Here is a 56930-nt window from a genome sequence, read left to right as displayed (position 1 = left end):
CCGCGTGCAGACCTACGACGACCTGGTCGATGGGGTGGCGCACGCATTGCAGGGCGCGCAGGCCGACGCCTTGGTCAAACGCCTGCGCACGCAATACGCCATCGCGCTGGTGGACGAATTCCAGGACACCGACGACCGCCAGTGGTCGATCTTTTCCAACGTGTTCGGCGAAGGCCGGCTCGCACGAGCAGCAGGGCTGGAACCGGCGCTGTTTCTGATCGGCGACCCCAAGCAGGCCATCTACGGCTTCCGTGGCGGCGATGTGCGCACCTATCTGGCCGCGGCCGTCACCGCCGAACTGGCGCCGCCGCTGAGCCACAACTTCCGCTCGCGCCCCGGCGTGCTGGCAGCCATCGACGCGCTGTACGCACAGGCCGGCTACGCCGATGCCTTCCTCACCGACGGCATCGCCTTCCACCCGGTGCGGGCCGGGACCAAGCGCGTGGATGAAGACCTGCAACGCAATGGCGTCACTGCGCCGGCACTGACGCTGTGGCGCGCGCCGGAACCGCCGCCGCCTGCGAAAGGTAAGCCCAAGCCCTGGAGCGCCGGCCGCGCACGCGAGCTGGCCACCGCCGCCTGCGTTGCAGCGATCCGCGGCTGGTTGGCCGGCGGCCGCGACGGCACGGCCACGGTGTGCGGCCGCCCGGTGCAGGCCGGCGATATCGCCGTGCTGGTGCGCAGCCACGGCGAGGCCACGCGCATCCAGCAGGCGCTCGGCGCGGTGGGCATTCCGGCGGTGGCCGCCGGCAAGCAAAGTCTGTTCGCCACCGAACAGGCGCTGGAAGTGCTCGCCTTGCTGCAGGCCTTGCTCGATCCGGGCGACGACAGCCGCCTGCGCGCCGCCTTGGCCACGGTGTTGATCGGCGAAGACGCCATCGCCATCGCCGCACTTGAACGCGACGGCGAGCGTCACCGCCACTGGCAGCAACAGGCGCTGGACTGGCGCGAACGCTGGCAGCGCGGCGGCCCGCTCGCCCTGATCGGCGAACTCGGCGCCACCCACGGGCAACGCCTGCTTGCCCTGGTTGATGGCGAACGCCGCCTCACCAACTATCTGCAACTGGCCGAACTGCTGCAGGAAGCCGACGCGCGCGCACTCGGCCCGCATGGCCTGGTCGACTGGCTGTCGCGGCGCATCGCCAATGCCGACGACAACGACGAAGCCCAGCAGTTGCGGCTGGAATCGGACGCGCGCCGCGTGCAGATCGTCACCCTGCACAAGAGCAAGGGCCTGGAATATCCGCTGGTGTTCCTGCCGTATATCGGCATCGGCCGCAACGACAAGGGCGCCGGCCGTCATTGCGTGGTGCATGCGCCGGACGTGGGCCGCCAGTTGCACTGGAAGACAGAGCGCGACGACCCGAGCTGGAGCGCCGCCGAAGCCGCCTGGAAACAGGAACAACGTGCCGAAGACGCGCGCCTGCTGTATGTCGGCCTGACCCGCGCCGAGCACGCGCTGTGGATCGCCAGCGGCCCGTTCCATCAGCACGAACGCACTGCGTTGTCGGCCATGCTGCGTGCGCTCGATGCGCTGCAGGGCGCGGCAGGCGAGGGCACCGTGGTGGTGGACACCAGCACGCCGCCGGCCCACTTGCCGCGGCTGCCGGCCCCGATCGAGGCGCAGGTGCCGCCCGCGCGCAGCGCGCAACGGCACATCGCCCCGGAATGGTGGGTGTATAGCTTCACCCAACTGGCCAACGCCGATGCCGGCGCGGCCACCGACCCGATGGCCAGCGCCACCGTCGTCGGCAGCGGCGGCAGCGATGAACCGTCCGGCAGCGAGGCGGTTGCCGTGGCCGTTGCCAGCGACGCCGAACCGTTCGATCCGCGCTTTGCCGGCAACCGCTTCGGCGTGGTGATGCACGATGTGTTCGAACGTTGCGACTTCGCCGCCTGGCAGGCCTGGCGGCCCAGTCAACCCGCGCCCGAGGGCCAGGCCGCACCCATCCTCCAGGCCCTGCAACGCGGCGGCTACGCCCAGGACGACCTCGACGACGGCCTGCACATGCTCACCGCGCTGATCGGCCACACGCTCACCGTGGCCTTGCCCGAAGGCACCCGCCTGGCCGACGTGCCCGAACCGCAGCGCCGCAACGAAATGGAATTCCATTTCGCCATGCGGCCCACCCGCGTCGATGCGTTGCTGGCCCTGCTGCATCGGTTCGGCGTGGTCGGCGACCGCCAGGCCTTCGGCGCGCGCCAGCGCCTGGAAGGCCTGATGACCGGCCTGATCGACCTCACCTACAGCGTGGACGGGCGCTGGTATGTGCTGGACTACAAATCCAACCGCCTGCCCAGCTACGACGCCGACGCCCTGGCGCGGGCCATGGCGCACAGCGAGTACGAACTGCAGGCGCTGATCTACACCGTGGCGCTGCACCGCTGGTTGCGCTTTCGCCTGGGCGAGGCCTACGACTACGCCCGCGACTTCGGCGGCGTGCGCTATCTGTTCTGTCGCGGCCTGGATGCCGGGCGCCCTGCGGAGGCTGCCGGGTCGGAAGCCGTTGCCGAAACCCCTGGCCATTCCATCGCGGGCCAGCGCATGTCCGCAACCGCGCGCGATTCCACGGGCGACAGACCCGATTCCGCTCCGAACGCCGGCGCCACCACCACCGGCGATGCGCGCGCGCCGCTTGGCGATCCGGCACCGGGCATCCACGCCTGGCGCTTCGAACCGGCGCTGGTGCTGGCCGTGGACGCCTTGTTCGCCGGCAAGCCCGCAGATGCGCTGTCCAATGACGCGCCAGCGCAAGGGTCCCGCAACGGCCTCGAGCCCTTCTCCCCCCGGGAGAGGGGTTGGGGCGAGGGTACGTCCGCAGCAGGGACCCCCACACCATGAAGCAGCGCACCACGCCACTGGCATGGCCGACCCGCACCGCGTCCAAGCCTCTCCGTGATCGCGCCGAGCAGGCACCACCCGCGAGCCACGGGCGCCAATGCCGCTGCGCGCCCGCAAAGCAAGCCAGCGCCACGCACGCCAGCACAGGTGCGCGGAGCATGACGGGGCGCGCGCGCGCGTGCGCCAAGGGAATGCCGACGCCATGACCCATCCAAACCTGCTCGCTGCCCTCAACCAGAGCGGCGCCCTGCGCACCCTGGATCTGGCCTTCGCGCAAAGCCTGCAACGCCTGGAGCCGGACACCGACCCACGGGTGCTGGCCGGCGCCGCGCTCGCCTCGCTGGCGGTCACCAGCGGCCACGCCGGCCTGGACCCCGCCCGCGCCGCCATGTTGCTGGACGCGCGCGATGGCCCGGCGCCCACCTTCCCGGACCCCGCCGACTGGCAACGCAGCCTGGCTGCCTCGCGCTGGGTCGACCAACCGCAGCCCGACGCCCCGGCCGCCGCCGATTGCCCGCTCGTCCTCGAACGCGGCCTGCTCTACCTGCGCCGCTACCGCGAGTACGAACGCCGCCTGGCCTTGGGCCTGCAACGCATCGCCGCGCAACCGCTGCCGCCGGTCGACGCCGCCACGCTGGCGCCGCTGTTCGCGCAGTTGTTCCCGAACGCGATCCCACCCCCTCGTACCGCGGAGCCAACCCCGCTCCCCCCGGGAGAGGGTGCCCGACGGGCGGGTGAGGGTACGGGCCTGCCCGCGCCAATCCACTACCAAGAGGGAACAAACCCCCCCACGCCATCCCACCCCCCGGACCGCCAGGCCCAGGCCGCCGCACTCGCGCTACGCCGCGCGTTACTGCTGGTCACCGGCGGCCCGGGCACCGGCAAGACCACCACCATCGCCCGCCTGCTGTTGCTGCGCATCGCCCAGGCACGGGCATCCAGCACGCCGGCCCCACGCATCGCCCTGGCCGCGCCCACCGGCCGCGCCGCCGAGCGCATGGCCGAAAGCCTGCGCGCCGCCATCGCGCGTGCCATCGCCGACGGCATCAAGCTCCCGGCCGCCGGCTCGCTCCCCGCGCCATCGGCAAGCGCCGGCCTCATCACGTCCACGCATCCGACCAACGCCGCCGCGTCCGCGTCGCCGTCCACCGGCGCCGGATTGGAACTGCAGACGCATGCCGCCTCAGAGCAGGGCGCGCCGCCCAGCTGGGAAGCGCTGCTGCCCAGCGGCGCCAGTACCCTGCATCGTCTGCTCGGCGTCATCCCGGATTCCCCGCACTTCCACCACAACGCCGACAACCCGCTGCCGTTCGACCTGATCGTCGTCGACGAAGCCTCCATGGTCGACCTGCCGCTGATGTGCAAACTGGTCGACGCCGTCGCCGATGGCACCCAGCTGATCCTGCTTGGCGATGCCGACCAGCTGCCTTCGGTGGAAGCCGGCGACGTGCTGGCCGCCATCCTGCAGGCCGCCGGCCCGGGCGATGCCCTGCAGCCCGAAGACGCCCAGGCACTGCAATCGCTGCTCGGCAGCGCGCCCGTCGAGCGTCCGCCTGCGGCCACCTCCGCCACCCGCAGCGGCGGCCTGGACGGCCACCGCGTGCACTTGCTGCGCGGCTATCGCCAGGCGCAGGATTTCGCACTGGCGCCACTGGCCGACGCCATCCGCGCCGGCGATGCCGACACCGCCCTGGCCCTGCTGCGCAGCGGCGAACTGCCCGGCGTGCACTTCCACGAAGACGGCGAAGATCCGTTGGTACTCGGCCGCGACGCGCTGCTCGCGCACTGGCGCGCGCTGGCCAACGCCCAGGACCCCGCCGCCGCCCTGCGCGATGCCGGCCGTCTGCGCCTGCTCACCGCGGTGCGTGCCGGCCCGCAAGGCGCACGCGGCCTCAACGCCCGCATCGAACAACTGCTCGCCGACACCGGCTCCGGCGCCCGCCGTCTGGGCGGCGCCTCGCCCTGGTTCCAGGGCCGCCTGCTGCTGATCACCGAAAACAGCTATCGCCACGGCCTGTTCAATGGCGATGTCGGTATCTGCCTGCGCAGCGACGCGGACCCTTCCCCCGGGCAGGGCGACGCAAGTGCCGTGACCGCGCGCGGCCACGCGGCACCGTCGTCAAGGCCGGACCACGCTGGCGACAGCGCACGCCCTGACGCCCCCGCCACCGACCGCCGTGCCCAAGGCCCCCTGGTCGCCTGGTTCGAAGGCGACGGCGACGGCCAGGTGCGCGGCTTCCACCCCGCCGCACTGCCCGCGCACGAAAGCGCCTTCGCCATGACCGTGCACAAGGCCCAGGGCAGCGAATTCGACGAGGTCTGGCTGCAACTGCCCACCCGCGACGCCCGCGTACTCAGCCGCGAACTGCTCTACACCGGCATCACCCGCGCCCGCCGCGCCCTGCACCTGGCCGGCAGCGAAGCGGTCATGCGCGCCGCACTGGCACGCCACGCCGCGCGGATCTCGGGCTTGGCGTGGCGGTTGGGTGCAAAAGACGACAAGCCACCGCCGGTTCCAGCACCCACGCCAGCGCCGCTTCCACAACCGCCGCCCAGTGCGCCTGTGCAAGGTGCGCTGTTCTGATCAATCCAGTCGGTGCCGGCGCTGTCCCGCAATGGCCGACTGCACATTGGTCACATGATCAGGCGCTTTACCGACAAGGAAGCCGAAAAGATCTGGGCTGGGTGAGCGTTCCCACCGGTTGCCTGCCGACATCCAATTGGTCGCGCGCCGCAAATTGCGCATGCTCAATGCCGCCGCGCATCTCGACGATCTGCCGATTCCGCCCGCCAACCGGCTGGAAGCGTCGAAGGGCGAGCGGCGCGGCCAGTACCGCATCCGGATCAACGATCAATGGCGCATCTGCTTCCGATGGATGGAAGGCGATGTGGTCCAGGTCGAAATCGTCGATTACCACTGAGCACGAGGCATCTGTCGATGACGGTCCCACCCAATATCCACCCTGGCGAAATTCTGCTTGAGGAGTTTCTCGAGCCTCTGGGCATCAGTCAGAACGCACTGGCACGCGCCACCGGCGTCCCGCCGCGCCGTATCAACGAAATCGTGCTGGGCAAGCGCGGCATCACTGCCGACACTGCCGTGCGTCTGGCCGCCGCGTTGGGAACCTCCGAGCGCGTCTGGCTTGGCCTGCAGGCCGACGACGAACTGGAGCAGGCGCATCGCGCGCTGGGCGACTTGCCGGCGCGGATCAAGCGGCTGGCGGCATGATCCGGGCGGCTTCCAGCACATGCTGCTAAGTCGGCATAGCGCATGCGCTGCTCGCCAACACCGGCGTCGGGTTGGGCTGATGCGGCGGCGTGCCGGCCGGTGACGCTTCGTCGCCGCACACAGGAATTCACCACGCCGCCCTGGCGCTGCGCTGGAGGTGGGTAACGTTGCGAGCCTGGCCGTCCGCTGGATCGCGTGATCGCGCCGCACGCCATTGCCGCGGCCCACGGTGGCACGCGTGAGCGCGAACAGGCGACAGTTTCGTGCAGCCTTGCGCATGCATGAGCGAGAGCACCGATTCTGTCGTGTTGCCGACGGGGGCTGCCAGCACCGCCGTTCACTGCCAGAGGTCCTCCCATGCAGCCCACCGCAATCCGTTCCACCGTCGGCTTGCCCGGCGCAGACATGACGGCTGACCTACGCGATCCTCCACCCATCGCCGTGCCCGCACATTCCGCCGCAGACGCGGCCGCGCCGCCGCCGGGCGCCTTGCAGACCATCGTTGGCCGTCCTCCCCGCCCGGACGGACCACGGCACCGCCGCACGCAGAGCTTGCCCGCGCGATTGACGCCTGCCCAGCGCAGCATGCTGGCCGAGCTCGGCGTGGCCGACACGTCCGTGCTGACGCCCACCGAGGCGGCCGTGCTGCGGGAGCTGCGTCTGCACCGGCCGCCGTTGCCGCTCGACACGCTGCTGTTCACTGACCCGAACAAGGACCCCGACGATGTCGTGACCTACACCATCGCCAAGCAGCTGCAGGCCGAAGGCTTTTTGCGTCTGACCGACGTCGTCGTCACCCTGGGCGATGCCGACATGCGATCGCAACGCGCGCAGCTGGCCAAAGGTGTCTTCGATCGCCTGGCATTGCCGGAGGTTCGCGTCGCGCGCGGTCAGGACTATCCCATGACGTCCACGCAGGCCCGGGAGCATTCCAAGTTCCTCGCCGAGGGAGCCGCGCTGCGTGCGGCGCCGGACGCGGTGCACACCGATGGCGTCCGCGCGATGCGCGAGCGCCTGGCGACCTCGCCCCACAAGCTCGGCATGGTGGTCATCGCCGGAATGACCGACGCCAGCGCCTTGCTTGCGGAGGCGGGCGATCTGGTGCGGGAAAAGGTCGCGTCCATCAGCATCATGGGGGGCATCGACCCGGCCAGGGACGCCGATGGTCTCGTGCAACCGGACACGCGCGCCTACAACAACGCCACCGACATCCACGCCGCCCGTGCGCTCTACCGCCGCGCGCAGCAACTCGGCATTCCGCTGCGCATCCTGAGCAAGGAAGCTGCCTACAGGGCCGCCGTACCGCCGGCGTTCTACGAAGGCATCGCACGCAATGGCCACCCCGTGGGCGAGTACCTGCGCGACGTGCAGAAAAACGCCTTGAAAGGCCTGTGGGAAGGCATCCAGGCCAACCTGATCCCCGGCCTGGATACGGCGTGGTTCTTCCGTACGTTCGTCGCAGCACAACCGCAGGATCCAGCGGCAGCGGATCAGCAAGGCGCCCTGAGCTTCGACGCCATCTGGCCACAGGTGACCAAGCTCAATCTCTACGATCCGCTGACCCTGCTGGCAGCGCTGCCCGGCGCCGCGCGCCTGCTGTTCCAGCCAACCCCCATGCACCGCGAGGGAGCCAGCCCGGTGGAGCACGTGGGCCACGCCGAGGTTGTGCGTCCGGAAAAAGCCAGGCTGTTGCTGTCGGCGCTGGCCAAGGCCGCGCTCGCCCAGCAGGACGAGGGGCAACGCGGGCGCTGAGCGCTCCGCAGCTTTCGCGGAGTGGCGCCGTCGGGCGTCATCCGCGAAGCGCGAGGTTGGGCTTCCCCTCCAGTTCGTCCGCCTGCCAACAGGCCGGGCGGCTTACTTGCCCCTCTTTTCCTGCTTGGCCGCGCGCTTTTCTTTCAGCGTCTTGGTCGGCTCTTTCTTCTGGTTCTTCTTCTGGTCCATCCCCTTGCTCATGACACCCTCGTGGTTGCTGGATTGAACGGTCGGGCAGCGCCGGACCCGGCGTGCCAGCGCACTGTAAGGCTTGTGCGCCATGGAAGGGCAGAGGGTCTGGCGCAGGGGAAGACGCGACAACCGGTGGCGGCAGCCGGCGCCCATCGCCTCAGCGTGGCGCAAGCAGCTTGGCCAGGGTGTCGGGCCGCCCGGCCAGCCGCTCCAGCCGTGGGTAGCGCAGTGGTCCGGTGTACTGGATCTGCACGTCTGCACGCTGCTCGTCCTGTGCGATGCCCAACACGATGGGGCGGCGAATGCAGTCGCGCACCGCATCGCGCAACGCGTCCTGCTCGAACGGCGATCCATTGACGGTCAACACGCGCGTGCCCGGCCGCAGCCCGGCCGCGAACGCGGGGCCGTTCCAGGCCACCGTGCGCACCATGCCGTCGGCGCGTACCGTCAATCCGATCGAGTAGGTGAGATCGGCAACGCCAGCTTCCGCTTCGCTGGCACGCAACGCGGCCGTCGGCGTGTCGGTGTAGACCAGCGCCCAACCGTGTTGGGCCAGTCCGCGCGTGGTGTCCAGTTCGTCGTGGGCATCGATCCACCCGCGCAGGAAACCTGCCCAGTTCGCTGGCGCCACCGCATGCAACGTGGCGCAGATGTCCTCGAACGTATAGGTCCGCGTGGGCGCGTCCGGCGTGGCGCCGGCGAAGAAGCGCTGCGCGAAATCGTCGATGCTGCGCTTGCCGCCGCTGCGCGTGCGCAGTTCGGCATCCACGGCCAGCCACAGCATCACGCCTTCGGAGTAGTAATCGCGCCGGCGCTGCCAGTCGCGCCACGCCACCGGCTGGCGCAACATGAAAGCCGGGTAGTGCACGTCGTCGGATAAGGAGCGCCATGCCCGCCCGGGCCGCGTTGCGATCTCCGCTGCTTCCAGCGCCAGGCGGTCGCGCACCTCATCGGGCGTGAACTGGCCGGCCCGTGTCGCCAGCACGCGGCCCCAGAACTCGGTCTGTCCCTCGTACATCCACAACAGGCTTCCGGAGACCGGCACGTTCGGCGTCGGTGCCCATAAATCGGCAGGCGTCCGGTAAAAGCCGTTCCAGGCATGCACGATTTCGTGCGCAATCAGGTCGCGCGAGAGGATCTGGCCCGGCCAGTCCTGGAAATGCGACGAGGCCAAACCGTTCTCGCTGGACGCACGATGCTCGGTGCCGCCAGCCGACCCCTCGTCGCTCAGCCGCGCCAGGATGGCGTAGCGTGCAAACGGCGGCGGACCGAACACCGCGCCCAGCTGCGCAAGCAGCGAACGTAGTTCGGCCACACGTGCGGGCGGCACCTGCAGGTCGGCGGGCCGCTGCGCCACGATATCCAGCGACACCGCCCCGCTCAGCGGCAGCTGCGCGGCGTATCGGCCGGCGAGCACCGGCGCATCCAGCAGCGTTTCCAGCGATGTCGTCTTGAAGACGTAGTGCGTGCCGCGCACGCGCTCCATGTCCAAGGCACTGAACGGTCGCAGCCCGTCGGGCAGCGTCAACATGGCGGCCACGGGAATATTCCGCGCATACCAACCGGCCGGATACAGCACCAACCGCTGCCAGGGCACAGACACGATGTCGCGTGTCAGCAACTCGCCGCCGGCCACCATCTGGAACCGCACATCGAGCTGCTGCACGCCGGCCGGCACCTGCACGTGGAAGGCATGCGGCTCATAGGCATCGCGCCGCCATGCCAGGCGGCGGCCCGCTGCACTGACCTCCAGGCCGGCAAGATCGGTCACTGTCAGGCTCGGCCCGTGGCTGGCGGCCTCCCAACGTGGATACAGCAGCGTTATTATGCCGCCCGCGTCTACCGGTATCTGCTGGCGCACAGCGAAGATGCGGCGCGCTACGTCGGTGGCATCCACGTCCACGCGCATCACCCCGGCAAAGGCATGGTCTGCCGGCGGCGCAACCGTCGGCGTCGGGGCAACGTACGTCGGGCCGTGACTGGATTGCGCGAACCCTTGGCCTGCCAACAGTGCGAGCACCACCGCCAAGACCGACGCACGCGCAAAGCGAAAAGGGGGAATGTGTCTTGAATGGATGCGCATTGCACGGCCTCGAACAAGGCCGTGATCCTATACGCCTGCAACAGCATGCAGCCATCTCGAAAACAGCGCGCTGCTACAGCTCGCTTCGGCGCATGCATCCGCATCGACGGACGCACACACGTGCCCAGATGCCGAACGCCCGCGTGCGGCCGTCAAGGTCTGCACGCGGGCGCCGGTGACAGCTGCTCTTATTTGGCCGGTACGCGCTCGTATTGCTCACCACCGGTATTGAGATGGCCGTTGCTCTCGTCGATGGCGAAGTTCACCGTCTCGCCATCGTTGGTGACCTGCAATGCGCCGTCCTTGTACACCGCCGGGTAGCTTTCGGTCTTGGGCTGGCGGCTGAAGAACTTCGGTGTGGTGCTGCGCACCATGAAGGTCTCGCCATTGCGCTCGATGTCCATCGTCTCGTCCTGCGACTGCAGGTTGACCCAATGCCCAACGAACTTCTCGCCTTCCACCTTGGCGCAACCGCTCATCAACACTGCCGCGGCCAGCGCGGTGCCCATCCACTTCATCATCGTGCGTTCTCCAGTTGAGGCTGCAGCGAGGATGGCGGGTGGGGGATGTATGGGAGGTCAAGGGGTATTCGCCCAGGCCTCGAATGCGAGCACCGATGAGGTTGGAAGAAGTCGACCCGACTCTTGTCCTACGTCAATTCTGCCTCTGCTCCCGCACCTTCTGCCAAGTGCGAAAACGCGTCACATGCGAACCTGTTGCGACAAAAGACCCCCTCAAATAGGCTGTTTGAACTGCCTTCGCAAAAAATTACGGAGATATCGTGAAGCACATATGGAGCGCTGTGCTGGCGACAGGATGTGCCGTTGTCTCGGCCTGGGCCCAGGCCGTTGCAATCCGGTGCGACACTTGCCGAGTAGACAGCGATTTTCGTGCTGAAGCGGTGCGCAGGGGACCCGGCACCCACATCGTCTACAACGTAGAAGATAACCTGGTTCAACAGTGGTACGTTGGATCAGACGGCGACACAGTGCCCGCATCGGAGAAAGCTCCACCGACGCCAATCGCGCAGCAGCAGACGCCATCCGCTGGAGCGACTCAAGAGCTCGCCAACGCGCACACGTTTCACGTGATCGATGGGGGCACCATTCGACCTATTTACAATATCCCGATCGAGATGCTGGGATTGAATTCTCATGCACGCGAGAAAAGCGCATACGATTACGTCACCGACGCAAATCTCAGGGCCATGGTTGAATCTGCCACGGGCAGCAGCTCGCTGATACAACAGGTCACAGGCTCCGGGACCACGGCGTCGCGGGCCAACCCGCATCGGGCAAACTTGCTTTTCAGAGTTGTCTTCAAGGACGGCTCATATGTCGGCGTGATCGTTGATGTGAATCAGGCCAACGGAAAATCCGAACCCGGTAGCGAAAGAACCGCAGCGGGCCAATCGATTCCGAAGCAAGCCAGCGAACTTTCGGGTACCTGGACCAACAACGGGGGCGACAACCTGGCCCCGATGGTGGCACTCATGCAACGCCTTGGCGGCACTGTGAGCGACGCGGGGTCTGCGGGCGCAGGCGGCACAATCACTGCCATCGTGTGCGTGGCTCAGCACTGCACGGTAGCGCGTTCGGCGTCGTGATCGACCGTTGGCATGCATTCCAGGCGCTTACGACGACCGTTCGCTGGGCGGCTGGAGTGCTCGACATGACACAGGCAGCAAACCGGAAAAACCGCGCTCAGGCTTCACCCAATAGCGCGCTGCAGGTTCGGCGCCACGCTGGAGCAGATCGATCGGTTCTCGGTGTCGCGACGCACGGCCAGTGCGCAAGGCGACATGGCGTGGCGACGGGATGCCGGAGTACCCCCTGATCGGCGGCAACCATTGGACAAGGCCACCGAAAAAGTAACCCCGGCCGCGTTTCCAGCAAACATGGCGACAACCGCCACCTGCGGGCGATCGAGCGCGCGGTCGCCCTGGCGGATCGCAGCGCTCTGGCAGCGGCCTAAATCGCCATGACTCCGCCATCGATAAACAACTCGTGCCCCGCGATGAAGCTGGACGCGTCCGAGGCCAGGAACAGTACCGCCTCGGCAATCTCTTCGGCGTCGCCCAGACGCCCGAACGGAATCATCTGCTTGAACGCGTCCTCGGCCCCTGCATTGGCTTCCAGGTAGGTCTGCATGGCCGGTGTGTGGACCATGCCGGGCGACACCACATTCACGCGGATGCCGCGGCTTTTCAGGTCGCTCGTCCAGGTGCGCGCGAACGAGCGGATGGCTGCCTTCGTGGCGCTGTAGACCGAGAGCGCGCCAATGCCCTTGCTGCCAGCCACAGAGCCGGCCAGGATCACGGCGCCGCCGCTGGCCATCAGTGGCAGCGCCTTCTGCACGGTGAAGACCGTGCCCTTGATGTTGGTCGCCAGCAGGCGTTCCAGGTGCGCAACGTCGATCTCGCCAAGCGCGGCCGACTCGGAAACCCCCGCGTTGGCAAAGACGACATCCAGCCGGCCGTGCTCCTGCTGGATGCGCGCATAGAGCCGGTCCATGTCCTCGGGCACGCCGACATCGCCCTGCACGCCCACCGCGCCGCCGCCGATCTCCGCCACCGCAGCGTCCAACCGGTCCTGCCGCCGCCCCGTGACGTAGACCTGCGCGCCTTCGGCCGAAAACGCCTGCGCGGTCACCAGCCCGATGCCGTCCGTACCGCCAGTGACCACGACCACCTTGCCTTCGAATCGCTTGCCCATGGTGTTTCCCAGCAAGTGGAGGATTGCTCCACTTATTATATGGAGGTAGCCTCCACTTCCACAAGTCACGCCGGAAGAGCCCGTTGACCGCCGACACTCCCTTGCGCGCCGATGCCCAGCGAAACCGCGAGCGCCTGCTCGCCGCGGCCGAGGAGGTATTCCTGGAGCGCGGCGCCGAGGCGTCGATGGAAGACGTCGCCAAGCGCGCCGGTGTGGGCATCGGCACGCTGTATCGGCGCTTCCCCACACGCGAGTCGTTGTTTGCCGCGGCCTATAGCGGGCGCTTCCTGTCGCTGGCGGCTTCCAGTCACGCGCGCGCCAGTTCGCTCGACGCGCTGGCCGCGCTGCGCGCGTATCTGGAGGATCTGGCACTGCACACCAGTGTCTATCGTGGCCTGGCTGCGTCGCTCGGCGCCGTGCTGCAGAGCGGCACGCCAGGGTGCGAGGCCGTCAGCAAGGAAGGGCAGCAACGTTTGCGTAGCGCGCAGAACAGCGGCGTCGTCCGCTGCGATGTCTGCTTCGACGATCTCGTCGTCGTCGCCATCGCCACCTCGCTGGCCACCGAACAGCATGGCTCGCCGAAGACGCGCATCGCGCATCTGATCGGGCTGTTCGTCGACGGCATTGCAGCGCCAAGGGCGGCGTCGGCTGCATGAGGCGGCTGACACGATGACGTCCGGATTGCCCGATCGTTCGTGTCGGGTGGTGAGGGCTCGGAACCTACGCACGCGCGATCGTTGACAAGGGAGAACGATCGTTCTACCTTGGCGCCGTGGACAAGCCAACCAACGACACCCAACAGAAGATCCTGGCAACGGCTGAGGCGCTGATCTATCGGCACGGCATCCATGCCACCGGCATGGACCTGCTGGTGAAGACCTCAGGCGTGGCGCGGAAAAGCATCTACCGCCACTTCGACAACAAGGACGAGGTGGCCGCCGCGGCACTGAGCGCGCGCGACGTCCGTTGGCTCGAGTGGTTCAGGCGCGAATGCGACAAGGCCGACAGCCCCGAGGCGCGCATCCTGCGCATGTTCACGGTGCTCAAGGAATGGTTCCAGTCTGTCGGTTACCGCGGCTGTGCCTTCATCAACACCGCAGGCGAGGTCGGGGACCCCGACGATCCAATTCGCAAGATCGCCAAGCATCACAAACAGAAGTTGCTCGACTACACGCTGGAACTGACCGGGCAACTGGGTATTACGCAGCCGGCCGCACTGGCGCGCCAGCTGCTGCTTCTCATGGAAGGCGCAATCACCGTCTCGCGCGTGATGGGTGACGAAGACGCCGCAGACACCGCAAGGGATATCGCGCAGTTGTTGCTAAAGCAGGCCACCGGCTAGCGGCCTGACGCTCCGTCGCAAGCTCAAAACACCGATGTATCCACTTTGATTGGAGGCTGTGCCATGTCCAACGCTCACGCTCGCCCGCCGCTTCCCCCCTTCACCCGCGAATCGGCGATCGAAAAGGTACGACTCGCCGAAGACGGTTGGAATTCCCGCGATGCCGACAAAGTGTCGCTTGCCTATTCGCTCGACACCCAATGGCGAAACCGTACCGAGTTCACCAACGGTCGGGAAGAAGCGCGGCAGTTTCTTGCGCGCAAATGGAACAAGGAGCTTGAGTACCGCCTGATCAAGGAACTGTGGGCCGTTACCGAAAACCGTATTGCCGTGCGCTACGCCTACGAATGGCGCGACGATTCAGGCAACTGGTTCCGCTCCTACGGCAACGAGAACTGGGAATTCGGCGCCGATGGCCTGATGGAGCGCCGCTTCTCGTGCATCAACGACATGCCGATCAAGGAAAGCGACCGCAAGTTCCACTGGCCGCTGGGCCGTCGCCCGGACGATCATCCGGGGCTGTCTGATCTGGGTATGTAGAGGTTCTAGGCGACTGAGATGCAAGCCCTCGGCGGTGCTTCTGCACGGGGGCTTTTGTCTGGCCCCGGCTGCGTCATTGGCATGCAGGGGAGGTGGCAAGGAAACAGGGTCAAGTTCACTCAGAAAGTAAACCTGACTCCGTTTCCGCCCCGTTTCCGTAGTTGTACCTTATTCGGAGGACGACGCTGTGGCGGCCGCCGTCACCGACCTTCTAAAGGCAAGCAGGCGATCGACCAGCGCGTCCGCGTCATCGCCAACGCCGCTGGCCGCCTCCCATAGGCCCGGCTCCAATCTGGAAGGCTCCCACGTCGCCAACCGCAGCAGATCGTCGGCGAGCAGCTGGGTCTCATGCTCGTTCATCGGATGCGCGGCGCGATCGTGCTCCTCGGGCATCGTGACAATGTCGACCGCGCGGTTCATGCAGCCGTCCGTCATTCCCATTGCGCGGGCCCTGGAACTGATGTTGTTTCCATACGCATAAGCGTGTGCCAGGCGCTGGACGGCACTGAGCGCGCAGGTAGTGGCAACACCGGCCAGCGCGGCAATTCCGCTGTACTTTGCAAGTTGGTCTTTCTCGCTGATATAGCCCATGAATGCGACCATGGGTGGAGGAATCGAAGCGATACCAGTGAGAGCGGCGCCGATGCCGGCGACGGTCGAAACGTGGCCTGCAATCCGTTGCCCCGTCGTTCTGGTCGAAGCTCTGCGCACCGGTTGTTGTGGTAGGCCTTGCAACTGTGCATCTATCCGTGCATCGGCATGTCGCGGCTCTGTGGCGCCGAGTTCGATCTCGGCATGACCGCGTTCCAGATCGATCTCTTCTCTTCTCGCCATCGGCGACAAGGACGGTAACACTGCGGGATGCATGAGACACCTCACCATGGATGGTCGAGGCCAATTTTCTCATCGAAACATCGCCGCGCCTCATCGCGCGCCGAAACGCACGCGCTTTCGACGAAGTCGCAAGAACGGAATCAGGTCCATTTAGAAATTCAACCTGACCCAGTTTCCTGGTTTACACACTTGAACCTACCTAGCTTGCGCCGAGGACTCAGACTGAGCCAGCTAAGCTATCGGTAGATACAAAACCATCATTGTAAATGCACCAGCCTGGCTGTCACGACCAAGAGGAAAGTGTCTCAACGATACGAGCAAATTCCTTTAACGTCATAATTTTAGGATACTCGACGTAGTACATCCGCTCATATATGTCGCGGCGCTCTTTCACATCAGTAAGGCGCCCCGCATTACTGGTATCGCAAAGTTTTTCCAGTTCCTCGAGATCAAACCGTTCCTTGCCGACGGCATCGGCGTGTACTAATGCTGACGCGATATCAGAAGCATGTAGGGCTTCATTGCGTTCCTTAAGCTTCTTATGAAATTCGAGCGCCTCTGCGCCTTTCAAAGTTTTCATCGCTATTTTCCTGTCAATCAAATTAGCTCGCTATGAGCAGCTAGCGCGGCCGACCATGACTTGCCGTTATATTTTTTCAGCGCGGCTCGCGTATTCGCCGCGCGTTCGGGATCATCTATATTATTTGTCAGACGATCAATCAATTCATTGTCGATTATCTTATCAGCCAAATCACCGGTAGCCGAGGCCTGCGGGGACGTTATCTTTTCATATAAATCAGCATCCTCTACACTCAACTCACCGCCCATGACGCTAGCAACCATGACCTTCTTACCATCCTCGGCTGTTCCGAATAGTCGATAGTTTCCCAAGCCCGGATCGGCGATGAACCTGTCTATCACACCCAGTCTATTGCTTCGTACGGCCACAAATCCACTTGAGACTACAGGGTAAGGAGGCCTAGGATCTTCACCTTCAGGTTTCCGTTGCAAAACTCCCGTCAAAGAATTCTCAAGGGGTGCATCGATATCGCACAATTCAACTTTTCGACCTGTTTCTTTGGCTAGTTCTATATAGCTGTCGATTTCGTACGCCCTTGCCAAGCGCTTGTCGACAACAATGCTAGCGATTGCACCGCTGCCTGTCCTTTGAGAGCGAAGCCCGTCTTCAAAATGGTCAGCAAGAAAACATGATTCGTTATGAACTTGCGCCGAGCTAAATATCTTGGCGCCGGCCTCCGACTTCGCAAGCGAACTCTTGAATACATCTGGATTGATGCAACCTTTCCCACCTGTCTTCTCCAGAGCTGCGGCGAGAGCTGGAATTTTTTTTGTGGCTATCCGCGTTTTACCCGTGGCAGTGTTTCCGCGCAACGCAAACAATGTCGGTTGGCAGCCATCGCGCTCAAGAGATTCCGCCAGGGTCAAGGCAGAAGATCGTGCTTCTTCTAATAGCTTTTCGTGTAACTTACGGCGCTCCGGATGCCAGTTCTCTGGATTCGCCAGATACTCCCATCGCCCCGGACCAGAAGATGGGAGGTTGCCCAAACCATATAACTCATCGGTGCCTTTAAGCTGAGTAGCCTGTTGATGTGTCACCGCGGCGGTCGATGTACCTGCGATCGGCACCGAATGCGGCGGCGATGCATGAATATAAGCATGAGTGGTGTTACTGCTCTTCGAACTAGGGGGTCTAGCCGGCAAATTATCAAGCTGGGTCTGGAATTTATACTCCGGCGCCGCTTGTGATGACTCAGCTTGGACGCCTTTGGATTCTGCGTCATCGAAAGGAACATGAGAAGTAGAAAGCCCGGCTGTGCCAGCAATGCCTATCTTGTTTTTCATGTTAAAAAATGTCCAGAGTCCAAGAAAATACAGTCCGACTGACTCTGCAACATTAGTCGCGATTCGAACCGCGACTCGCACACCCACGAACTACATGAGCAGCAAACGAACCTATGAAAAATGAAAAAAACGGGGGTCAGGTTCGCTTACGAAGTTCCTCTGCACTTGGGAAACTGGATACAACCTAGGAAGTCCTGGCCGGTGCGCCGGTTTGTCCTCTGCACAAGCGTGCTGCCGCAGCGTGGGCAGCCTGGATTGACGAGATTTCCAGAAGTAGAAGAATCAGGTGAAGCAAAGACAGGCTCAACGCGCGCGGATATCGCCATCGGCTGCCCTGTGTCTTGCTGCTGCACCGCTTGGATCATGTTCAGCAACTGTTCGCCGCCGATCAATTCGATCGGTTTGCCTTCGGCAAAGCGCTCGGCGTCTTTCGTGTAAGTGCCGATGCAGGCGATCTTGACCGCGTGGGCCTGGTGATGTGCCAGCAGGCCGTACATTTCGCGCACCACGCTGACGCCAACCTGCTGGCGTTTCCACTGTTTGCATTGCACGAGTGTGCGGCGGCCGTCCTTGCGCAGAATCAGGTCGATGCCGCCGTCTGCACCGCCCAGGCCGGTTTCTTCGACGCTATAGCCTTGGCGGCGAAATGCTTCGCCTACCAATCGTTCGAATTGGCGCCAGCCGCCAGCGGCCAGGCTCTCCAGGGTGGTACGTGTGTCCAGAAAGCGTTGCCGGCTGCGTGAGCCCAGATAGGAGCACAGCGCGGCGAGCCAGCAGATGCCGAGCAGCATCCACGCCAATGGCGCGAACGCCCCACTCGACTGTTGGGCAAACCCTTGCGACAGCATCCCGCCATGGTGGGAGAACCACCAGCCGATGCCGTAGCGCACTCCAAGATACCCAACGATTCCCGCTACAAGGCCGAGCGGCCACGGCAACGCGGCCAACGCTTCAAACCCACTCTGCTTCTTTCTGCGTCCCATGCAAGAACCCCCGTTCCAGGTTCGAACATAACTGCTGAAACGCGTGTTGTCAGCAAGCGAACGATGCTATTGCGATCTGCACCCCATCAAGTGATTAGGATCGTGCACTTCAGCGCGGAAGGCTTACACGGATCTCAATGCTTGAGTCCGCTAAAACTACGTCGGCAGTTGCATCGGCAGCCGCAAGCCGACTCTTGAACGGGTTGCGCGCGGATTGTTTTCGGATACGACGATCAACATGACCAGATGCAATGCGGGCTAGTGGTCGCCAACTTGGCCATCGTTACGAGCGGAGTCTTTGGATCGTCGGTGGAGGCAGGTTTGAAGGTTCTCTGCCTTGAGATCAAGCGGGCAACACTCAGTTGCGGCAACTCGTTCCATTCAACCCCTTCCCTTGAAGGGGAAGGGGCTGCCGGCCCGGAGTGATAGGCGAATACTTCGTCAAATCATTTCACTGCCGAAATCAGTTTGGTGGTGCAATCGTATAATCAGGCTGCTCACGGAAGAACTGAGCTGTAGATGTATAAAACATCATGTTCAGATTATCGTATTGACCTTTAATGATCCCATGCATCACTCCCGATGAGCTCACCACCGGTCCGCCGGAGTCGCCTGGACCTGTCAGGCCGCCGAAGTCCGGGGTGGCGGCATGCAGTCCTTGGAGTCCTGGGTCTGGGAAATTTGCAGGAATGCGCGCATCGGTCCAGTCGCACAACACGTCGGTGCTCATGCCGCTTGTGCAGAAGCGGTCAGTCGGAGGAGCGGGCGTGTGGCCATTGACCGCAATCGTATCGAGCCCGCCAGCGCGCGACCGATAAAGAATTGCCCGCGAGAGCAGGACCTTGCCTACCGCACGCGGCTCGTAGGTCGAAACGATTGTGCAGTGAATTCCCGTTGATGGCGCTTCGCAGTGCCGGTAGTTATGCAGCACCGGTTCCACGCGAATCAATTCGAGATCTGAAACGCTCGATTTCCATGAGACATAGCCAAGATCTGCCCCATCTACGGACACTGTGCTGTTGTAGTCACCACAGTGACCTGCAGTCAGAACGAACCGGACCGCTCTCCGATAGGGCGTCAAGTTAGCAAGGACGCCTGTCTGCTTAAGCACAAGGCCGGCAGTGCAGCGGTTACCCAGGCTCATCGTCAGCACCGTACCGCCAACCACTGGCTGCCGGAGTCTGGCCTGATCAATGGCAAGCGCCGAGGCAGACGCAAGGAGCGCCAGGACACCAACGGCGATCAAAGAGCCGCGACGTGCACGTCCCATTTTCTTTTGAGACGTATCTGGACGCGCGAAGTAAATATTAATCATCTTTTCCTACGAGGTTATGGTGAAACAACTCAAGACATCGTAATTCCTCGGCAATTAACTATTTTTTTAGGGACGAAGCGCCGCCGCAGCAAACGAAGTAGATCGCTGCCGCGCTTTTGCGTGCAGCTGCGCATTGACCAATCCGGAACTGCGCAAGATTTCAACATGCAGCTTGATCGGCTTCAGCGGTTGAGCAAGCTGTGCGCATCACAACAAGGCCAGATTCGATGACGCAGTCGCCGGCACAAAGGGGCTGGTCCTGGGGATCCTTGATCGCATGACCGAGCAGGCTTAAGCCACTCGGCCACACAATGCGCGTCCTCGCCAGGGAACGGGGACACGCAGTTCGATTTACTTGATTTCCACCGCACCCACATCGCAGACCGCGGTATCACGCGCAACACCACGCTGGTCGATCGTGCGGCAGTTGCTGCCGAGGTTGCGCACCGGGCTGTTGGCCGCCGGCAATTGGGTAAGCGTGGGGCCGCCATTGGCGGCCGGTGCGCCCAGCAGCGGATTGGTGGCGCGTGCGAGGCCGGCGGTGAGGCAGCTGTGGAACAGGCCGCCCGCAGCCGAGTACTCGATCAGGTTGTTGCCGGTGCTGCTTTGGTCGCTGCAGAAGGTGCGCTCGGTCTTGGAATAGAAGATGCTGTTGCGGATGTCGAATCCACTACCGAACAACGTCGACCCTGGCGTGTTCTCGGCGAAGGTGACGTTGTTGAAGCGCACCGTGGTCTTGCCCTGGTCGCCATTGGACGGCTGCCAACCCACATGCTGGATCGCCGCGCCCACACCCTTTGCATAGTTGCCATAGAAGGTGCTGTTGCTGACGTTGCAGGACGGGCCGTAGCAGTCCATGTACAAGGCGCCGGCGTTGCTCTTTTCGGCGCGGTTGGAGATGAAGCTGGTTTCTTCGACGTTGATGATGCCCGGCGTACTGATTGTGGTGCCGGAGTGTGTGGTATCGCCGAAGCCCAGGCTGATGCGCGCACCGCCGGCCGGGCCGCCATAGGCGATGTTGTTGGCGAAGGTGGAGTAGCGCACGTCGATGGTGTCCGGTGCATACGCCCACAACGTGGCGCCGCCGCCGCTGTTGGCCGCGCTGTTATTGCGCACCACCGTGCCGCACACCGAGAGCGTGGCGCCACCGGCGGCGGCGTTGAGGTAGCCGGCGAGCGAGGCGCCGTCGGTGTCGATTGCGCCGCTGTTGCCGAACTGGTCGGCATCCGGGAAGCCGGCCGGCGCATTGATGGCCTGGTTACCGACAAATTCGGAATTGACGATGGTCAGACGGCTGAGCTGCGTGTAGAGCGCGCCGCCCAGCCAGGAGGTGTTCTTGGAGAACGCGCTCTTGACGATGGTCACGTCGGTATCGCTGCCGGCAAAGATGGCACCACCCCCAATGCTGCTGCGGTTGCTCAGGAACTGGCTGTTGATCACTTCCAGCTTGCCGCGGTAGCTGACCTTGATCGCGCCGCCACCCCAGGTGCCGGGCGCGTACTGGGTGTTGGATGCCGGCTGCACGGAGCTGCCGTTCTGCAGTTTGAGATTGCGCACCGACAGTGCATTGCCGTTCTGCACCTGGAAGATACGCGCGGCCTGGCGGCCATCCAGGGTGATCTTGCCCTGACCATCGATCACCGTTGGCGTGCTGGCGCTGATGTTGATGGTCTGGTTGACGGCGATGCTGGTCGCACGCGTGCCGCAGTTGAAGGTGACATAGCCGCCTTGCGCCACCGCAGTGGCGAGTGCGCTGGCGGTACAACTGGCGGCCGTGCCGTTGCCGACCACCACGCCGGCATTGGAGTGCGCCCACGGCTGCGGCGTGGTGCATTGCGCCACCGATGGCACGGCGGCGATGGCCGCACTGGTGGTGACCAGCGCAAGAAGCCCCGCCGTCACGACGGTGGCGTGAAGTGTTGAACGCATGGTGATGTTCCTGCTTGAGAAAGGGATCGAAGGAGAGCCGGTTGCACGTACGCAACGTCAACGGATTTGATGACAGGTGTATTGCAAGCCGCAGCGTCGCGATCGAGGCGTGGCATGCGGCGCGATCACACGCATCGCGCTTCCAACCTAAGTTCCATCACACCACGCGTCGATGCGGCGCCATCGCGCGGGCGCACATCGCTTCGCGCATGCCGACTACGGCCAGTGCAGCGATCGACCGATGCTGCACTGCTGCATGCAACTGCCACGCTGCATGCAGTGCGTCGCCGCATCGCGCGTTACCATGCTGCACTCTCGATCCTGTTGCGATCCCGGCGATGCCCGATGCACCCCGTACCTACGATGGCACGCCGGCCAGCCGCTTCCAGCTGCCTGCCGGCCCGTGGGTCTCGGTCTTCGAGGCGCTGTGCGCGTGTTTTCCGGCGATCGCGGCCGAGCGTTGGCGCGACCGCTTCGCACGCGGCCTGGTGCGCGATGCCAACGACCAGGCCCTGGCGTTGTCAGCGCCGTATCGCGTGGGTGCGGACATCCGCTATTTCCGCGAGGTCGCCGATGAGCCGGTGATTCCTTATGTCGAGACCGTGGTGCATGCCGACGCGCAGTTGGTGGTGGCCTGCAAGCCGCACTTCTTGCCGGTGGCACCCGCCGGTGCATACGTGCGCGAGACGCTGCTGACGCGACTGGTGCGGCGGCTGGACAATCCGGCGCTGGTGCCATTGCACCGCATCGATCGCGAAACCGCGGGGCTGGTGCTGTTCTCGGCCAACCCTGCCACGCGCGGGATCTATCAGGCCTTGTTTCGGCAACGGCGCATCCGCAAGCACTACCTGGCGGTGGCACCACCGCTGCCACAGCTGAGGTTTCCGCATGTGCACCGCAGCCTGTTGGTGCCGGGCGAGCCGTTCTTCCGCATGCACGAGGGCGTGGGCGAAGCGAACAGCGAGACGGTGATCGAGGTGGTCGCACGCAACGCGGACACCTGGACGTATCGGCTGGAGCCGGTGACCGGGCGCAAGCATCAACTGCGTGTGCACATGGCCGCGCTGGGCGCGCCGATCCTGCACGAGCGGTTTTATCCCGAGCTGGAAGCCCAGCGGCCCGATGACCCGAAACGCCCGCTGCAGCTGTTCGCGCATACATTGGCGTTCGATGACCCGCTGACCGGTGAGCCACGGAGTTTTAGAGCGAAGGTCGGGCCGAACAGTTAGGAACAGAGCAACCAGCACTGCACCTGTGGATTACTTCAGTTCTTTCTCGAACTCGGCAACGAATTTGGTCAGTGAGGTTCCGCATGCATTACAGAAGTCTCGCAACTGAAGCAGATCCATCCGGCGACTGCCTCGCTCAACGTCACTTACATACGACTGCGGGCGCTCCAACGCGTTGCTCAAGGCGACCTGCGTTAAACCGGCGGAAAGGCGAAGTTCGCGCAATTGCTGCAGCAGGATGTCGTAATGATCTTTGTGGATCGACTTGATTGGCATGGCGGCGAGGTTGGTAGGCCGCACTGAAGCTATATCCCCTTTTCAAATATCTGAAAAAGGGATAAATTCAGGCTGCGGATATCCCGTCCGTTTCCGTCGAGGATGGGCGCCATGACGACCTCAAAAACCAGCAAAACGGCCGCGCTACGAAAGCAAGAAGAAAACTTCACCTTCGGCGTCACGGTCGAGCAGATCGACCGCTTTCACACATTGCTGCGCACGATCACCGCGCAGAGCGATATGGTGGCGGTCTGCAGCGGCAAGCCACTGGACGCCACCAGCCTCTCGGTGTTGGGCGAGAGCATCTTCAATGCCGCCCGTGCGGTGCGCGGTGTGGTCGATGAGATTTACGAACAGCGGCTCGGCGGCCATGGCCCTGCCGATGCGGCCGAGCCGCGCGTGCAGAGCGGCGCCAGGGCCTGACTGGGCGCCGCGTGCAATCGCGTCGGCCTCAACGCACCTTGTACAACACCGCCGCACCCGGCCTGGGTTCGAACATCGGCACGGTCTGCTGTTTGAGCGCGGTGCCCTTGGCGTCCCACACCAGGGTGTCGGTGGGGTATTCGTCCTTGCGGGTCATGCTGTCGATCTGTTTGGCGATGACGGTGGATCCGGCTTTCACGTCCGGGTTCCAGGCGAACACGCCCAGGCGGCCGTAGAACACGGCCGGTGCTGCGGCGTCCAGGCGACGGTCGGGGCACATGACCAGGCCGCGTTCCAGCATCACGCGCAGCGCGCCGACCGGCACGGCCTTGACGGTGGGCGTGGTGCGTTCGGTGCTGTGGCCGGGGCAGACATTGGCCGAGCGGGTGAGCATGTCTTCGACCACCTGGCGGTCGGACTGGGCCAGCGCCGGCAGCGCGGCGGTGGACAGGGCAAGCATGGCAAGGGCGGATTTCCAGGGCATCTGACAACTCCTCATGAGGTGAGACTCCAACACTGCAGCCCATCCACGCGCGGGCTGCTGCCAGTGACGCGCCCGGATGCTAGCAACCGCTGCGTTAAGTGCTGCGAAGGCGGGCAGGCGCGGGCGACGCCGTGCAGGCGATGCGCCGGCCAGCACGCGTGTTCCACGCCGGGCCGCCGCGCCGCGCTGCATCACGCAACGGCCGCTGACGCGCCTGGCGGCTGTCAGGAGTCTCCCGATTGAGCGGCAGCAGCGGCCCGGTTAGCGTGCGCGCACGTACTCAGCTGGACAACCCATGGAACGCGCCGACCTCATCGCAGCAGTGCTTACCGGCATGCGGCGCGCCGAAGATTTTCGCGCGCAGGGCGCGCTCTACAGCACCGCGCACAGCGAGCAGATGCAGGTGGACCACGGCAAGGCGGCCGACGCCGAGCTGGTGCTGTCGATGTTTGCGTTCACCCCCGAACACCTCAAGTTGCTTGGCACCGCCGGCATCGAAAACCTGGGCGAAATCGTTTGCCACGCGTGGGCCTTGAACGGTGGCAATAACGAGGCATTGATCCGCTGGTTTCGTCAACCCATGAATGCCCTCGACGGCCAGACGCCTGCGGCGATGGTGCGTGGCGGGCGCATCCAGGTGCTGCTGCTGGTGCTGCGCCAGCAGGTGGAATGGGAATTGCCGCGCTCTGCCTGATGCCTGATGCCTGATCGACACCGCCGTGCATGCGGTCCGGCATGCGCGGTGCGGTTGCGGCGGGTGTTGCACGCGCGCGTAGCCGTGTGCAACGCGATGATCTCAGCCACTCACCGTTTCGGTCGCGCCACTGCGTACATCTCTGCGGCGATCTTCTTCATCAGCGCGTCGTTGTCGTCGCCCTCGGTGTAGAGATCGAAGTGGGTGCGGCCTTCCAGATAGCGGAAATCGCTCCTGGCGCCCAGGCCATCGAGCACCGCCTGGAATTTATGCGCCGCGCCATCCAGGTAGAACGTATCGGCGGTGCCGACGATCACATGGATCTTGCCGTCCAGGTCCGGCTTGAGCGTGGGCCATTGCGCGGCCACGCGTGCGGAAATGTCGTAGTGGGTACGCCAATAGGCCACCACGGCCGGGTCCACCTTGCCGGTGTCGCGGTCGAACATCGGCAGCGGGCGGCCGTCGGCGCCGCGCGGCGAAAAGACCCACTCGAACGAGGTGAGCTGGCCGCCGTACGGGCCGAGCACCCGTTCGAGCTTGGCGAAGGTTTCCAGATCGGCCAGCACCTTGCCGTGGTCGCGGATCAGCGGAAACTGGCTGCCGTCGGCGCGGCGGTAGACGTTGGCATTGGGCGCGTACAAATCCGGGCCGGTGAAGTCACGGAAATCGCTGGAATCCGGCGAGGTGGACCAGGTGCCGCCGAACAGTTTGGGGTAGCGCGTCTGCAACCACAGCGTGGCCCAGCCGCCGGACGAATGCCCGTTCAAGAAGCGGCCGCTGGCCTTGCCGTCCATCTTGTACTGATGCTCGAGCGCCGGAATCAGCTCTTCGGTCAGCGCGGTGCCCCACGGGCCGTTATTGACCGAATCGGCGAACTCGTGGGTACCGGTGGGCGTGGACTGATCCAGGAAGACCCAGATCATCGGCGGTATCTGCTTGGCCGCCATCAGGCGCCAGGTGGATGCAATGCTGCCGGCGAAGCGGTTGTAGTTACCGCCGAAGCCATGCGTGACATACACGGTGGGATAGCGCGTGGCGGCCTTGGCGTTGTAGTCGGGCGGCGTCAGCACACGGGCGCGCAGCGAGACCGGTCGGCCCCAGAACGCGCTGAGCGACGGACTCACCATCGAGGCATCGGCGCTATGCAGCCTGGCTTCGGGCACCGCATCGCGCACCGCCTGCGGCGCGCGTGGCGAGACCTGCCACGGATCGTCCGAGACCGGCACCTGCTTGCTCAAGGTCAGCGCCGGCAGCGCCTTGCCGTTGGCCAATGTCACGGCGGTGACCTCGCTCAGCAGATCGCCGCCATCGCGGCCGCTGTAGCCATAGCTGCCATCCGGGTCGAGCACGGCCTGGAACAGATAATCGCCGGCCGGCAGCGCAGAAAACCCGCGCGGGAAGGCGATGTTGTCCAGATCGATCTGCACACTGCCGCCGGGCGCCAGCGCGGTGACCTCCTGCGCGGCCACCGCCACTGCGGTAGGGCGGAAGGGATTCATATCCACCTCCTCCACCTTGCCGTCTTTCCCGCTTTGCTTGGCCTGCGCCTGGGCATCCTTGGCCAGGGTGGCGAACACCAGCAGGCGCCCGGACGTGGCCTGGTCGGTCGCCCCGCCCAGGGTGACGCGCAGCAGACGATGCGCCGGCGCCGGCTCGGCGGCGTGTAAGACACAAGCGCACAACAGGCCGACGGCCAGGCCCAGGCGTGGGGCAAGACGATGCAGGGACATGCAGATCCTTGAAAGCGGATGTGTGGGGTGGGCTTGGTGGCCCTGTGCGGACTGTAGCCAGTTTCTGGGGGAGCTGCGCGCGCTGTGGGCGAGATGAGGTCAGCGCATCCAATCCAGGTATTTTACGCGCTCAGGTTGGGGTCGCTTGCGGCGCAAGAGTGGCTAGAGTTGCATGTGTTCAAGGCGTTTGTGGTGAGGGCGGACTAGCTCAGCGCAGCTGATACAGCACAGATACCATGCAGTTAGATCGACTGTCTGAACTGCTGAGGCAACCGGATATCCAGGTCACGTCGAATTTGCGAGTGGAGCTTAAGACATCGATAGGCAAGCAGCAGACAGGCGTCAGATAAGTTATATGGCGATATTTGTAGTTAGAAGTTCATGCATCGCTGCGACCCGGTAGAAAGCGACCTATGGACGCTTGTCTACTGGTAGAGTGGCGAACTGATAATTCCTACTTCTTCCCTGTGCCACTCGGTGCAGACAACGTCGTCGATGCCGGCAGTCAGCTTCCGGTGCACTTGTCCGACAGCCCAACGCTTGATCGCGTGGGCTAATTGCTGGCAATGCCGATATGACGGTCCAGACTCGTCGAGCGCTATGTTGACGGGCCCGGAGCACGTCCACAATACAAGTTGATTTTGATTATGTTTCTTGCGCTTGTAATCATATGCAACTAACCAGTTCGCCGTGCTTATCGCAATCCGAGTGCGCCATGACTTGGTTGATCTATCGAGCGTGATGCTTCCTGTGCGGGGGGCTGTACAGCTTGCTGGTTTGCGGTTTCCAGCTTCTGCAGGTTCTCTGCCAACGGCTGCTTGACGGCCTCACCTTTGTCGACATGGGTGCGCAGGAGGTCCATGTCATTTCCTGGATTCTTATAAGTTGCGAAGACATTGCCATTGGTTTGGCTTGGAACGACTTCTTGGATCTCGGGCAGAGGCGGACGATTAAGTTTTGCCTGGACAGCCAGGGCGCCGGCAATCCGATCCTTGTCTTGCTGATTGGTGTAAACACCAGCATCTGGACCCAGCTTGTCGAGTCCAGCAAGAGCCTGTTTGAACAATGGATCATCACGCAGCCGGGCTTCTTGTTGCGGATCGAGAGGTGCTCCACCTGCACTAAAGGCACGTCCTGAATTACCTAGACCTGGTACCGCGGGCTGGACCGACTCGTCCAGCTGTCGCCCCGATGCAGGCGCCCAATGTCCTAAGACTCCGTCGTTTTTCGGTTCCTGAAGACCCACGTCCCGCAGAACGCTATCAGCGAGTGTGTTTGAGTTTTGCAGCAGGGGATCGTAGGGATATTTGTCATCCTTACTCCTGGCATTAGCGACCATGCGGCCCCACGTTCCGGACAAGTCCGCGCCATTTGCAATCTCTTCCCGATACTGCTTTTGGCCAATTGCATTCGGATTGTCCCGATGATCAGGGTTGTTTCGGTCATAGGGGAGGTTGGTCTCAACGTGCATCCGTCCGTACGGCAATCCAGGTCGCTCATCGCCAGTCCAGCCGCTAATAGTGCGCTGGTTGCCCTCCTTGTCCGTGTAGAGAAGGAACTTGTGGTGGTATTCCTTGCCGAGAGCAGCCCCGATATTCCGGTACCCGACTTCGATCTTCTCATCCATGACATGCTCCTGTGGCTTACTGATTCTTGATATGAACGGCTGCGACGTGTGTCACCTTGCCGTCGGCATCCAAAGAAAAAGTCATCACTACGGAACGTGCATCGGGATCCAACATCGCTTGTCCCTTGTTGTCCCTGACGACAATCTTGCTTTCGGTGTCTTCAACGACCTTCGAGGTTGGAGATTTACCGAAGGTCTCTAGCACCGACGCCTTTGTAGTGCCCAACGGTATGTATTTCGTAACGATATTGCTCACATCGATCTGCTCGAATCGAACGGGTTTTTGGGAAGCATAAATCTCGTCAAACATTGGGCTGGCTCCTGTCATCGAGGGGTCTTCCTGTGTCGAAGTAGTGCGCGCATTGTCCGCATTGGCGCAGGACGAAAGTGGAAGTACCGCAACCCCGACAAGTGCAAGTGTTGCGGCCAAGCCCTTCGACATGATGCGTGGCATGGCGATCTCCTGATGCGACTAATCACGTGATTCGAATATCCGCGAGATACTGTCCTTCTCGGCCAAGCTCGAAAACCGAGTAGCGTTCGGGCGGAAGGCTGCCAGCTTACTACAAGCTCTCAAGAGCCGATAGTCGTTGAGCGGATTGTCAATGGGCTTTGCGCTGACGCTTCTGGGCCAAGCCCAGCATGGATCGGTGAGTAAGAGCAATCCATGAGTCATCAATAGACGCTCAGACTTCAGTAGCGGCCCTGACGTACCGAGTCGCTCACTAAGTGACGGATCCGTTCTGTCTCAGTTGTTTTCTAGCTCGATCGACCGAACCCGGTTTGTTCTCCTCTGAAAATCAAAACTGCATCACGTAACGAAATCGCTGAGACGATTTGTCGGGTTGGCATGTTGCAGAAACTCAAAATCGCTGCACCAGAAAGTAATCGATTAAACATCGATGGAGATCTGGAATTACCTTCAACGCCGTATCTAATCGTCAAAAGCGCAAGCGATTATCTGCTGTTTGAGATGTTCGCAAATGGCACTGCGTGCTCTTTCAAAGCGCAGTACATCGCACTACAAACCGTGGCCGCTGATCGTCCTTGCACCATAAACTCACACTCAGGAGTGATCAAAATGATCCAGAAAAAAAACCGTCGCTGTGCGCTTGCGGCATGCAGCCTCTCGCTTGTGGCGATGGTGCTGTGTATGAGCGCAGCTGTTGCCGCAGCGGTGCCCGGGAAGGAAACGGTTACGTTGCGCCATGTCTTCGCCACGCTGCAGAACGGCCAGCAGGATCAGAAGCCCGAAGATGTTGCCGCGTGTCGCAAGCAGGTTGCGGAGCCGACGTCCAAATACCTGGGAGTGGCCGTCACCACCACCTATTCCATCGATGTGCAGTCGAAGATGATGACCGCTTCGGCGTCGCTGCCATCGCCTGTTGCCACGCAGCCGCTGATGCTCACGGTGCCGCTGTCGCCGTTGGGGTTGTCCGGCGAGTATGCGTTTGGTGCGTTCCGGCCGAGCGCACTGCCCAACACTTATGTGCTGTTCTCGGTCGGGCTGAATTTCAAGGACCCCAAGTCGTCCGTGCTCGTGCTCAACAGCGACAAGCGCTACAACTGCCTGGTCACCAGCGATCCGGCGCCCTTCCAGGGAGCCTTGAGCAGCCAGCTTGGAAAGGACCAGGGGCGTTGATGTTGCAGCGTCCCAGTCGCCGCCGGACGGGCCAGCCGACCAGGGCTTCAGTGCGTTCGAGCAATCGCTAAGCGGCCGCGTTCCCGGAGCAGGATTTGCCCAGCACAGGACGCTGGCGATGGGCGAGCGGTGGCGTTGTCCGGGACGCCATATCCGAGCAAGCGGCGTGGTTGCCTGCCGCGATGTGTGGCAGGCAACCAGCCCTCAGCGATACGGCCCCGGCCCACGCCAGACCGGTTCGCCCTGGCGGTAAACCTCCATCATGTTGATGACTTCGCGGGCGTCGCCGATGGACTTCAGTTCGGGCGAATCCGGCGGCAGCAGGCGGCATTTGCTGGAGCCGCGCTTGAGCGCGACATCCAGCGGGCAGATCATGCGTTGCTGGGTGCCGGGCAGGATGATGGCGATTTCCTGCATGCCTTGTTCTTTCCAGGCGCGCAGCTGGGTTTCGCTGCGCACGTCGTAATAGACCTGGAAGCCGCCGATATCCAGGCTGGGCTGGGCGTTGTTGCGGTCGTTGCGGCGGCCCTGGCTGATGGTGGGGGTGTTGGCCATGCCGTCTTCGGCGCCGTCGGCCGGTTCGTCCAGCATGCCGGGCGGCCGGCCAGTCCAGGTGTCCGGGCGGCGCTGTGCGGATGCCGCCGGCGGTGCGGGCGGTTGCGGCGGGGTGGGGCGTTGCTGGCGACGCGGCTGGCGGCGTTCGGCCAGGCTGCCTTGCGCGGTATCGCCCTGCGGCGGCACCGGATTTTTGGCCTGCTGCACCAGCGTGGACTGCACCGGCGAGGCCGCCGGTGGCGGCTGCACGGGCGTGGATGTCGGTGGTACCGGGGTGGGCGAGGGCACCGGCTGATCGGGCTGGGAGGTGTCGCCGACAAAATCCACCTTGATGCGTCCACCGCTGGCCGAGCCCTGCGGCGGGGTCATGGCGGGGGTGGAGGCCGACAGCAGGATCAGCAACATCAGCACGTGCAGCAGCGCGCTGATCAGCGCGGCAATCCACGGTTCGATGCGTTCGATCAGCGGCTCGGTGCGGGGCAGCCAGTCGCTGGCATCCAGATGGACGTGCAGCACCTGCAGGGCGCCCTCGCGCACGCGGTAGACCAGCACGTACGGGGTCTGCTTGACCACCCATTCGCGGGTGCCGGGCACGCGGCCAGCGCGGCCACGGCCGGGTTGCTCGGCCAGGGTGCGGGTGGCTTCCAGCACCTGCCGCGCCATCGCGGCAGCGGCGGTCGGGTTGAGCGCGTGGTAGTGATCCTGGGCGTGTGCAAGCTGCGTGGCGGCCGGGACGGTCCAGTCACGCCGTAACATCAACGCCCCATCTGGCGAACAGTGCGCTCACCTGTGCCGGAGCCGTCAACGCACCCTGATCTGCAGCGGCAATGCCGTCCTGCACCGCGGCCTGGAAGCTGGCGTCGGCCACGACGCGGACCACGTCACTCCATCCAGCCGTCTCGGGCAGCGTGTCGATCAGCATGTGGGCGTCTTGCTTGATGGCGGACATGGCACGGCGGTGGGGGAGCACTGCGCAAGTCTACCCGCGCCGCTCCTGTTCGCGTGTGGCAGGCGCCGGCGTCCGCGCGCGGCGTTCACCGGGCAGGCGGCAAGCGCCTGCGCAGCAGCGGTCTGGGTGGCGCACGGCCTAACCGCATGCCCGATGCCGGGCAGCGACCGGCAGTGCTGCCGCCTGCAGAAAGTGACACTTGGCACCTTGTTCGGGCCCACGGCTGGTTTCATTCTGCGCGGGTCGCTTCACTCATTCGCAAAGGACTCGCCATGCCTGCCGCTGCCATCGCACCCCTGACGCCGTATCTCTCGATGGCCGCCATCAGCTACCTCTACTACCGGCGCATCCGGCGCAGCTTCGGGCGCCAGCAATGGAAGCCGATGGCCACGGCGGTGCGCAGCGCGGTGCTGCTGATCGCGGTGGCAGCACTGGCGTTCGCGGTGTACGGCTTGCCGCAGGTGCGGTTCGGCATTGCCGCAGGCGCGCTGGTCGGCATCGGCCTGGGTGCGCTGTCGCTGCGCTACACGCATGCCGGATGGGTGGATGGCCAAGGCTGGTACACGCCCAATCCCTGGATCGGCGGCGGTTTGACGCTGGTGTTGCTGGGGCGCCTGGCCTGGCGCTGGGCCGATGGCGCGTTCACTGCCGGTGCGGCGGCGGCCGGTTCGCAGGCCAGCCCGCTGACCCTGGGGATTGCCGCGGCACTGGTGCTGTATTCGCTGGTGCACGTGGGCGGGTTGTGGTGGCGGCTGCGCCAGCTGCGCCTGCAGGCGGCACGCTGACCCGCCGCGATTGGCCCTGCGCGCTCACACCTGCGAGCGGAACGGGAACACCAGTTTCTCGCCAAGCCTTTGCCGCAACGGCCGCGCGCGCCAGCGCTCCAGCGAATACTGCTCGGCACGTTGCAGATCGCGTTCGAATACCTCGGTCATGCGTGCGGCCAGCGTGCGGTCGTAGACATTCAGGCTGGCCTCGTCGTTGAGGCGGAACGAGCGGATGTCGAAATTGGTGGAGCCCACCGACACCAACAGGCCGTCGATGATCAGCAGCTTGGTATGCAGCATGGTGGGCTGGTATTCGTGGATCTCGATGCCGGCCTGCAGCAGCGGCTCCCAGCTGGCCTTGGAGGCCAGCCGCACCGAGACGGCATCGATATGCTTGCCGGGCAGCAGCACCCGGATGCGCACGCCGCGCGTACGTGCTTCGAGCAGCGAGCGGGTGATCAAGGCATCGGGTACGAAATACGCCGCAGCCAGGTCGATGCTGCTGCGTGCGGCGGCGATGGCGATCAGGTACATCAGGTGCATGCTTTCGCTGCCGCCGGCCGGCGAGGCCACGAACAACTGCGCATCGCTGTCGCCGGCAGCCTCCAACGCCGGGTAATACTGCGCGCCGTTGACCACACGGCCGGTGGTCTTGATCCAGTTGTCGTTGAAGGCGGTCTGCACCTGCGCCACCACCGGGCCCTCGATGCGGTAGTGGGTGTCGCGCCAATGGTCCGGGTCCTGCGCGTCGCCCATCCATTGGTCGGCCACGCCGACCCCACCGGTGAAGCCGATGCGGCCATCGATCACCAGCAACTTGCGGTGGGTGCGGTTGTTGATGCGGTGCAGGTTGTACCAGGCCAGCGGGCGGTAGCGATGCACCTCCACGCCGGCCTCGGTCATGGTGTCCACCAGTGCATGGTCCATCTTCAGGCTGCCACCCCAGTCGATGGTGACCCGCACATCCACCCCGGCACGCGCGCGCTCGGACAAGGCGTCGCTGAACTCGCGGCCGATCTCGCCCGACCAATAAATATAGGTTTCGAACGTGATGGTGTGCTGCGCGCTGCGGATGGCCTCCAGCATGGCCGGAAAGATCTCGCGGCCGTTATTGAGCACGTCGATCCTGTTGCCCGGCAGGATGGCCGGCCCCAGCAACACCGACATCTCGCGCTTGAATTGCGGATCGGCAACGTCGTACAGGTGTTTGGGGATGTGCTCGAGCTTTTTCTCCGGCGTGGCGAAGTTGAGCAGCAGCAGCCCCACCAGCAAGGTGACCGCCACGGCGGCCACGATGATCCATGTCATGCATCCCACTCCGATGTCCCGCCACTGCGGGCGCAAGCGGCCGGCATTTTGGCAAGGCCGGTGGCATGGGGTTTGTGAAGGGGCAGCAGCAGGTGGTGGCATGCACGCGATGTGCTGCCTGCCTCACTCCACCAGATGCAGGTAGTTCGGCGGTACATGCCGCGTCAGCCAGACGCCGTTGTCGGCCTGGTAAAAAACATGGCCGTCCTCGTGCATCTGCAGGCTGTGCACGCGTAGCACACTAGGTGTGCCGTGTCGTGCGCCGACCGTGGTGGCGGTCTTGGGATCAGCGGACAGATGCACATGAGGGCGTTGCCCGGGCTGCAGGCCTTGGGCAAGGATCGCCTCGAGAAAGCGGGTCGCGGTGCCGTGGTACAGCATCGATGGCGGTGTGCGCGGCACATGCACCAGAGCGACGGTCGCTGTGGAGTGGCCTTGGACTGCGCGGATTTGCCGACCATCGGCAGACAGCGCAAAGCGCTGCTTGTCGTTGCTGAAGACCACTGCACGGATCAGGTCTGCATCCAGCGCCCTTCCAGCGGCAGTGGCGGCAGCGATCAGGGCATCGATGTCTGCCCATCCTTCGCGATCCAGTGTCAGCCCGATGGACTGCGGTGCATGGCGAAGGACATAGCTGAGGAACTTGCTGGTCTCGGTGTGCAGCGAGCGCATGTGCAGTGCTAGGGTGTGGTGCGTGGATGCGAGTCTACCGCCGCGCGCTGCGCAGACCCCACGCACTGCACGATGCGCGGCATGCAGCGCGTGTCTGCGTGCGGCGTCGCGCAGGCACATCGACATCCACTTCCGTGTCTGCGTCTGCGTCTGCCGCATCACGGTGGCGGGCTGTCGGTCGACAGGGCAATGCCGCGTTGCGCCTCGAGTTCGGCCAAGCGGGCGCCCAGGGCCTGCCGGATGGAATGGTAGGCGCTGGCACCCATCACCAGACGCCGCGGTGGCGGGGCGTGTTCGGTGCTGGCGATCATCGCCTCGACCATGCGTTGCGGGTCGCCAGCGATGACCCAGCTGCCATCGTCCAGTGCGCGGCTGAGCGCCCCGACCGGCGTGTCGGCGTAGTCGGCAGGAATGTGGGTGCGCACCAACGCGGCGCCGAAATTGGTACGGGCCGGGCCGGGTTCGGCCAGGGTGAAGTGGATGCCGAAGCCGGCCACTTCCTGCTGCACGGCCTCGATGAAGCCTTCGATGCCCCACTTGCTGGCGTGGTACAGGCTGAAGCCGGGATAGGCGATCTGCCCACCTTCCGATGACACCTGCACCACGTGCCCGCCGCCCTGCTGGCGCAGCCGCGGCAACACTGCCTGGATCACTGCGATGGAGCCGATGAGGTTGGTGTCGATGATCGCGCGGACCTGCGCCTCGGTGGCGGCCTCGGCCGCGCCCAGCGTGCCGTATCCGGCATTGCTGACCACCACATCGATGCGACCCAGCGCTGCGAATGCCTGCGCCACCGCTACGTGCACGGCTGCAAAGTCGCGCACGTCCAGCTGCAGCACCGTCGCTGCATCGCCATACCGGGCCTGCAGATCGGCCAGCGCCTGTGGTTTGCGGACGGTGGCGACGATCCGGTCGCCGCGCGCCAGCACGGTCTCTGCCAGGAGGCGGCCGAAGCCGGACGATGCGCCTGTAATGAGCCAGGTCTTGGACATGGGAGTGGCCTTGTTCGCTGGAGAAGGCGTCACTCTAGGAAACGGGAATTGTTGGGTCTATGCCATAAAATTCGAATGACTTGATGCGGTTTTGCCACCAATGTCCAAGCCCAGCTTCAACGATCTGGTCGCCTTCACTGCGGTGGCCACGCACCGCAGCTTTCGGCGTGCCGCCGCTGAGGTGGGCTTGGCGCCGTCCTCGCTCAGCCATGTGATCAGCGCACTGGAGCGCAATCTCGGCGTGCGCCTGTTGCACCGGACCACCCGTAGCGTGTCGTTGACCGAAGCCGGCGAGCGCCTGTACGCAAGGCTGGTGCCGGCGCTGCAGGAGGTGGACCACGCGTTGCTGGCACTGGACGATTTCCGTGGCGGGCCCACCGGCACGGTACGCATCAACGCACCGGAAGTGGTGGTGCAGGTCTTGCTGCAGCAGGTTGTGCCGCAAGTGCTGGCGCGCCACCCGGCGCTATCGGTGGATCTGGTGAGCGAAGGCCGGCTGGTGGATATCGTGGCTGCAGGATGCGATGCCGGCATTCGCTTCAGCGAGTCGGTGCCGCAGGACATGGTGGCGGTACCGTTCGGTGGGCCTACGCGTTTCCTCGCCGTCGCGGCGCCCGCCTATCTTGCGCGCGCCGGGATTCCATCAACGCCCGATGCCTTGCACCGGCATGCCTGCATCCGCCATCGCATGCCCAGCGGCCGGCTGTACCACTGGGAGTTCGAGCGCCGTGGCGAGGAGGTGGTGATCGATGTGCCCGGGCGGCTCACCCTGGACCAGATCGCGCCGATGCGCGAGGCGGCCGAAGCCGGCCTTGGCATCGCCTACGTGCCCGAGTACGCGGTCAGCGCCGCCCTGCAACGCGGCACGTTGGTGCCTGTGCTGGACGCATGGTGTCCCACCATTCCGGGGCTGGTGCTGTACTACCCGGGGCATCGGCATCTGCCGCCGGGTCTGCGCGCCTTTATCGAGACGCTCAAGGAGCTGCTGCCGCAGCACGGCTGAAGCGCACCTCACGGCTCCGACCATGGCGCTGCCTGCACGATCACGCGTGCGCCAATGCGCGGCAGCAACAGCAGAACCCGGCGGTGTGCGGTGCTATGGTTCGCGCCATGCGTCCGGCCGCCGCCATCCGGTTCACTGCCACCTTGCTGCAACCGGCAACGCCGGCCGATGCCAGCTGGCTGTTTCTGCTGCTGCCTGCAGCGGCGAGCAACGCGTTGCCCACGCGCAGCATGGTGAGCGTCACCGGGACGGTGGCCGGGCACCCACTGCAGGCGACGCTGCAGCCGGACGGGCGGGGCGGGCATTGGCTGACGATCGAACGCGCCCTGCAGCAGGCAGCCGGTGTGTGCGCTGGACAGACGGTGGCGCTCGCGCTGACGCCCGTGGCCGAAGAGCCCGAGCCGCTGGTGCCGGACGATCTGCATGCAGCGCTGGCCGCGCATCCGGCCGCGCGTGCGACCTGGGACGACATCACCGCCGTGGCGCGGCGCGATTGGATCTTCTGGGTGGTGTCCGGCAAGAAGGCCCAAACGCGGGGCAAGCGCATCGCCACCGCATGCGCCATGCTGGCCTCGGGCAAGCGGCGTGCGTGCTGTTTCGATCGCTCCGGCAAGTACAGCCACGCGCTGGCGGCACCCACGCCAAAAGCGGGCTGAAGCAGGCGGCCCGGTGTACGAGTTGCCGCCATCTATAAGCCAAAATGCTTACATGCGTCACACAAGCGCGCACCTATACTCCGGGGCTGTCCCACCGAAGAGGTTCTGACCGCATGAGCGCACCCCCATCGTCTCCGATCGCTGCCGGTTCTGGCACAGCTGCCGGCAGCCTTCGCCGCTCGGTGTCCAACACGCTCAAGGGCTCGGCCGGCAACCTCGTCGAGTGGTACGACGTCTACGTCTATTCGGTGTTCGCCACCTACTTCGAGTCGCAGTTCTTTTCCAAGGAAGACAAGAACGCCACCATGTTCGTGTGGGCGATCTTTGCGATGACGTTCCTGATGCGCCCGATCGGCGCGTGGTATTTCGGCCGCTTCGCCGACCGTTATGGCCGCCGCCTGGCGTTGACCATTTCGGTATCGGTGATGGCGCTGTGCTCGTTCGTGATTGCGATCACGCCCACGGTGGCCACGATCGGCATCGCTGCGCCGATCATCTTGCTGGTGGCGCGCCTGCTGCAGGGCTTTGCGACCGGCGGCGAATACGGCACCAGCGCCACATACATGTCCGAAGCGGCGATTCCCGGCCGGCGCGGGTTTTTGTCGTCGTTCCATTACGTGACGCTGGTGGGCGGGCACGTACTGGCACAGACCACCTTGCTGATCATGTTGCATTTCTTCGATGCGTCGCAGGTCTCCGAATGGGGCTGGCGCGTGGCGTTCGGGCTGGGCGGCATCGGCGCGTTGGTGGTGTTCTGGCTGCGCCGCACGATGGATGAGTCGCTGAGCTCCGAATCCATCGCCGATTCGCGTACCGGCAAGGCCAAGGCCTCCGGCTCGATGCGCGAATTGTTCGTCAATCAGTGGCGTCCGCTGCTGTTGTGCTTTTTGATCACCGCCGGCGGCACGATCGCGTTCTACACCTATTCGGTCACCGGGCCGAAGATGATCCAGACCGCGTTCGCCGGTGGCGACGTGATGGCCGGCACCATCATCAATCTGGTGGCGCTGACCGTGCTGATGCTGATGCAGCCGGTGGGCGGCTGGTTGTCGGACATCGTCGGGCGCAAGACCTTGCTGGTGTTCTTCGGCATCGGCGGCGTGCTCTACACCTGGTTCCTGGTGATGGAACTGCCCAAGCAGACCGACTGGTTGACCGCGTTCGCAATCCTCACCGTGGGCTTTGTGATCCTGACCGGCTACACCTCGATCAATGCCGTGGTGAAGGCGGAATTGTTCCCCACCCACGTGCGCGCGCTGGGTGTCGGCCTTGGCTACGCGCTGGCGAATTCGGCCTTCGGCGGAACCGCGCCGTTGCTGTATCAGGCCTCGCTGAAGACCAACCACGTGACCGAGTTCGTGATCTATGCGACAGCGGTGATTGCGGTGTCGTTGGTGGTTTACATGTTCTTCCTGACCAACAAGGGCAGCAACTGGCTGGACGACGAAGCGGCGATGCATCAGCGCAAGCGGTGATGCGCGCGCGCGGGCAGAGCCCTTCCCTTCTCCCTGCGGGACATTGTCCCCCTCATGGGGTGAAGGTGCCCGAAGGGCGGATGAGGGGCGCCTCAGGTGATTGGCATACCGAGCGTGGTAAACGCGTCGCCACGCGCAGCCAAGGTGAAGCTTCGATGCTGCGGTCGTGCATTGGTAGCCAAACCCTCAGCTCAACCCCCGCTCCGCGTCCCGGCCTGCACTAGCAGCGCGGCCGCTGCAAGACATGCGCGCCAGTGGAGCGCAAGCAGTGCCTTATCGTCCTGGCGGGAGAGGGGCTAACGCGGGCTGCTGTTCTGCGCCGTCCTGATGCTGCGCTGTTGTCTTAGCAAACACGCTGTAACGCAAACCAATCAACCCCAACAACGCTTCATCACGATGCGCGCCTGCCGGCACCTTGCCCACGCGCGTCAGCGACATATCCAGACGATCACGCAAAGAGTCAGGACCCGGCAACGGACGCTTCCCTGCAACCTGCCGCCGGTAGTGCGCAGCCACGTCGCGCAACATCGCGTCCACCGCATCGCGACTGGACGCCGGCAAGCCATGCCGAGCGCGGCGCAGCTGCAGGATGTTCAAGCCTACGCGCACTTCGTTGAGCATATCCACCGAGGCCAGGTCGCTACCTTCCGGCGTCAACGCCAGCCGTGGCGCAAGCAGACCAAGCAGATCCAGCATGCGTGCGGCAAAGTGCTGGCGATCCTGCGCGCCATGTCCGTCGGCGGCATCGGCCAGCGTGCGCCAGCCCTGGCGCACCAGTCGGCGCGCGCTCCATTCCGCACCGACCGAACGAAACAGACGCGTCAGCACCACCGCAAACCCGATCCCCAGCACCATCGCCACCGCCGCGTTGACGAAGCTCTGCAGGTTGGCGCTGTAGGTGTTCTGCAGGCTCAGCAGCGCGGTGAGGTTCACCACCAGCGGCAAGGCGATCAGCATGCTCCTGGGGCGATGCAGCAGTGCGCCCAATGGCAGGAAGACCGCCGCCAGCACCACCACCAGCATCGGGAAATCGTGGATGGCCGGGAAGATGCCGAACTGATAGATGCCGGCAACCACGCTGGCCACCACCGCCCAGGTCAGGAACGACAGCATGCTCGGCGCGGGGTCGTCCTGCGCGGCGAAAAACGCAGCAGTCACTGCGGCCATCATCGCGCCGTTGCCGCCGCCTTCCCAGCCGATGCCGATCCACAACACGCAGTACGCCATCAGCGCAAAGCCGGCGCTCAGCGCGGAAAATGCGGCCATGCCCAAATCGATGTGGCGCGTGGCGTGTGCCGCAACCGGAGTGTCAGCGATCTCTGCAGAGGGCTGGCCCGATGGCTGCCACGCTGCCGCACGCGTTGACGAGCGCAGCGCGCCATCGCGCGGCGCCGCGTCGTCCTGCGTGGGCACGGCCGGCTGCGCCGCGAGACGGCGCGAGAAGCCCAGGCGCTGCAGCAACGCCCCGGGCGCTGCGGAACGCGCCGCGGCATCACGCGCTGCAGGGTCGGCTTGTAGGGATGCATCAGGCGCCGGCGCCGGCAGCGCACGCAGTGCAACGGGCGCGGTGCCCTGCACCAGCGCCTGCTGCAACGCGCGGCAGTCCTGCCACAGGTCGAGCAGCTCCTTCAGGCGCAGCAGCACACTGTCCAGCAGCAGGTGATCGATGTCCTGATCCACCACCGGGCGCAGTGCCTCGATGCGCGCACGCAGTGCATCAGCCTGTCGGGCGGCATCGGCATCGGCACTGCCGGTGTCGGCGACATGATCCACCCACGCAGCAACAGCTTCCAGCAATGTCGCCAACTCCGGCCCGTGCGCGGCGTCGTCGCGCTGCAAGGCGTCCAGGCGGTCGGCAATCGAGGACAGCACCGGCAACAGCATCAGCATGCGTGCGCGCAACTGTTCCAGCGCAGGCGCGGCGCCGGCATGGCGTGGGTCGTCATGGCGCACGAAGGCGATCAGGGCCTGGAACTGCACCAGATCGGCCGCCAGCCGATTGCGCGGCGCCTGCGACGGGCCGCGCTGCAGCACCTGGCGGCACCATTGCGCCGCATCCTGCATCCAGTTGCCGATCCGCGCGGTGAGCATCGGCTTGACCGAGGCCGGGAACAGCAGCGACGCGAACAGCACCGCCATCACCGTGCCCAGGATGATCTCTTCGCTGCGGGCCACCACGGTGTCGAAGATGCCTTCCGGCGAGGTGACCGCAGGAAAGCCGATGAAGGCGGTGGTGTAGCCGGCCAGCAGGAATGCATAGCCGCGCGGGCCGCGATTGAGCAGCGCCAGGAACAGGCAGGCCGAGAGCCACAGTGCCATCGCCGCGCTCAGCAGCAACGGCGTTTCCACCAGATTCGGCAGCATCACCAAGGTGGCCACGCCGGCCAGCAAGGTGCCGAGCACGCGGTACACGCCCTTGGCACGGGTGGGGCCGAGCAGCGGTTGCGAGACGATGTAGACCGTGGCCATGGCCCAGTACGGTCGCGACAGATTGCCGGCCAGTGCGACATACAGCGCCGCGATCGAGGCGGCAAAGGTCTTGGCCGAAAACAGCCAGGCCTGGCGATCGCGCAACAACGGGCTCATCGTGCAGCCGTGGTGGTGTTGCGCCCGGCGTCGGCATCCCAACCGCCGCCCAGCGCCAGAAACAGCTGGATCTGGTCCTGCGACACCTGCGCCTGTGCGTTGGCCAGGGTCATCTCGGCGCTGGCCAGGGTGCGCTCGGCGTCCAGGCTGGACAGGTACGGCGTGCGTCCGCCCTGATACAGGCGCCGGTTTTGCGCCGACGCCAGCTCGGCCTGTTGCTGCGCCTGTTCCAGCAGATGCAGGCGGTCCAGGTCCTGCGCATAGCGCGACAAGCTGGTCTGCACCTCGCGCAAGGCCTGCAGCACGGTGTTGTCGAACTGCGCCAGCGCCGCATCGGCGCCGGCTTCGGTGGCGCGCACCCGCGCACGCGCACCGCTGGAGGGCAGCGTCCAGGAAATCAGCGGGCCCAACGACCATGCGTGTGTGGCCGGCTCGCCGAAATCCGCCAGCAGGCCGGTGGCGCCGATCGAACCGCCCAGGCGGATGTCCGGATACAACGCGGCAGTGGCCACGCCGATGCGCGCGGTGGCGGCGGCGAGCCGGCGCTCGGCCTGGCGCACATCCGGCCGTCGCGCCAGCAGCGCGCGGCCATCGCCGATCGGGATCGGCTGCTGCACTGCAGGCGCGTGCGCGCAGCTGTCCACGCCGGGCGGCAACTCGCCGGGCGTCTTGCCGAGCAGCGCGGCCAATTGGTAACCGGCGGCCTGGCGGCGTGCGCGCAACGGCGGCAGCGCCGCTTCCAGCATCGCCACCTGTGCGGTGGCGCGCGCCAGATCGGGCGGCGTGCCGCGACCGGCCGCGATCAGGCGCTGGGTGATCTGGCGGCTGTGTTGCTGCAACTGCAGCGAATGCGCGGCCACCTGCAGCTCATGGTTGGCGTGGCAAATCTCCACATAGCTGCCGGCCACCTGCGCGGCCACGCTGACGCGCGCCAGATCGATCGCCGCCTGCGCCACCTGCGTGTCGGCATGCGCGGCTTCGGCGCCGCGTTGCAGCTTGCCGAACAGATCGAACTGGTACGACACGCCGAACTTGCCATCGGCCAGGTTGAATACCGGCAGCTTTTCTTCCTGCAAAAATGCTTCGGCCGAGACCTGCGCGCGGCTGGCACCGGCTTCCACGTCGTAATCGAACCCGCCGGCATCCATGGCCTGTTCGTACACCGCGGCAGCGCGGCGCAGGTTGGCACCGGCCACCTTCAATTCGACGTTGTCGCGCAGGGCCTGCTCGATCAGGCCATCCAGCATCGGGTCCTGATACAGCGCCCACCAGCGCGCCGGCAGCGCGGCGCCGGGCTGCACCTGCGCGTTGCCGGTGTCCAGGAACGCGGCATTGGCGGCCGGGCGCTGGTAGGCCGACTCGGCCGGCACCGCGTAGTTCGGGCCGACCGTGCTGCAGGCACTGAGCATGCTCAGCAGTGCGGCCACTCCCAGCGGACGCAACATCGCGCGGTTCATGGCGCCGCCTTGGCCTGCACATGGGCAGGCGCGGTCGCCGGGGTTGGGTGCGCTGTGTCGGGCAGAATGCTCACCGTGGCAGTGCGCCCTGCGATCAACTGCACATGCGCAGGCACGCGATCCAGCACGATGCGCACCGGGATGCGTTGCGCCAGCCGGACCCAGTCGAACGCCGGCGTGACATTGGGCAGTGCGCCGGCGCTGCCGCTGCGGTAGCGGTCTTCGATCCCGGCGGCGATGCTCTGCACATGCCCCTGCAGCGTGACCGGCTCGCCCATCAGCTGCACGTCCACGCGCTGGCCGGGGTGCACGCCCTGCAGGCGGGTTTCTTCGAAGTAGCCATCGACGCGGAACGAGCCGGTGTCCAGCACCGCCACCACCGGACGCCCGGCGTTGACGTAGTCACCCACCCGCACGGTGCGGTCGCTGACGCGACCGTCGGCCGGGCTGCGCACCTGGGTGCGGTCCAGGTTGAGCTGGGCCAGATCCACCGCCGATTGCGCGGTGGCCACTGCGGCCTGCGCCTTCTGTACGTTGGAGCGGCGCACTTCGGCATCTTCGGCGGCGACCAGATCCTGCAGGCTGCGGTCGCGCGCGATCTCGCGGCGCAACTGGGTCAGCGTAGCCTGGCGTTCGGCCAGCGCGGCGCGTGCCTGTTCCAGCGCGATCGCATAGCGCGCGCGGTCCACCACGAACAGCAATTGCCCGCGCGTCACCGGTTGGTTGTCGGCCACGGCGACCGATTCCACCAACCCGGAGACATCCGGCGCCACCTGCACCACATCGGCGCCCACGTGCGCATCGCGCGTCCACGGCGCCTGCATGTAATAACGCCACAGGTGCTGCAACACCCACGCGGCCAGCACCACCATCGCCAGGGTCAGCAGTGCCGGCCCCGCGGTCTTGATCAGCTTTTTCACGATTGCATCCAACGGGTAAGGAAGAACAGGCCGCCCAGCAGTGCGATGTACAGCGCCAGGTTGAACAGCGCCGGGTGCCAGATGTAGCGGTACGCGCCAGCGCGGGTCAGCAGCGCGGCGATGCCGCTGTTGAGCAGGTAGGCCAGCGTCATCAACGCCAGCAAGGTGGGTACGAACACACCGTAGAGACTGAATTCGCCGTACATCGGGCACATCCTGGAAAAGAACCACAACGCCCGGCGCAGCGCGCCGGGGCATCGGAAAGGGCACAACGGGCGTCGCGCGCGACGCCGACAGCCGACTCAGTCGGCCTGGCTCAGCCGCGCATGCGCCTGCGCGATCTGCTCCCACAAGGTCAGCACCACCTGCACGTCGGCGTCGCTGAGTGCGCCCAACACCTGCGCACGCAGTGCATCCAGGCGGATCTCGATCTGGCCGACCAGTGCCTGGCCTGCATCGGTGAGCCACAGCTGGTTGGCGCGGCGGTCGCTGCTGTCGGCCTCGCGGCGCAGCAGGCCCTGCGCGGCCAACTTGTCCAGCAAACGCACCAACGAGGGGCCTTCCATGCCCAGTTGCTGGGCCAGCGCCACCTGGCGGATGCCGCCGCCGGAGCGCCCGATCATCAGCAATGGTCCGGTGCAGGCGCTGGACAGGTCGAACTCGGCAAACGCCTGATCGGCCAAGCGTTGCCACTGACGGGCAGCCACCAGCAGGCCGGAACTGAGCTGGGCGCGTGGAGAAAGAGCAGGTTTCATAATAGATAGGATGCTATCAATTCATAAATGAATCAATAGTCACTGAACATTTGCAAGCTGGCGCAACCGCCACTGGGGCGGCCGGGCCGTCCTCGGGTACCATGCACGCCCCCTTTGGGTGCACCTGCGCATGAGCCAGTCCAACCAGCCCGATTCCTCCGTCACCCAGACCCAAGCCGAAGAGGCCGTGCGCACCCTGTTGCGCTGGGCGGGCGAAGATCCCACGCGCGAGGGCCTGCTGGACACCCCGCGCCGGGTGGCTGAAGCCTACGGCGACTGGTTCAGCGGCTATCGCGAAGAACCGCGCGAATACCTGGAACGCACCTTCGAGGAAGTGGCCGGCTACGACGAGTTGATCGTGCTGCGCGACATTTCCTACGAAAGCCATTGCGAGCACCACATGGCGCCGATCATCGGCAAGGTGCACGTGGGCTATCTGCCGCGTGGCAAGGTCGTCGGCATCAGCAAGCTGGCCCGCGTGGTGGAAAGCTACGCGCGCCGCTTCCAGGTGCAGGAAAAGATGACCGCGCAGATCGCCCAATGCATCCAGGACGTGCTGCAGCCGCTTGGCGTGGGCGTGGTGGTGGAAGGCGCGCACGAGTGCATGACCACCCGCGGCATCCACAAGCGCGGCGTCAGCATGGTGACCTCCAAGATGCTGGGCACCTTCCGCGAAGATGCGCGCACCCGCGCCGAATTCCTGCAGTTCATCGAAGTGGGCGGCAAGCGTTGAGGCAGTCGCGGCAGCGCCCATGAAGCACCAGGCACGTATCGCCGGTTATCGGCAACTGCGCGAGCAGCCGGTATGGAAACTGCTCGCCGCCGACCACGCACCCGAACTGGTCGGCCTGCTGCAGACGGTGCTGATGGATGGCGAACGCCGCCTGCCTTCGGCCGTGTTGCACGAACGTTTGCAGCGCCAGCTCGACGCCTTGCGCGCCGACGAGCTCTCGCGCGAACTGCCGCGCACCGCACAGGCATATCTGGCGCATTGGTTGGCACAGGGCTGGCTGGAACGCCGCCTGCCTGAAGGCGCAGCCGAAGAAGAATACGAACTCTCGCGTGCCGCGACCCAGGCCATCCGCTTCATCGCCGGCCTGCGCGAAAGCAGCAGCAGCGCCACCGAAAGCCGCCTGTCGCTGGTGATCCAGCAACTGGTGCAGCTGGCCGGACAGACCGAGGCCGATCCAGAGCTCCGGCTGGCCGCGCTGCGCGATGAACGTGCGCGCATCGATGCCGAAATCGAACGCGTGGCCTCCGGCCGCGTGGCGGCGCTGGACGGCAAACGCGCGCTGGAACGCGCGCGCGACCTGATCCATCTCTCTGACGAGCTGGCCGAGGATTTCCACCGCGTGCGCGACGACTTCGAGCAGCTCAACCGCCAATTCCGCGAGCGCATCATCGACGACGAAGGCGCGCGCGGCGACGTGCTCGAACAATTGTTCAACGGCGTGGATGTGATTGCAGACAGCGAAGCCGGGCGCACCTTCGAGGCGTTCTGGAGTCTGCTCAACGACACCCAGCAAAGCAGCCAGCTCGACCAGGCGCTGGATGCGCTGCTTGCCCGTGGGTTTGCCCGCAAGCTCGATCGCCGCGAACGCGCCTTCTTGCGCGGGCTGACCGGCACGCTGCTGGAGCGCGGCGGCGAGGTGCACACGGTGATGCAGCATTTCGCGCGCAGCCTGCGCGGGTTCGTGCAAAGCCGTGGGTATCTGGAACAGCGCCGGCTCAATCAATTGCTCAAGCAGGCGCAGGGCGAAGCCTTGCAATTGCGCGACAGCCTCCACGCCACCACCGCCACCGGCTATACGCAGGCACTCAGCAGCAGCCGCCTGCGCTCGCTGTCGCAATGGCGGCTGCACGATCCACGGCTCACCCAGGTCGATGGACGCGTGCAGGCCGCCGACGCGGCCGAGATCTCGCTGGACAGCGTGGGCGATCTGGTCGCGCAATCGGAGATCGATGTGCGCAGCCTGCGCAACGACCTGCATGAGCTGCTCGGCCAACGCCCGCGGCTGACCATCGGCGACGCCTTGCAACAACGCCCGGCCGTGCAGGGCCTGGGCAGCGTGATCGGATACCTGTCGCTGGGCACGCGCCACGGCATGGTGATCGAAGGACAGATGGAAACGGTGCAATGGGAAGGCAGCGACGGCGCCGTGCGGCGCGCGCGCATTCCCTTGGTGTGGTTTACCCGGGAGAAACGCAATGAACTGGTCTGAGGACGCCGGCCCGGACGCCGACGAGAGCACCGCGGTGTCGGCCATCGACGACCGCATGCCGATGACGCAAGCCTCCAGTGCCGAGCCGCGCGGCGAGCTGTTTTTAGGCGACACCGGCACGCTGCCGTTCGACGCGCGGCGTGCGCTGTGCCAGTTGCTGGCAGGGCCCAGCATCGATGCGCAACGGCACGGCGCGCTGTGGCCGGCGTTGTTGCGCAACGAGGTGGCGATCCGCCAGGTGCTGTGCGAGCTGTTTCTGGAGCTGGTGCTCGACCGCGAGGGCGGGGTGGCCTTCACCCGCCAGGCCGACACCGCCGAGCTCGAATCGCCCACCTTGCTGCGCAGCGCGCCGCTGACGTTCATCGAGTCGGTGTTGCTGCTGTTCCTGCGCCAGCAACTGGCCGAGGCCGATACGCGCGGCGAGCGTGCGGTGGTGGACGAAGCGCAGTTGGTGGAGGCGTTGTCGGTCTACGAGAAGAACGTGTCCACCGATCGGGCGGGCTTCGCGCGGCGGGTGATGACGGCCATCGGCAAGATGCGCGACAACCAGTTGCTGTCGCGCTTGCGCGGCAGCGAGGAGCGCTATGAAGTCTCGCCGGTGCTGAAGCTGTTGTTCTCGGCAGAGGATGTGCAGGCCTTGGTGGTCGCGTATCGCGGTTTGCGGGAAGGGGATGTAGCTGCTGAGTAATTTTCCTTCTCCCGCGCCGGCGCGCCGGCTTCCGTTCTCGCGTCGGGACATTGTCCTCCTTCATCGGGAAGAAGCTGCCCGCAGGGCGATGAGGGGACGTTGTGGCGTGGTGCTTGGGAACATGTCGTATGTGTTGCATCTACTGCGACGACGGCAGTTATAGGAATCGCAGCATCGACAGCAACAGCGCCGCAGCAACACACCACACAGCAGCGCGGCACCATGCGTCATCCGGTTTTTCGCGTTCCACGTCGTCCCGTTTTGATGAGTGAGCTATGAATTCCCAGTCCAATCTGTCGCCAGCGCAACCAGGTGCCTCCTTGTTTGCCGAGACGCTCGCCGAGCAACGTGCGCAGCAGTTCCGCATGCGGCGCTTGCAGGTGCACAACTGGGGCACCTTCAACGGGCTGACCGAAGTGCCGATCGCGGAGAAGGGCTTCCTGTTTGTCGGGCGTTCGGGCTCGGGCAAGTCCACCTTGCTGGATGCGATGTCGGCACTGCTGACGCCGCCGAGCATCGTCGACTTCAACGCCGCCGCGCGCGAAGCCGAGCGCAGTGGGCGCGATCGGAGTCTGGTGTCGTATGTGCGCGGTGCGTGGGCCGATCAGCAGGACAGCGCGTCCGGCGAAATCGCCACCCAATACCTGCGCAAGGGCGCCACCTGGACCGCGCTGGTGCTGGAATACGCAAATGCGCACGGCGAGGCGGTGAGCCTGATCCGCTTGTTCTGGATCGCCGGCAGCGGTAACGCGGCGGCCGATGTACGGCGTCACTACATGGTCGCGCCACGCCGTTTCGACGTGGCGACCGAGCTGGATGGCTTCGATCTTGACCTGCGCAAGCTCAAGGCGCGATTGGGTGAGGACGTTGCGCATTTTGACGGCTTCGCCGGCTACGCCGAACGTTTCCGGCATGCGCTGGGCATCGGCAACGAGATGGCGCTGCGGCTGTTGCACAAGACCCAGTCGGCCAAGAACCTGGGCGATCTCAATGCGTTTCTGCGCGGCTTCATGCTGGACGAGCCGCGTACCTTCGAAGCGGCCGACCGGCTGGTGGAAGATTTTGCCGAGCTCGATGGCGCGCACCATGCGGTGGTCACCGCCCGGCGCCAGGTGGAAACCCTGACCCCTGCGCGCGAGCACCACGCGGCGCTGATGGCGCTGCGCCACAGCGTCGGCGAGTTGCGCGAGCTGCAGCTGGGCGTGGACAGCTACCGCGAGCAGCAGCGGCTGGCCTTGCTGGAGGAGCGGCTGCAGGAACTCGACAACCAGGACCGTGGACTGGCCGGCGAAGAAGGCCAGCGCCGCGAATCGCTGGATAACCACGAACAAAAACTGGTCGGCCTGGAGCGCGAGCAGCGCGCCGCCGGTGGCGAGCAGATCGAGGAACTGGAACGCGAACGCGCGCGCGTCGAGCGCGAGCGCGACGAACGCCTGCGCCGCCGTGCACAGATCGAACAGGCCTGCCGCCAGCTCGGCACCGCCCTGGCGGCCGGCGCCAGTGGCTTTGCCGCGCAGATCGCGCATGCGCAGACCGTGCTGGATAACGGCAAGCACGACGCCAGCGCGCTGGATGAGGCCATCGCCGAACGCATGGGCGCGCGGCGCGACGACGAGCGCCGGTTTGCCGAAATCCGTGCCGAACTGGAGGCGCTGAAGCGCGCGCCATCGAGCATGCCCGCACCGATGCAGGCCCTGCGCGCGCGCTTGTGCGAAGACACCGGCATTGCCGAGGCCGCGCTGCCGTTCGTGGGCGAGCTGGTGCAGGTGCGCGAGGACCAGACGGCCTGGCGCGGTGCGATCGAGCGGGTGCTGCACGGCTTTGCGCAATCGCTGCTGGTGGACGAGCGGCATTACGCGCAGGTCAGCGAATGGGTCAACCGCACCCATATCGGTACGCGTCTGGTGTACTTCCGTGTGCGCCGCAACGACGAGCTGCATTCGCGGCGGGTCGATCCCGGCGCGCTGCCCGGCAAGCTGCAGCTGCGCGAGCACGCCTTTACCGAATGGCTGCGCAACGAGCTGACCCGTCGCTTCGACTACGCGTGCGTGGACAACGCCGCAGCATTGCGCAACGCCGACCGCGCGATCACCCGCGAGGGCCAGGTCAAGCATCCTGGCGATCGCTATGAGAAGGACGACCGCCACGCAGTCAACGATCGCAAGCGTTGGCTGCTCGGTCACGACAACCGCGACAAGCTCAAGGTGTTCGAGCGCGAAGCGCAGGCGCTGGCCCAGCGCATCGCCAGCTGCGATGCCGATGTGGCAGCGCTGCGCAAGCAGCGTGAGCAGGACCAGGAACGCCAACTCGCTGCGCACACCTTGGTGGAGCGCGACTGGGACGAGATCGACGTCGGCCCCAAGCTGCAGCGCCTGAGCGATATCGACGAACAATTGGTGCAGCTGCGCGAAGGCAACAGCGGCCTGCGCGTGCTCGGCCAGGCCATCGAGACCGCACGGACCCTGCGCGACCAGGCCAAGCGCACCTATGAAGATGTGCGGCTGGAGCGCGCGCAACTGGCGCGCGAACGCGTGCGGCTCGAACAGCAGCACGCGGCCTGCGCGGGCCGCGCCGGTTCCGCCACGCTCACGCCCACCCAGTTGCAGGGCTTGCGGGAACGGCTTGCCGCATTGACGCCGCTGTCGCTGGACAATCTGGAAGCGCATTTCCGCGTGGTCGAACGTGGCCTGGCCGAGCAGTTGGCCGACAGCCAGGGCCGCGACAGCCGGCTCAGCGCGCAGTTGCTGGAATGCTTCCGCAAGTATTGCCAGCAGTGGCCCGAAGACAGCGGCGATTTCACCGTGAGCCTTGCCAGCGCCGACGATTTCCTCGCGCGTCTGGACCGACTGGAAAGCGATGGCCTGCCGCGTCACGAGCATCGTTTCTTCGACCTGTTGCAGACCCAGAGCAAGAACAACCTGCTGGCCTTGCAGCGTTACACCGCCGAAGCCCACAAGGGCATCAAGCAGCGCATGGACGAGGTCAACGCCAGCCTGGAGCAGGTGCCGTTCAATCGCGACACCGTGCTGACCATCGAGGTCGGCGACCGTCGCCTGGCCGAGGTGCAGGAATTCCAGCAGCAGTTGCGCGCGGTGCTGTCGCATCAACAGACCGAAGACCGCGCCCTGGCTGAAGCGCAGTTTTCCACCTTGCGTGCGCTGGTGGCGCGCCTGGGCGCGCAGGAACCGGAGGCACGCCGCTGGCGCGAACAGGTGCTGGATGTGCGCCTGCACGTGGAGTTCATCGGTGTGGAACTGGACGCGCAGACGCGCGCGCAGGTGGAGATCTACCGCAGCGGCGCGGGCAAGTCCGGCGGTCAGCGCCAGAAACTGGCAACCACCTGCCTGGCGGCCGCGCTGCGCTACCAGCTTGGCGGCGAAGACGGCGAACTGCCGCGCTACTGCGCGGTGGTGCTGGACGAAGCCTTCGACAAGGCCGACAACGAATTCACCGCGCTGGCGATGAACATCTTCGAGAACTTCGGCTTCCAGATGGTGGTGGCCACGCCGTTGAAGTCGGTGATGACCTTGGAGCCCTTCATCGGCGGCGCATGTTTTGTCGAAATCAGCGGCCGCCATAACTCCGGCGTGTTGCTGATCGAATACGACGAGCAGGCACAGCGATTGAAGCTGCCGGAGCGCTCGCGTGGCGATGAGGCGGCAGCTGCCGATGCTGCTGGCGCAGCGCCGTCGATCGCGGCGTTGAGCGAGCCTGCAGTCGTGCAGGGCGCTGCCAGCGCAGATGGCATGGCAGCCGACGGCGTGCCGCTGCACACGGCATCGCCTGCGGCGGAGGAGACCTCGTCCGCGGCGCCGGAAACGCAGACTGGTCAGCGCAAGCCGGCCGTCGCGACGGCGAACAAGCAGAACAAGGCCGCCAAGAACGCCAGGACTGCATCTTCCACGCGCGCTGCGGCACAGTCTCGCGCAACGCAGACCAAGAAACCGACTTCGCGCACGCCAGCTGTGGCCAACATGCCGGCATCCGGCAAACGCACGGCGGACGCGTCGGCGGTGTCTTCAGGAGCCAGGTCCAACGTGGGCAAGACCACTCCGTCTTCAAACACGCCGGGCAAGCCGATTGCGGCCGCAAACGCATCCAACGCCACATCCAGGAAGGTCGCCGCTGCATCTGCGCCAGTGAAAAACACTGCCGCAGCCAAGCCACGTGCAACAGCTGCATCGACTGGTCAGCCAGCGCGTGGTGCCGGCAAGACATCTTCATCACGTGCGGCAGCGAAACCGTCGCCGGCCAAAAAGCGTGCCGCTAAGGCGAACGCCCCGCAGGCGCGCGGCAAGCGCTGAAGACAATCCACGGGCGACGCCATCTGCACGTGGCGTCGCCGGTTCGACTACGCTGCGTTGGCAGCGGGTGCCAGTGATGAGTGCAGCAGATCCCAGCCCATCTTGCCGATCAGCACGATCACCAGCACCAGGAACAATTTGCGGATCAATGGCGTGCCGCCACGTAACGCCATCCGTGTGCCGGCCACCGCGCCAGCCACGTTCGCCGCCGCCATCGGCAGGCCGATCGCCAGCATCACCTGCCCGCTGGGCAAGAAGAACGACAGCGCCGCAAGGTTGGTGGCCAGGTTGACCACCTTCGCCGCCGCCGAGGCGCGCAGGAAATCCAGCCCGAAAAAGCGAATGAACAGGAAGATCAGGAAGCTGCCCGTACCGGGGCCGAAGAACCCGTCGTAGAAGCCGATCGCCGCTCCCATCGCCAACGCGGTGGCCAGTTCGCGCCGGCCGATCTGACGTGGCCGATGCAGCGCGCCGAAGTCCTTCTTGATCAGCGTGTAGATCAACATCGCGATCAGCAGCACCAGGATCAGCGGCCGCACCGCCTGCCTGGGCATCAGGCTGACAGCGGTCGCGCCCAGGAACGAGAACGTAAACGCCGCCGCGGTGGCATACAGCACCGGCCGCCACGGAAAGCGCACCGTGCGCGCGTATCGCCACGCCGACGCAGCGGTGCCGAACATCGCACTGAACTTGTTGGTCCCCAGAATCAGCGACGGCGCCTGCTGCGGCAGCGTCGCAAACAGGCCCGGCAGCTGGATCAATCCGCCGCCGCCGACCGCCGCATCCACCAACCCGGCCACGAACGCAATGCACAGCAGCCACGGCAATTCGGTGGGAATCAGTTCCAGCAAGACCACGCTCCGCGCAACGGGGGCGACAGCATAGCCGCCGCTCCCGCGTCCCGCTTCGCAATGCAATCCCCAATCCCCAATCCCATCCCGCACAATCCCCGCATGCCGACCGCACCCACCGACCCCTGTCCCTGCGGCCGCCCGGCCGATTACGCACGTTGTTGCGGCCCGTATCACGCCGGTGCCGCCGCGCCCGACGCCGAGACGTTGATGCGCGCCCGCTACAGCGCCTACGTGCGCCGCGATGCTGCGTACCTGCTGGCCAGCTGGCATCCGTCCACGCGCCCGGCCGCGCTGTCGCTGGACGAAGGCGGGCGCACCACCTGGCTTGGCCTGAGCGTGCAGCGCACCCTCGAGACCGGCCCCGAGACGGCCGAGGTGGTCTTCCTGGCGCGCTATCGCATCGGTGGCGGCAGCGCAGTCCGCATGACCGAACACAGCCGTTTCGTGCGCGAGGCAGGTCACTGGTACTACCTCGACGCGCGCTGAGACCCACGCCGACCGTCCCACTCCAACCCGACGTCGCCAGCCAACTGCGCCCTCGATGCACCGCCCGCCAGGCCGGTCCAGCCCGACGAACGGTCTTTACGCCCGCCATTTGTCGACGCCGCGTTCGCAGCCGATCGCCGAAGCTTGCCGCGCAGGCGAACTCCGCCGCGGGGGGACTTGGATCATGGCAACCTTCAATCTCTGGCAGTGGGTGCTTCTGGCGGCGGTCGTGTTCGCGATCGTGCTGCCGGCGTGCGTGGCGACCGCACTGATTCGCTTCGGCCCGCGCCACGATGCGCCGCGCCATGCCCGCCCCCGCCGAGTGACCGACAACGCCCCATCCGCGCCGGCCCTGTCGATGCTGACCGGGATCACCGGCGACGGCAGCTGAGCCCGTCGGGCCGCCGGCCTCTCGCTCGCACCGAGCCGCCGGCCCCACCCAGGGACGCCTCACGTATCGCCCTCTGCACGCTTGTGACCTCCAGGTTGGCTATGCTCGGCGGCTCGACTTGCCGCGCAGGAGCACTTCGCCGCATGAGGTCTGTCCACCCGCCGGCCATCGCGCCATGACGCTGGCCCGGCGCGCATTGCCGTTCGTGTTGGGACTGCTGCCGCTGGCAGCCTCTGCCGATCCGGCCTTCGACCGCTGCCTGGCTGGCCTGCAGCCCCAGGCCGCTGCCAAGGGCGTGGACGCTGCCAGCTTTCAGCGCTTCACCGCCGGGCTGGCGCCCGATCCCAGCGTGCTGCCGCTGCTGGATGCGCAGCCCGAATTCACCACGCCCATCTGGGATTACCTGGCCAGCCTGGTCGACAGCCAGCGTGTCAGCGACGGCCAGGCCATGCTGGTTACCCACCGCGAGCTGCTCAGCCGCCTGTCCGAACAGACCGGCGTGGACCCGGCCACCATCGTGGCGGTGTGGGGCGTGGAGAGCGATTACGGCCGCGTCACCGGCAAACGCCCGCTGCTGGTGTCGCTGGCCACGCTGTCGTGCGCGGGCCGCCGCCAGCCGTTCTTTCGCGGCGAATTCCTCGCCTTGCTCAGCCTGCTGCAGCAAGGCGATCTGTCGGCGGACGGACTCACCGGCTCCTGGGCCGGCGCGTTCGGGCAAACCCAGTTCATGCCCTCCACCTACGCCCGCATCGCGGTGGATGGCGACGGCGACGGCCGTCGCGATCTGGTGACCAGCATTCCCGATGCACTGGCCTCCACCGCCAACTACCTGGTCAAGGCCGGCTGGGAACGCGCCCGTCCGTGGGGCATGGAAGTCACCCTGCCGCGGGGCTTCGACGCCAGCAAGGCCGGGCGCACCCGCCGCCAACCGCTGCAGGCCTGGCAAAGCGCCGGCCTGCTCGGCACCGACGGCACACCGCTGGCACCGGCCGGACTGCCGGCAGAAACGCCGGCCGCCTTGCTGTTGCCGGCCGGTGCCAGCGGCCCGGCGTTCCTGGTGTTTGGCAACTACGACGCGATCTACGCCTACAACGCCGCCGAAAGTTACGCGCTGTCCATCGCCCTGCTCGCCGATCGCCTGCGTGGCGGCCCCGGCCTGATCGCGGCCTGGCCCACGGACGATCCGGGCCTGGGCCGGCCCGAACGGCGCGAACTGCAGCAGTTGCTGCTCGCCCGTGGCTACCAGATCGGCGAGGCCGACGGCATGGTCGGCAGCGCCACCCGCCGCGCCATCCAGGTCGAGCAGACCCGCCTGGGCCTGCAACCGGCCGACGGCCGCCCCGGCCAACGCATCCTCACCGCGCTGCGCGCCGCCCCGCCAGTTACCGGCGCCGCCGCCATGCGCGCCACCGCGTTCAAGCTGCCGGCCGCATACCCGGCCTTCGCCCAATCCCCCAGCGTCCACAAGGCATCCCCCATGTCCGACACCACCGGCCTGACCACAGGCGATTTCCACGGGTTTCCGTCGCTGCTGATCGACACCCCGTTCTCCACCGCCGCCATCAGCCTGTTCGGCGGTCAGTTGCTCTCGTTCGTGCCCAAGGGCGGACAGGACGTGATGTGGCTCTCGCCCAGTGCCAAGCAGCCGCCTACCCCGATCCGCGGCGGCGCGCCGGTGTGCTGGCCGTATTTCGGCCGCCAGGACCAGACCGGCGACGTCCCCGCCCACGGCTTCGTGCGCACGGTGGCCTGGCAACTCACCGAAAGCCGCCGTGAAGACGACGGCACCGTGGTGCTCACGCTCACCCCGCCGCGTTTCGACGACCTGGCGCTGCGCCTGCGCATGACCCTGCGCATCGGCCGCACGCTGGAGCAACGCCTGATCACCGAAAACACCAGCGCCGCCCCGGTGCGTTTCACCCAGGCGCTGCACAACTATTTCCGTGTCGGCGACGCGCTCAAGGTCAGCGTGCAGGGCCTGGACGGCCTGGACTATCTCGATAAGTACGAGAACTACGCCACCGCCCACCGCCAGCAAGGCGCCTGGAGCCTGCGCGACCCACGCGACCCCGGCCGCAGCGACCGCATCTACACCAATGCAGGCGGCCGCTACACGCTCACCGACCCGGTGCTCGGCCGCCGCATCGTCATCGCTACCGAAGGCAGCCGCTCGCTGGTGGCCTGGAACCCGGGCCAAGAGGCCGGCAAGCAGATGGCCGACGTGGGCGAGGGCTGGCGCGACTACGTCTGCCTGGAAGCGGCCAATGCCGGCCCGGACGTGATCGAACTCGCTCCCGGCGCCAGCCACACCCTGACCCAGACCATCAGCGTCGAGTAGCCGCCCAGGCCCGCGCTGCTGTCTACGCCAAAAATAAAGCAGCATCGAGGCTTCCTTCTCCCATCGGAAGAAGGTGCCCGAAGGGGCGGATGAGGGTAGGCGCGAAGCCTGGTGGAGGCTGAGCGCACATGTCGCTTCGCCCCGTACCCTCACCCCAACCCCTCTCCCGCAGGAGAGGGGCTTTCAGTAGAGGGGGACCTTGGGCGCATCAGACGACAGCCCACCCCAACCCCATCATTCAATCCACCGCTAAACTCGCCGCTTCGCCCAACTGCGCCGCGCGATGTCCCTCTCTCCCGATTCCGCTCCCGTCCCCGGGCGCCGCCGCGCCGCGCTGATCTTCATCTTCATCACCGTCCTGATCGACGTGCTGTCCTTCGGGGTGATCATTCCGGTACTTCCGGATCTGGTGCGCCACTTCACCGGCGGCGACTACGTGGTGGCCGCCGGCTGGATCGGCTGGTTCGGTTTCCTGTTCGCTGCCATCCAGTTCGTCTGCTCGCCATTGCAGGGCGCGCTCTCCGATCGGTTCGGTCGCCGCCCGGTGATCCTGCTCTCGTGCCTGGGCCTGGGCCTGGACTTCATCCTGATGGCCATTGCCCACAGCCTGCCGATGCTGCTGCTGGCGCGGGTCATCTCCGGCGTGTGCTCGGCCAGCTTCTCCACCGCCAATGCCTACATCGCCGATGTCACCCCACCGGACAAACGCGCCGGCGCATTCGGCATGCTCGGTGCCGCCTTCGGCATCGGCTTTGTCGCCGGCCCGTTGATCGGCGGTTGGCTGGGCAGCATCGGGTTGCGCTGGCCGTTCTGGTTTGCTGCCGGGCTGGCCCTGTTGAACGTGCTGTATGGCTGGTTCGTGCTGCCCGAATCGCTGCCCGCCGAACGTCGTACCGCGCGGCTGGACTGGTCGCACGCCAATCCGCTGGGCGCGCTCAAACTGCTGCGCCGCTACCCGCAGGTGTTCGGCCTGGCGTCGGTGGTGTTCCTGGCCAACTTGGCGCATTACGTGTATCCCAGCATTTTCGTGCTGTTCGCCGGCTACCAATACCATTGGGGCCCGCGCGAAGTGAGCTGGGTGCTGGCCGGGGTCGGTGTCTGCAGCATCATCGTCAATGCGTTGCTGGTCGGCCGCCTGGTGCGCCGGCTCGGCGAACGCCGCGCGTTGCTGCTGGGGCTGGGCTGCGGGGTGATCGGCTTCATCATCTATGGGCTGGCCGACAGCGGCACTGCCTTCCTGATCGGTGTGCCGATCAGTGCGTTGTGGGCCATCGCCGCACCGTCCGCGCAGGCCCTGATCACCCGTGAGGTCGGCGCCGACGCGCAAGGTCGCGTGCAGGGCGCGCTCACCGGCCTGGTCAGCCTGGCCGGTATCGCCGGTCCATTGTTGTTCGCCAATGTCTTCGCCTGGTTCATCGGCAGCGGTGCACCGCTGCATCTGCCGGGCGCGCCGTGGTTGCTGGCCGCTGTGCTGCTGGCCGCAGGCTGGGGCATGGCCTGGAAACGGGCTGCGCGCGGCGCCGGCACCAGCCCCGCGGCGCAGCCGTGAAGCCAACCTATTCAGCTTGCGCTCGCGTCTGCTTTTTCTGATTTGCGCAGGCACTGCTAGGCTGGTGTCCTTCGTGCCGCGGCACCGCTTTGAGCTCCTATGGTTTCCGACGTCCTGGCAGTTCCGCCATCGGCTGCGCTCGCACTGCGCCACGCCACCCAGGATGCCCATCGCCTGGTCGAAGCAGTGCCGCTGATGCAGGCGTTAGCGCAGGGGCGGGTCGATTCGGCCGCCTATGTGCAGATCCTGCGCCGCCACCATGCCTTGCTGAGCGGCTTCG

Annotated in this window: 51 protein-coding genes and 1 pseudogene (2 of these 52 only partly in view); 26 read left to right on the top strand and 26 right to left on the bottom strand. The window is 65.5% G+C overall.

Annotation, left to right across the window (positions count from 1 at the left end; all coding sequences use genetic code 11):
* The 5 genes and pseudogenes from recB to xopQ form a co-directional block, all read left to right on the top strand.
* A protein-coding gene (gene recB, locus ACDH77_RS20410) for an exodeoxyribonuclease V subunit beta (RefSeq protein ID WP_372353644.1) crosses the window boundary here: on the top strand, positions 1–2842 show its 3' portion. 1211 nt of this gene lie to the left of the window's left edge; only the last 2842 of its 4053 coding nucleotides appear in the window; its start codon lies off the left edge, out of view; its stop codon occupies positions 2840–2842.
* Between the two features lie 202 nt (positions 2843–3044).
* A complete protein-coding gene (locus tag ACDH77_RS20405; protein WP_372353643.1) occupies positions 3045–5426 on the top strand; it encodes an AAA family ATPase in 2382 nt (793 codons plus the stop codon).
* Between the two features lie 54 nt (positions 5427–5480).
* Positions 5481–5763, top strand: a pseudogene (locus ACDH77_RS20400) (type II toxin-antitoxin system RelE/ParE family toxin).
* A gap of 17 nt (positions 5764–5780) precedes the next feature.
* Positions 5781–6071, top strand: coding sequence for a HigA family addiction module antitoxin (locus ACDH77_RS20395; RefSeq protein ID WP_372353642.1), 291 nt, complete (start codon positions 5781–5783; stop codon positions 6069–6071).
* 357 nt (positions 6072–6428) lie between these two features.
* Positions 6429–7823, top strand: coding sequence for a type III secretion system effector XopQ (xopQ, locus tag ACDH77_RS20390; protein ID WP_372353641.1), 1395 nt, complete (start codon positions 6429–6431; stop codon positions 7821–7823).
* A gap of 102 nt (positions 7824–7925) precedes the next feature.
* On the opposite strand, the gene ACDH77_RS20385 is transcribed toward xopQ, so the two are convergent.
* The 3 genes from ACDH77_RS20385 to ACDH77_RS20375 form a co-directional block, all read right to left on the bottom strand.
* The gene (locus tag ACDH77_RS20385; RefSeq protein WP_003482327.1) at positions 7926–8105 is read right to left on the bottom strand and encodes a hypothetical protein; all 180 of its coding nucleotides are present in this window, start codon (positions 8103–8105) and stop codon (positions 7926–7928) included.
* A gap of 67 nt (positions 8106–8172) precedes the next feature.
* Positions 8173–10098, bottom strand: coding sequence for a M61 family peptidase (locus tag ACDH77_RS20380; protein ID WP_372353640.1), 1926 nt, complete (start codon positions 10096–10098; stop codon positions 8173–8175).
* Positions 10099–10286: 188 nt separating this feature from the next.
* Positions 10287–10619: a hypothetical protein gene (locus tag ACDH77_RS20375; protein WP_057682234.1), complete on the bottom strand. Its 333-nt coding sequence runs from the start codon at positions 10617–10619 to the stop codon at positions 10287–10289.
* Between the two features lie 566 nt (positions 10620–11185).
* On the opposite strand from ACDH77_RS20375, the gene ACDH77_RS20370 reads away from it, so the two are divergent.
* A complete protein-coding gene (locus tag ACDH77_RS20370; protein ID WP_029820574.1) occupies positions 11186–11704 on the top strand; it encodes a hypothetical protein in 519 nt (172 codons plus the stop codon).
* A gap of 364 nt (positions 11705–12068) precedes the next feature.
* Here the strand turns inward: ACDH77_RS20370 and ACDH77_RS20365 are convergent, their stop codons facing one another.
* Entirely contained in the window at positions 12069–12812 is a 744-nt protein-coding gene (locus tag ACDH77_RS20365; protein WP_008571767.1) for a glucose 1-dehydrogenase, read from the bottom strand.
* Between the two features lie 83 nt (positions 12813–12895).
* Between ACDH77_RS20365 and ACDH77_RS20360 the strand changes: the two genes are divergently transcribed.
* The 3 genes from ACDH77_RS20360 (at position 12896) to ACDH77_RS20350 (ending at position 14694) form a co-directional block, all read left to right on the top strand.
* Complete coding sequence (locus ACDH77_RS20360; protein ID WP_041469930.1) at positions 12896–13468, top strand: TetR/AcrR family transcriptional regulator; 573 nt, start codon at positions 12896–12898, stop codon at positions 13466–13468.
* Between the two features lie 116 nt (positions 13469–13584).
* On the top strand, positions 13585–14154 hold the full coding sequence (locus ACDH77_RS20355) for a TetR/AcrR family transcriptional regulator (RefSeq protein ID WP_372353639.1): 570 nt from the start codon (positions 13585–13587) through the stop codon (positions 14152–14154).
* A 63-nt stretch (positions 14155–14217) separates the two neighbouring features.
* Complete coding sequence (locus ACDH77_RS20350) at positions 14218–14694, top strand: nuclear transport factor 2 family protein (protein ID WP_031425210.1); 477 nt, start codon at positions 14218–14220, stop codon at positions 14692–14694.
* Between the two features lie 168 nt (positions 14695–14862).
* Here ACDH77_RS20350 and xopAV read toward each other — a convergent pair whose 3' ends face one another.
* From xopAV to ACDH77_RS20320, 6 genes are all read right to left on the bottom strand, one after another.
* Positions 14863–15561 (bottom strand): type III secretion system effector XopAV, encoded by a 699-nt coding sequence (gene xopAV, locus ACDH77_RS20345; protein ID WP_223866240.1) that lies wholly within the window; start codon positions 15559–15561, stop codon positions 14863–14865.
* Between the two features lie 250 nt (positions 15562–15811).
* Positions 15812–16108 carry a hypothetical protein gene (locus tag ACDH77_RS20340; protein ID WP_014091543.1) on the bottom strand — a complete coding sequence of 99 codons (297 nt, stop codon included), beginning with the start codon at positions 16106–16108 and terminating at the stop codon, positions 15812–15814.
* Between the two features lie 17 nt (positions 16109–16125).
* On the bottom strand, positions 16126–17478 hold the full coding sequence (gene xopAJ / locus ACDH77_RS20335; protein WP_372353638.1) for a zeta toxin family type III secretion system effector XopAJ/AvrRxo1: 1353 nt from the start codon (positions 17476–17478) through the stop codon (positions 16126–16128).
* Positions 17479–17537: 59 nt separating this feature from the next.
* The gene (locus tag ACDH77_RS20330) at positions 17538–18374 is read right to left on the bottom strand and encodes a restriction endonuclease (RefSeq protein ID WP_372173159.1); all 837 of its coding nucleotides are present in this window, start codon (positions 18372–18374) and stop codon (positions 17538–17540) included.
* Positions 18375–18837: 463 nt separating this feature from the next.
* The gene (locus ACDH77_RS20325) at positions 18838–19689 is read right to left on the bottom strand and encodes a hypothetical protein (protein ID WP_008574601.1); all 852 of its coding nucleotides are present in this window, start codon (positions 19687–19689) and stop codon (positions 18838–18840) included.
* Positions 19690–20040: 351 nt separating this feature from the next.
* On the bottom strand, positions 20041–21591 hold the full coding sequence (locus ACDH77_RS20320; RefSeq protein WP_338339026.1) for a choice-of-anchor Q domain-containing protein: 1551 nt from the start codon (positions 21589–21591) through the stop codon (positions 20041–20043).
* 365 nt (positions 21592–21956) lie between these two features.
* Here ACDH77_RS20320 and ACDH77_RS20315 point away from each other — a divergent pair, with 365 nt between their 5' ends.
* Positions 21957–22847 (top strand): pseudouridine synthase, encoded by an 891-nt coding sequence (locus tag ACDH77_RS20315; RefSeq protein WP_372353637.1) that lies wholly within the window; start codon positions 21957–21959, stop codon positions 22845–22847.
* A gap of 30 nt (positions 22848–22877) precedes the next feature.
* On the opposite strand, the gene ACDH77_RS20310 is transcribed toward ACDH77_RS20315, so the two are convergent.
* Positions 22878–23123, bottom strand: coding sequence for a helix-turn-helix domain-containing protein (locus ACDH77_RS20310; protein WP_017112444.1), 246 nt, complete (start codon positions 23121–23123; stop codon positions 22878–22880).
* 111 nt (positions 23124–23234) lie between these two features.
* Between ACDH77_RS20310 and ACDH77_RS20305 the strand changes: the two genes are divergently transcribed.
* Positions 23235–23546 (top strand): hypothetical protein, encoded by a 312-nt coding sequence (locus tag ACDH77_RS20305; RefSeq protein ID WP_031425193.1) that lies wholly within the window; start codon positions 23235–23237, stop codon positions 23544–23546.
* A gap of 28 nt (positions 23547–23574) precedes the next feature.
* Here ACDH77_RS20305 and ACDH77_RS20300 read toward each other — a convergent pair whose 3' ends face one another.
* Positions 23575–24006 (bottom strand): hypothetical protein, encoded by a 432-nt coding sequence (locus ACDH77_RS20300; RefSeq protein WP_029820583.1) that lies wholly within the window; start codon positions 24004–24006, stop codon positions 23575–23577.
* Positions 24007–24325: 319 nt separating this feature from the next.
* Here ACDH77_RS20300 and ACDH77_RS20295 point away from each other — a divergent pair, with 319 nt between their 5' ends.
* Positions 24326–24724, top strand: a complete 399-nt coding sequence (locus ACDH77_RS20295) for an antitoxin Xre/MbcA/ParS toxin-binding domain-containing protein (protein ID WP_008574610.1) — start codon at positions 24326–24328, stop codon at positions 24722–24724.
* A 110-nt stretch (positions 24725–24834) separates the two neighbouring features.
* Here ACDH77_RS20295 and ACDH77_RS20290 read toward each other — a convergent pair whose 3' ends face one another.
* The 3 genes from ACDH77_RS20290 to ACDH77_RS20280 form a co-directional block, all read right to left on the bottom strand.
* Positions 24835–26454 carry an alpha/beta hydrolase gene (locus tag ACDH77_RS20290; protein ID WP_372353636.1) on the bottom strand — a complete coding sequence of 540 codons (1620 nt, stop codon included), beginning with the start codon at positions 26452–26454 and terminating at the stop codon, positions 24835–24837.
* Between the two features lie 694 nt (positions 26455–27148).
* Entirely contained in the window at positions 27149–28081 is a 933-nt protein-coding gene (locus ACDH77_RS20285; RefSeq protein ID WP_372353635.1) for an XVIPCD domain-containing protein, read from the bottom strand.
* A gap of 16 nt (positions 28082–28097) precedes the next feature.
* Entirely contained in the window at positions 28098–28535 is a 438-nt protein-coding gene (locus tag ACDH77_RS20280; protein ID WP_228734912.1) for a DUF6393 family protein, read from the bottom strand.
* A gap of 699 nt (positions 28536–29234) precedes the next feature.
* Here ACDH77_RS20280 and ACDH77_RS20275 point away from each other — a divergent pair.
* Positions 29235–29723, top strand: a complete 489-nt coding sequence (locus tag ACDH77_RS20275; protein WP_031425186.1) for a hypothetical protein — start codon at positions 29235–29237, stop codon at positions 29721–29723.
* A 204-nt stretch (positions 29724–29927) separates the two neighbouring features.
* On the opposite strand, the gene ACDH77_RS20270 is transcribed toward ACDH77_RS20275, so the two are convergent.
* Together ACDH77_RS20270 and ACDH77_RS20265 are read right to left on the bottom strand one after the other, a co-directional pair.
* A complete protein-coding gene (locus tag ACDH77_RS20270) occupies positions 29928–31034 on the bottom strand; it encodes a type II toxin-antitoxin system RelE/ParE family toxin (protein ID WP_029820587.1) in 1107 nt (368 codons plus the stop codon).
* The gene (locus ACDH77_RS20265) at positions 31021–31227 is read right to left on the bottom strand and encodes a hypothetical protein (protein WP_029820588.1); all 207 of its coding nucleotides are present in this window, start codon (positions 31225–31227) and stop codon (positions 31021–31023) included. The genes ACDH77_RS20270 and ACDH77_RS20265 overlap by 14 nt, the downstream gene beginning before the upstream one ends.
* A 272-nt stretch (positions 31228–31499) precedes the next feature.
* On the opposite strand from ACDH77_RS20265, the gene ACDH77_RS20260 reads away from it, so the two are divergent.
* Positions 31500–32012: a hypothetical protein gene (locus ACDH77_RS20260; RefSeq protein ID WP_031425182.1), complete on the top strand. Its 513-nt coding sequence runs from the start codon at positions 31500–31502 to the stop codon at positions 32010–32012.
* A 24-nt stretch (positions 32013–32036) separates the two neighbouring features.
* Here ACDH77_RS20260 and ACDH77_RS20255 read toward each other — a convergent pair whose 3' ends face one another.
* The 3 genes from ACDH77_RS20255 to ACDH77_RS20245 all read right to left on the bottom strand — a co-directional run bounded on the left by ACDH77_RS20255 (position 32037) and on the right by ACDH77_RS20245 (position 34966).
* Positions 32037–33302: a phospholipase D-like domain-containing protein gene (locus ACDH77_RS20255; protein ID WP_008577180.1), complete on the bottom strand. Its 1266-nt coding sequence runs from the start codon at positions 33300–33302 to the stop codon at positions 32037–32039.
* Positions 33303–33425: 123 nt separating this feature from the next.
* Positions 33426–33974, bottom strand: coding sequence for an RNA 2'-phosphotransferase (locus ACDH77_RS20250; RefSeq protein WP_031425179.1), 549 nt, complete (start codon positions 33972–33974; stop codon positions 33426–33428).
* Positions 33975–34132: 158 nt separating this feature from the next.
* Positions 34133–34966, bottom strand: a complete 834-nt coding sequence (locus tag ACDH77_RS20245) for an SDR family oxidoreductase (RefSeq protein ID WP_014091528.1) — start codon at positions 34964–34966, stop codon at positions 34133–34135.
* Positions 34967–35066: 100 nt separating this feature from the next.
* Between ACDH77_RS20245 and ACDH77_RS20240 the strand changes: the two genes are divergently transcribed.
* The 3 genes from ACDH77_RS20240 to ACDH77_RS20230 all read left to right on the top strand — a co-directional run bounded on the left by ACDH77_RS20240 (position 35067) and on the right by ACDH77_RS20230 (position 38100).
* Positions 35067–35969 (top strand): LysR family transcriptional regulator, encoded by a 903-nt coding sequence (locus ACDH77_RS20240; protein WP_031425175.1) that lies wholly within the window; start codon positions 35067–35069, stop codon positions 35967–35969.
* 107 nt (positions 35970–36076) lie between these two features.
* Positions 36077–36625 (top strand): YdeI/OmpD-associated family protein, encoded by a 549-nt coding sequence (locus ACDH77_RS20235; RefSeq protein ID WP_029820594.1) that lies wholly within the window; start codon positions 36077–36079, stop codon positions 36623–36625.
* Positions 36626–36738: 113 nt separating this feature from the next.
* Positions 36739–38100: an MFS transporter gene (locus ACDH77_RS20230; RefSeq protein WP_011349150.1), complete on the top strand. Its 1362-nt coding sequence runs from the start codon at positions 36739–36741 to the stop codon at positions 38098–38100.
* 273 nt (positions 38101–38373) lie between these two features.
* Here ACDH77_RS20230 and ACDH77_RS20225 read toward each other — a convergent pair whose 3' ends face one another.
* The 5 genes from ACDH77_RS20225 to ACDH77_RS20205 all read right to left on the bottom strand — a co-directional run bounded on the left by ACDH77_RS20225 (position 38374) and on the right by ACDH77_RS20205 (position 43818).
* Positions 38374–40686 carry an FUSC family protein gene (locus ACDH77_RS20225; RefSeq protein WP_031425173.1) on the bottom strand — a complete coding sequence of 771 codons (2313 nt, stop codon included), beginning with the start codon at positions 40684–40686 and terminating at the stop codon, positions 38374–38376.
* Complete coding sequence (locus ACDH77_RS20220) at positions 40683–42143, bottom strand: efflux transporter outer membrane subunit (protein ID WP_372353634.1); 1461 nt, start codon at positions 42141–42143, stop codon at positions 40683–40685. The genes ACDH77_RS20225 and ACDH77_RS20220 overlap by 4 nt, the downstream gene beginning before the upstream one ends.
* Positions 42140–43063: an efflux RND transporter periplasmic adaptor subunit gene (locus ACDH77_RS20215; RefSeq protein ID WP_031425169.1), complete on the bottom strand. Its 924-nt coding sequence runs from the start codon at positions 43061–43063 to the stop codon at positions 42140–42142. Before ACDH77_RS20215 ends, ACDH77_RS20220 begins: the two co-directional genes overlap by 4 nt.
* A complete protein-coding gene (locus ACDH77_RS20210; RefSeq protein WP_016850515.1) occupies positions 43060–43278 on the bottom strand; it encodes a DUF1656 domain-containing protein in 219 nt (72 codons plus the stop codon). The genes ACDH77_RS20215 and ACDH77_RS20210 overlap by 4 nt, the downstream gene beginning before the upstream one ends.
* An 87-nt stretch (positions 43279–43365) precedes the next feature.
* On the bottom strand, positions 43366–43818 hold the full coding sequence (locus ACDH77_RS20205; RefSeq protein ID WP_008574655.1) for a MarR family winged helix-turn-helix transcriptional regulator: 453 nt from the start codon (positions 43816–43818) through the stop codon (positions 43366–43368).
* A gap of 130 nt (positions 43819–43948) precedes the next feature.
* On the opposite strand from ACDH77_RS20205, the gene folE reads away from it, so the two are divergent.
* From folE to ACDH77_RS20185, 4 genes are all read left to right on the top strand, one after another.
* Positions 43949–44551, top strand: coding sequence for a GTP cyclohydrolase I FolE (folE, locus tag ACDH77_RS20200; RefSeq protein ID WP_008574657.1), 603 nt, complete (start codon positions 43949–43951; stop codon positions 44549–44551).
* A 19-nt stretch (positions 44552–44570) separates the two neighbouring features.
* Positions 44571–46040, top strand: a complete 1470-nt coding sequence (locus tag ACDH77_RS20195) for a DUF3375 domain-containing protein (protein ID WP_008574658.1) — start codon at positions 44571–44573, stop codon at positions 46038–46040.
* Complete coding sequence (locus ACDH77_RS20190; protein WP_008574660.1) at positions 46027–46728, top strand: DUF4194 domain-containing protein; 702 nt, start codon at positions 46027–46029, stop codon at positions 46726–46728. The genes ACDH77_RS20195 and ACDH77_RS20190 overlap by 14 nt, the downstream gene beginning before the upstream one ends.
* A gap of 275 nt (positions 46729–47003) precedes the next feature.
* Complete coding sequence (locus tag ACDH77_RS20185; protein WP_372353633.1) at positions 47004–51032, top strand: SbcC/MukB-like Walker B domain-containing protein; 4029 nt, start codon at positions 47004–47006, stop codon at positions 51030–51032.
* A gap of 47 nt (positions 51033–51079) precedes the next feature.
* Here the strand turns inward: ACDH77_RS20185 and ACDH77_RS20180 are convergent, their stop codons facing one another.
* Complete coding sequence (locus ACDH77_RS20180; protein WP_029820602.1) at positions 51080–51889, bottom strand: sulfite exporter TauE/SafE family protein; 810 nt, start codon at positions 51887–51889, stop codon at positions 51080–51082.
* Positions 51890–51985: 96 nt separating this feature from the next.
* On the opposite strand from ACDH77_RS20180, the gene ACDH77_RS20175 reads away from it, so the two are divergent.
* The 5 genes from ACDH77_RS20175 to ACDH77_RS20155 form a co-directional block, all read left to right on the top strand.
* Positions 51986–52372 (top strand): YchJ family protein, encoded by a 387-nt coding sequence (locus tag ACDH77_RS20175; protein ID WP_008571430.1) that lies wholly within the window; start codon positions 51986–51988, stop codon positions 52370–52372.
* Between the two features lie 184 nt (positions 52373–52556).
* Positions 52557–52763, top strand: a complete 207-nt coding sequence (locus ACDH77_RS20170) for a hypothetical protein (protein ID WP_031425161.1) — start codon at positions 52557–52559, stop codon at positions 52761–52763.
* Between the two features lie 175 nt (positions 52764–52938).
* Entirely contained in the window at positions 52939–55101 is a 2163-nt protein-coding gene (locus tag ACDH77_RS20165; RefSeq protein WP_372353632.1) for a lytic murein transglycosylase, read from the top strand.
* A gap of 283 nt (positions 55102–55384) precedes the next feature.
* Complete coding sequence (locus tag ACDH77_RS20160; RefSeq protein ID WP_029820605.1) at positions 55385–56650, top strand: TCR/Tet family MFS transporter; 1266 nt, start codon at positions 55385–55387, stop codon at positions 56648–56650.
* Between the two features lie 99 nt (positions 56651–56749).
* Positions 56750–56930 carry the start of a biliverdin-producing heme oxygenase gene (locus ACDH77_RS20155; protein WP_008573226.1) on the top strand. The gene runs 413 nt beyond the window's last position, so the window shows 181 of its 594 coding nt (coding positions 1–181); its start codon is at positions 56750–56752; its stop codon lies beyond the right edge, outside the window.

It is taken from the genome of Xanthomonas axonopodis pv. maculifoliigardeniae (genome assembly GCF_041519315.1).
GTDB lineage: Bacteria > Pseudomonadota > Gammaproteobacteria > Xanthomonadales > Xanthomonadaceae > Xanthomonas > Xanthomonas euvesicatoria.
The sequence above is the reverse complement of the archived record's forward strand: the minus strand, read 5'-3'. Positions and strand labels throughout refer to the sequence as shown.

Bases quoted from the DNA above. Each gene is read 5' to 3' on its own strand.
- ACDH77_RS20300 (WP_029820583.1), bottom strand. From the start codon at position 24,006: ATGCTTGCCCTGTCCACCGCCGCGCTGCCGGCGCTGGCCCAGTCCGAC.
- ACDH77_RS20365 (WP_008571767.1), bottom strand. From the start codon at position 12,812: ATGGGCAAGCGATTCGAAGGCAAGGTGGTCGTGGTCACTGGCGGTACG.
- folE (WP_008574657.1), top strand. From the start codon at position 43,949: ATGAGCCAGTCCAACCAGCCCGATTCCTCCGTCACCCAGACCCAAGCC.
- ACDH77_RS20230 (WP_011349150.1), top strand. From the start codon at position 36,739: ATGAGCGCACCCCCATCGTCTCCGATCGCTGCCGGTTCTGGCACAGCT.
- ACDH77_RS20315 (WP_372353637.1), top strand. From the start codon at position 21,957: ATGCCCGATGCACCCCGTACCTACGATGGCACGCCGGCCAGCCGCTTC.
- ACDH77_RS20235 (WP_029820594.1), top strand. From the start codon at position 36,077: ATGCGTCCGGCCGCCGCCATCCGGTTCACTGCCACCTTGCTGCAACCG.
- ACDH77_RS20175 (WP_008571430.1), top strand. From the start codon at position 51,986: ATGCCGACCGCACCCACCGACCCCTGTCCCTGCGGCCGCCCGGCCGAT.
- ACDH77_RS20405 (WP_372353643.1), top strand. From the start codon at position 3,045: ATGACCCATCCAAACCTGCTCGCTGCCCTCAACCAGAGCGGCGCCCTG.
- ACDH77_RS20350 (WP_031425210.1), top strand. From the start codon at position 14,218: ATGTCCAACGCTCACGCTCGCCCGCCGCTTCCCCCCTTCACCCGCGAA.
- ACDH77_RS20170 (WP_031425161.1), top strand. From the start codon at position 52,557: ATGGCAACCTTCAATCTCTGGCAGTGGGTGCTTCTGGCGGCGGTCGTG.
- ACDH77_RS20295 (WP_008574610.1), top strand. From the start codon at position 24,326: ATGGAACGCGCCGACCTCATCGCAGCAGTGCTTACCGGCATGCGGCGC.
- xopQ (WP_372353641.1), top strand. From the start codon at position 6,429: ATGCAGCCCACCGCAATCCGTTCCACCGTCGGCTTGCCCGGCGCAGAC.
- ACDH77_RS20195 (WP_008574658.1), top strand. From the start codon at position 44,571: ATGAAGCACCAGGCACGTATCGCCGGTTATCGGCAACTGCGCGAGCAG.
- ACDH77_RS20265 (WP_029820588.1), bottom strand. From the start codon at position 31,227: ATGTCCGCCATCAAGCAAGACGCCCACATGCTGATCGACACGCTGCCC.
- ACDH77_RS20280 (WP_228734912.1), bottom strand. From the start codon at position 28,535: ATGCCACGCATCATGTCGAAGGGCTTGGCCGCAACACTTGCACTTGTC.
- ACDH77_RS20165 (WP_372353632.1), top strand. From the start codon at position 52,939: ATGACGCTGGCCCGGCGCGCATTGCCGTTCGTGTTGGGACTGCTGCCG.
- ACDH77_RS20395 (WP_372353642.1), top strand. From the start codon at position 5,781: ATGACGGTCCCACCCAATATCCACCCTGGCGAAATTCTGCTTGAGGAG.
- ACDH77_RS20205 (WP_008574655.1), bottom strand. From the start codon at position 43,818: ATGAAACCTGCTCTTTCTCCACGCGCCCAGCTCAGTTCCGGCCTGCTG.
- ACDH77_RS20210 (WP_016850515.1), bottom strand. From the start codon at position 43,278: ATGTGCCCGATGTACGGCGAATTCAGTCTCTACGGTGTGTTCGTACCC.
- ACDH77_RS20255 (WP_008577180.1), bottom strand. From the start codon at position 33,302: ATGACATGGATCATCGTGGCCGCCGTGGCGGTCACCTTGCTGGTGGGG.
- ACDH77_RS20375 (WP_057682234.1), bottom strand. From the start codon at position 10,619: ATGATGAAGTGGATGGGCACCGCGCTGGCCGCGGCAGTGTTGATGAGC.
- ACDH77_RS20310 (WP_017112444.1), bottom strand. From the start codon at position 23,123: ATGCCAATCAAGTCGATCCACAAAGATCATTACGACATCCTGCTGCAG.
- ACDH77_RS20240 (WP_031425175.1), top strand. From the start codon at position 35,067: ATGTCCAAGCCCAGCTTCAACGATCTGGTCGCCTTCACTGCGGTGGCC.
- ACDH77_RS20285 (WP_372353635.1), bottom strand. From the start codon at position 28,081: ATGGATGAGAAGATCGAAGTCGGGTACCGGAATATCGGGGCTGCTCTC.
- xopAV (WP_223866240.1), bottom strand. From the start codon at position 15,561: ATGCATCCCGCAGTGTTACCGTCCTTGTCGCCGATGGCGAGAAGAGAA.
- ACDH77_RS20245 (WP_014091528.1), bottom strand. From the start codon at position 34,966: ATGTCCAAGACCTGGCTCATTACAGGCGCATCGTCCGGCTTCGGCCGC.
- ACDH77_RS20330 (WP_372173159.1), bottom strand. From the start codon at position 18,374: ATGGGACGCAGAAAGAAGCAGAGTGGGTTTGAAGCGTTGGCCGCGTTG.
- ACDH77_RS20270 (WP_029820587.1), bottom strand. From the start codon at position 31,034: ATGTTACGGCGTGACTGGACCGTCCCGGCCGCCACGCAGCTTGCACAC.
- ACDH77_RS20260 (WP_031425182.1), top strand. From the start codon at position 31,500: ATGCCTGCCGCTGCCATCGCACCCCTGACGCCGTATCTCTCGATGGCC.
- ACDH77_RS20185 (WP_372353633.1), top strand. From the start codon at position 47,004: ATGAATTCCCAGTCCAATCTGTCGCCAGCGCAACCAGGTGCCTCCTTG.
- ACDH77_RS20325 (WP_008574601.1), bottom strand. From the start codon at position 19,689: ATGATTAATATTTACTTCGCGCGTCCAGATACGTCTCAAAAGAAAATG.
- ACDH77_RS20225 (WP_031425173.1), bottom strand. From the start codon at position 40,686: ATGAGCCCGTTGTTGCGCGATCGCCAGGCCTGGCTGTTTTCGGCCAAG.
- ACDH77_RS20220 (WP_372353634.1), bottom strand. From the start codon at position 42,143: ATGAACCGCGCGATGTTGCGTCCGCTGGGAGTGGCCGCACTGCTGAGC.
- ACDH77_RS20290 (WP_372353636.1), bottom strand. From the start codon at position 26,454: ATGTCCCTGCATCGTCTTGCCCCACGCCTGGGCCTGGCCGTCGGCCTG.
- ACDH77_RS20275 (WP_031425186.1), top strand. From the start codon at position 29,235: ATGAGCGCAGCTGTTGCCGCAGCGGTGCCCGGGAAGGAAACGGTTACG.
- ACDH77_RS20160 (WP_029820605.1), top strand. From the start codon at position 55,385: ATGTCCCTCTCTCCCGATTCCGCTCCCGTCCCCGGGCGCCGCCGCGCC.
- ACDH77_RS20250 (WP_031425179.1), bottom strand. From the start codon at position 33,974: ATGCGCTCGCTGCACACCGAGACCAGCAAGTTCCTCAGCTATGTCCTT.
- ACDH77_RS20380 (WP_372353640.1), bottom strand. From the start codon at position 10,098: ATGCGCATCCATTCAAGACACATTCCCCCTTTTCGCTTTGCGCGTGCG.
- ACDH77_RS20190 (WP_008574660.1), top strand. From the start codon at position 46,027: ATGAACTGGTCTGAGGACGCCGGCCCGGACGCCGACGAGAGCACCGCG.
- ACDH77_RS20305 (WP_031425193.1), top strand. From the start codon at position 23,235: ATGACGACCTCAAAAACCAGCAAAACGGCCGCGCTACGAAAGCAAGAA.
- ACDH77_RS20340 (WP_014091543.1), bottom strand. From the start codon at position 16,108: ATGAAAACTTTGAAAGGCGCAGAGGCGCTCGAATTTCATAAGAAGCTT.
- ACDH77_RS20385 (WP_003482327.1), bottom strand. From the start codon at position 8,105: ATGGCGCACAAGCCTTACAGTGCGCTGGCACGCCGGGTCCGGCGCTGC.